Source organism: Elusimicrobiota bacterium (assembly GCA_016788905.1).
GTDB lineage: Bacteria > Elusimicrobiota > Elusimicrobia > FEN-1173 > FEN-1173 > JADKHR01.
The window spans coordinates 1-55,770 of the sequence record JAEURZ010000018.1 but is presented as its reverse complement, the minus strand read 5'-3'; the positions used below and the strand labels follow the sequence as shown (position 1 = coordinate 55,770).

General features: G+C 50.6%; 64 protein-coding genes (1 of these 64 only partly in view). All 64 read left to right on the top strand.

What is annotated here, in order from left to right; translation table 11 throughout:
* Nucleotides 1-260, top strand: partial view of a 50S ribosomal protein L14 gene (gene rplN / locus JNK54_08450; GenBank protein MBL8024292.1) — the 3' portion only. It extends 109 nt beyond the left edge of the window; only the last 260 of its 369 coding nucleotides appear in the window; its start codon lies beyond the left edge, outside the window; the stop codon is at nt 258-260.
* Between the two features lie 3 nt (nt 261-263).
* The gene (locus tag JNK54_08445) at nt 264-581 is read left to right on the top strand and encodes a 50S ribosomal protein L24 (GenBank protein MBL8024291.1); all 318 of its coding nucleotides are present in this window, start codon (nt 264-266) and stop codon (nt 579-581) included.
* Between the two features lie 71 nt (nt 582-652).
* Nucleotides 653-1,243, top strand: coding sequence for a 50S ribosomal protein L5 (rplE, locus tag JNK54_08440; protein ID MBL8024290.1), 591 nt, complete (start codon nt 653-655; stop codon nt 1,241-1,243).
* Nucleotides 1,244-1,258: 15 nt separating this feature from the next.
* Nucleotides 1,259-1,444, top strand: coding sequence for a type Z 30S ribosomal protein S14 (locus JNK54_08435; GenBank protein MBL8024289.1), 186 nt, complete (start codon nt 1,259-1,261; stop codon nt 1,442-1,444).
* 25 nt (nt 1,445-1,469) lie between these two features.
* Entirely contained in the window at nt 1,470-1,868 is a 399-nt protein-coding gene (gene rpsH / locus JNK54_08430; protein ID MBL8024288.1) for a 30S ribosomal protein S8, read from the top strand.
* An 18-nt stretch (nt 1,869-1,886) separates the two neighbouring features.
* Nucleotides 1,887-2,465 (top strand): 50S ribosomal protein L6, encoded by a 579-nt coding sequence (rplF, locus tag JNK54_08425; protein ID MBL8024287.1) that lies wholly within the window; start codon nt 1,887-1,889, stop codon nt 2,463-2,465.
* Entirely contained in the window at nt 2,462-2,827 is a 366-nt protein-coding gene (locus JNK54_08420) for a 50S ribosomal protein L18 (protein ID MBL8024286.1), read from the top strand. The genes rplF and JNK54_08420 overlap by 4 nt, the downstream gene beginning before the upstream one ends.
* Complete coding sequence (gene rpsE, locus JNK54_08415) at nt 2,772-3,368, top strand: 30S ribosomal protein S5 (GenBank protein MBL8024285.1); 597 nt, start codon at nt 2,772-2,774, stop codon at nt 3,366-3,368. The genes JNK54_08420 and rpsE overlap by 56 nt, the downstream gene beginning before the upstream one ends.
* A gap of 26 nt (nt 3,369-3,394) precedes the next feature.
* On the top strand, nt 3,395-3,874 hold the full coding sequence (rplO, locus tag JNK54_08410; GenBank protein ID MBL8024284.1) for a 50S ribosomal protein L15: 480 nt from the start codon (nt 3,395-3,397) through the stop codon (nt 3,872-3,874).
* A 50-nt stretch (nt 3,875-3,924) separates the two neighbouring features.
* A complete protein-coding gene (gene secY, locus JNK54_08405) occupies nt 3,925-5,262 on the top strand; it encodes a preprotein translocase subunit SecY (GenBank protein MBL8024283.1) in 1,338 nt (445 codons plus the stop codon).
* A 15-nt stretch (nt 5,263-5,277) separates the two neighbouring features.
* Nucleotides 5,278-5,934, top strand: a complete 657-nt coding sequence (locus JNK54_08400; protein ID MBL8024282.1) for an adenylate kinase — start codon at nt 5,278-5,280, stop codon at nt 5,932-5,934.
* Nucleotides 5,934-6,728, top strand: a complete 795-nt coding sequence (map, locus tag JNK54_08395; GenBank protein ID MBL8024281.1) for a type I methionyl aminopeptidase — start codon at nt 5,934-5,936, stop codon at nt 6,726-6,728. The genes JNK54_08400 and map overlap by 1 nt, the downstream gene beginning before the upstream one ends.
* Complete coding sequence (infA, locus tag JNK54_08390; GenBank protein ID MBL8024280.1) at nt 6,725-6,943, top strand: translation initiation factor IF-1; 219 nt, start codon at nt 6,725-6,727, stop codon at nt 6,941-6,943. The genes map and infA overlap by 4 nt, the downstream gene beginning before the upstream one ends.
* A gap of 24 nt (nt 6,944-6,967) precedes the next feature.
* Nucleotides 6,968-7,081: a 50S ribosomal protein L36 gene (gene rpmJ / locus JNK54_08385; GenBank protein MBL8024279.1), complete on the top strand. Its 114-nt coding sequence runs from the start codon at nt 6,968-6,970 to the stop codon at nt 7,079-7,081.
* Between the two features lie 26 nt (nt 7,082-7,107).
* Nucleotides 7,108-7,506 (top strand): 30S ribosomal protein S13, encoded by a 399-nt coding sequence (gene rpsM / locus JNK54_08380; protein MBL8024278.1) that lies wholly within the window; start codon nt 7,108-7,110, stop codon nt 7,504-7,506.
* A 204-nt stretch (nt 7,507-7,710) separates the two neighbouring features.
* The gene (gene rpsK / locus JNK54_08375; protein ID MBL8024277.1) at nt 7,711-8,067 is read left to right on the top strand and encodes a 30S ribosomal protein S11; all 357 of its coding nucleotides are present in this window, start codon (nt 7,711-7,713) and stop codon (nt 8,065-8,067) included.
* Between the two features lie 41 nt (nt 8,068-8,108).
* Nucleotides 8,109-8,792, top strand: coding sequence for a 30S ribosomal protein S4 (gene rpsD / locus JNK54_08370; GenBank protein ID MBL8024276.1), 684 nt, complete (start codon nt 8,109-8,111; stop codon nt 8,790-8,792).
* 39 nt (nt 8,793-8,831) lie between these two features.
* Nucleotides 8,832-9,842 (top strand): DNA-directed RNA polymerase subunit alpha, encoded by a 1,011-nt coding sequence (locus tag JNK54_08365; protein MBL8024275.1) that lies wholly within the window; start codon nt 8,832-8,834, stop codon nt 9,840-9,842.
* Nucleotides 9,839-10,189 (top strand): 50S ribosomal protein L17, encoded by a 351-nt coding sequence (gene rplQ, locus JNK54_08360; protein ID MBL8024274.1) that lies wholly within the window; start codon nt 9,839-9,841, stop codon nt 10,187-10,189. The genes JNK54_08365 and rplQ overlap by 4 nt, the downstream gene beginning before the upstream one ends.
* Before the next feature lie 109 nt (nt 10,190-10,298).
* Nucleotides 10,299-11,321, top strand: coding sequence for a rod shape-determining protein (locus tag JNK54_08355; protein MBL8024273.1), 1,023 nt, complete (start codon nt 10,299-10,301; stop codon nt 11,319-11,321).
* Nucleotides 11,322-11,380: 59 nt separating this feature from the next.
* Complete coding sequence (locus JNK54_08350) at nt 11,381-12,226, top strand: rod shape-determining protein MreC (GenBank protein MBL8024272.1); 846 nt, start codon at nt 11,381-11,383, stop codon at nt 12,224-12,226.
* On the top strand, nt 12,223-12,732 hold the full coding sequence (mreD, locus tag JNK54_08345; protein MBL8024271.1) for a rod shape-determining protein MreD: 510 nt from the start codon (nt 12,223-12,225) through the stop codon (nt 12,730-12,732). The genes JNK54_08350 and mreD overlap by 4 nt, the downstream gene beginning before the upstream one ends.
* Nucleotides 12,725-14,494, top strand: coding sequence for a penicillin-binding protein 2 (gene mrdA / locus JNK54_08340; GenBank protein ID MBL8024270.1), 1,770 nt, complete (start codon nt 12,725-12,727; stop codon nt 14,492-14,494). Before mreD ends, mrdA begins: the two co-directional genes overlap by 8 nt.
* Nucleotides 14,494-15,864, top strand: a complete 1,371-nt coding sequence (gene rodA / locus JNK54_08335; protein MBL8024269.1) for a rod shape-determining protein RodA — start codon at nt 14,494-14,496, stop codon at nt 15,862-15,864. The genes mrdA and rodA overlap by 1 nt, the downstream gene beginning before the upstream one ends.
* A gap of 20 nt (nt 15,865-15,884) precedes the next feature.
* Nucleotides 15,885-17,312, top strand: coding sequence for an Rne/Rng family ribonuclease (locus tag JNK54_08330; protein ID MBL8024268.1), 1,428 nt, complete (start codon nt 15,885-15,887; stop codon nt 17,310-17,312).
* Entirely contained in the window at nt 17,313-17,717 is a 405-nt protein-coding gene (locus JNK54_08325) for a hypothetical protein (protein ID MBL8024267.1), read from the top strand.
* 57 nt (nt 17,718-17,774) lie between these two features.
* Nucleotides 17,775-18,245, top strand: coding sequence for a hypothetical protein (locus JNK54_08320; GenBank protein MBL8024266.1), 471 nt, complete (start codon nt 17,775-17,777; stop codon nt 18,243-18,245).
* Nucleotides 18,233-19,342, top strand: a complete 1,110-nt coding sequence (locus JNK54_08315) for a M4 family metallopeptidase (protein MBL8024265.1) — start codon at nt 18,233-18,235, stop codon at nt 19,340-19,342. The genes JNK54_08320 and JNK54_08315 overlap by 13 nt, the downstream gene beginning before the upstream one ends.
* Nucleotides 19,339-20,253: a hypothetical protein gene (locus tag JNK54_08310; GenBank protein MBL8024264.1), complete on the top strand. Its 915-nt coding sequence runs from the start codon at nt 19,339-19,341 to the stop codon at nt 20,251-20,253. The genes JNK54_08315 and JNK54_08310 overlap by 4 nt, the downstream gene beginning before the upstream one ends.
* Nucleotides 20,250-21,428: a DUF1016 family protein gene (locus tag JNK54_08305; protein ID MBL8024263.1), complete on the top strand. Its 1,179-nt coding sequence runs from the start codon at nt 20,250-20,252 to the stop codon at nt 21,426-21,428. Before JNK54_08310 ends, JNK54_08305 begins: the two co-directional genes overlap by 4 nt.
* Complete coding sequence (locus JNK54_08300; GenBank protein ID MBL8024262.1) at nt 21,425-21,808, top strand: hypothetical protein; 384 nt, start codon at nt 21,425-21,427, stop codon at nt 21,806-21,808. Before JNK54_08305 ends, JNK54_08300 begins: the two co-directional genes overlap by 4 nt.
* 67 nt (nt 21,809-21,875) lie before the next feature.
* Complete coding sequence (locus tag JNK54_08295; protein MBL8024261.1) at nt 21,876-22,997, top strand: DUF1016 family protein; 1,122 nt, start codon at nt 21,876-21,878, stop codon at nt 22,995-22,997.
* Nucleotides 22,998-23,094: 97 nt separating this feature from the next.
* On the top strand, nt 23,095-24,321 hold the full coding sequence (gene lhgO, locus JNK54_08290; protein MBL8024260.1) for an L-2-hydroxyglutarate oxidase: 1,227 nt from the start codon (nt 23,095-23,097) through the stop codon (nt 24,319-24,321).
* A gap of 47 nt (nt 24,322-24,368) precedes the next feature.
* Nucleotides 24,369-24,950, top strand: coding sequence for an SIS domain-containing protein (locus JNK54_08285; GenBank protein ID MBL8024259.1), 582 nt, complete (start codon nt 24,369-24,371; stop codon nt 24,948-24,950).
* Nucleotides 24,951-24,958: 8 nt separating this feature from the next.
* Entirely contained in the window at nt 24,959-25,954 is a 996-nt protein-coding gene (locus JNK54_08280) for an NAD-dependent epimerase/dehydratase family protein (protein MBL8024258.1), read from the top strand.
* A complete protein-coding gene (locus JNK54_08275) occupies nt 25,954-27,477 on the top strand; it encodes an adenylyltransferase/cytidyltransferase family protein (protein ID MBL8024257.1) in 1,524 nt (507 codons plus the stop codon). Before JNK54_08280 ends, JNK54_08275 begins: the two co-directional genes overlap by 1 nt.
* Nucleotides 27,478-27,484: 7 nt before the next feature.
* Complete coding sequence (locus JNK54_08270) at nt 27,485-28,489, top strand: NAD(P)-dependent oxidoreductase (GenBank protein ID MBL8024256.1); 1,005 nt, start codon at nt 27,485-27,487, stop codon at nt 28,487-28,489.
* Nucleotides 28,489-29,319 carry a transketolase gene (locus tag JNK54_08265; protein MBL8024255.1) on the top strand — a complete coding sequence of 277 codons (831 nt, stop codon included), beginning with the start codon at nt 28,489-28,491 and terminating at the stop codon, nt 29,317-29,319. The genes JNK54_08270 and JNK54_08265 overlap by 1 nt, the downstream gene beginning before the upstream one ends.
* Entirely contained in the window at nt 29,316-30,239 is a 924-nt protein-coding gene (locus tag JNK54_08260) for a transketolase (GenBank protein ID MBL8024254.1), read from the top strand. Before JNK54_08265 ends, JNK54_08260 begins: the two co-directional genes overlap by 4 nt.
* Before the next feature lie 84 nt (nt 30,240-30,323).
* Nucleotides 30,324-30,977: an HAD family hydrolase gene (locus JNK54_08255; GenBank protein ID MBL8024253.1), complete on the top strand. Its 654-nt coding sequence runs from the start codon at nt 30,324-30,326 to the stop codon at nt 30,975-30,977.
* The gene (locus JNK54_08250; protein ID MBL8024252.1) at nt 30,974-32,011 is read left to right on the top strand and encodes a phosphotransferase; all 1,038 of its coding nucleotides are present in this window, start codon (nt 30,974-30,976) and stop codon (nt 32,009-32,011) included. The genes JNK54_08255 and JNK54_08250 overlap by 4 nt, the downstream gene beginning before the upstream one ends.
* Before the next feature lie 18 nt (nt 32,012-32,029).
* A complete protein-coding gene (locus JNK54_08245) occupies nt 32,030-33,004 on the top strand; it encodes a hypothetical protein (protein MBL8024251.1) in 975 nt (324 codons plus the stop codon).
* Between the two features lie 35 nt (nt 33,005-33,039).
* Complete coding sequence (locus JNK54_08240) at nt 33,040-33,705, top strand: methyltransferase domain-containing protein (GenBank protein MBL8024250.1); 666 nt, start codon at nt 33,040-33,042, stop codon at nt 33,703-33,705.
* 21 nt (nt 33,706-33,726) lie between these two features.
* Entirely contained in the window at nt 33,727-34,845 is a 1,119-nt protein-coding gene (locus JNK54_08235; GenBank protein ID MBL8024249.1) for a DUF1016 family protein, read from the top strand.
* Nucleotides 34,846-34,942: 97 nt separating this feature from the next.
* Nucleotides 34,943-35,992, top strand: coding sequence for a zinc-binding dehydrogenase (locus JNK54_08230; GenBank protein MBL8024248.1), 1,050 nt, complete (start codon nt 34,943-34,945; stop codon nt 35,990-35,992).
* Between the two features lie 6 nt (nt 35,993-35,998).
* A complete protein-coding gene (locus JNK54_08225) occupies nt 35,999-37,111 on the top strand; it encodes an acyltransferase (protein MBL8024247.1) in 1,113 nt (370 codons plus the stop codon).
* 136 nt (nt 37,112-37,247) lie between these two features.
* Nucleotides 37,248-38,459 carry a methyltransferase domain-containing protein gene (locus tag JNK54_08220; GenBank protein MBL8024246.1) on the top strand — a complete coding sequence of 404 codons (1,212 nt, stop codon included), beginning with the start codon at nt 37,248-37,250 and terminating at the stop codon, nt 38,457-38,459.
* On the top strand, nt 38,456-39,025 hold the full coding sequence (locus JNK54_08215; protein MBL8024245.1) for a WbuC family cupin fold metalloprotein: 570 nt from the start codon (nt 38,456-38,458) through the stop codon (nt 39,023-39,025). Before JNK54_08220 ends, JNK54_08215 begins: the two co-directional genes overlap by 4 nt.
* A 168-nt stretch (nt 39,026-39,193) precedes the next feature.
* Nucleotides 39,194-39,967 (top strand): SDR family oxidoreductase, encoded by a 774-nt coding sequence (locus JNK54_08210; GenBank protein MBL8024244.1) that lies wholly within the window; start codon nt 39,194-39,196, stop codon nt 39,965-39,967.
* Nucleotides 39,967-41,217 (top strand): class I SAM-dependent methyltransferase, encoded by a 1,251-nt coding sequence (locus tag JNK54_08205; GenBank protein MBL8024243.1) that lies wholly within the window; start codon nt 39,967-39,969, stop codon nt 41,215-41,217. Before JNK54_08210 ends, JNK54_08205 begins: the two co-directional genes overlap by 1 nt.
* The gene (locus tag JNK54_08200) at nt 41,214-42,425 is read left to right on the top strand and encodes a methyltransferase domain-containing protein (GenBank protein MBL8024242.1); all 1,212 of its coding nucleotides are present in this window, start codon (nt 41,214-41,216) and stop codon (nt 42,423-42,425) included. Before JNK54_08205 ends, JNK54_08200 begins: the two co-directional genes overlap by 4 nt.
* Nucleotides 42,422-44,191 carry an ABC transporter ATP-binding protein gene (locus tag JNK54_08195; GenBank protein ID MBL8024241.1) on the top strand — a complete coding sequence of 590 codons (1,770 nt, stop codon included), beginning with the start codon at nt 42,422-42,424 and terminating at the stop codon, nt 44,189-44,191. The genes JNK54_08200 and JNK54_08195 overlap by 4 nt, the downstream gene beginning before the upstream one ends.
* A 25-nt stretch (nt 44,192-44,216) precedes the next feature.
* Nucleotides 44,217-45,509, top strand: coding sequence for a TIGR04372 family glycosyltransferase (locus JNK54_08190; protein ID MBL8024240.1), 1,293 nt, complete (start codon nt 44,217-44,219; stop codon nt 45,507-45,509).
* Between the two features lie 190 nt (nt 45,510-45,699).
* Nucleotides 45,700-46,359 carry an acylneuraminate cytidylyltransferase family protein gene (locus JNK54_08185; protein MBL8024239.1) on the top strand — a complete coding sequence of 220 codons (660 nt, stop codon included), beginning with the start codon at nt 45,700-45,702 and terminating at the stop codon, nt 46,357-46,359.
* Entirely contained in the window at nt 46,356-47,417 is a 1,062-nt protein-coding gene (gene neuB / locus JNK54_08180) for an N-acetylneuraminate synthase (protein MBL8024238.1), read from the top strand. Before JNK54_08185 ends, neuB begins: the two co-directional genes overlap by 4 nt.
* Nucleotides 47,414-48,577, top strand: a complete 1,164-nt coding sequence (gene neuC / locus JNK54_08175) for a UDP-N-acetylglucosamine 2-epimerase (hydrolyzing) (protein MBL8024237.1) — start codon at nt 47,414-47,416, stop codon at nt 48,575-48,577. Before neuB ends, neuC begins: the two co-directional genes overlap by 4 nt.
* Complete coding sequence (locus tag JNK54_08170) at nt 48,574-49,266, top strand: acetyltransferase (GenBank protein MBL8024236.1); 693 nt, start codon at nt 48,574-48,576, stop codon at nt 49,264-49,266. The genes neuC and JNK54_08170 overlap by 4 nt, the downstream gene beginning before the upstream one ends.
* Complete coding sequence (gene hisF, locus JNK54_08165) at nt 49,263-50,123, top strand: imidazole glycerol phosphate synthase subunit HisF (GenBank protein ID MBL8024235.1); 861 nt, start codon at nt 49,263-49,265, stop codon at nt 50,121-50,123. The genes JNK54_08170 and hisF overlap by 4 nt, the downstream gene beginning before the upstream one ends.
* Complete coding sequence (gene hisH / locus JNK54_08160; GenBank protein MBL8024234.1) at nt 50,120-50,776, top strand: imidazole glycerol phosphate synthase subunit HisH; 657 nt, start codon at nt 50,120-50,122, stop codon at nt 50,774-50,776. The genes hisF and hisH overlap by 4 nt, the downstream gene beginning before the upstream one ends.
* Nucleotides 50,769-51,998: an N-acetyl sugar amidotransferase gene (locus JNK54_08155; GenBank protein MBL8024233.1), complete on the top strand. Its 1,230-nt coding sequence runs from the start codon at nt 50,769-50,771 to the stop codon at nt 51,996-51,998. Before hisH ends, JNK54_08155 begins: the two co-directional genes overlap by 8 nt.
* A complete protein-coding gene (locus tag JNK54_08150; GenBank protein ID MBL8024232.1) occupies nt 51,971-53,143 on the top strand; it encodes a nucleotidyltransferase family protein in 1,173 nt (390 codons plus the stop codon). Before JNK54_08155 ends, JNK54_08150 begins: the two co-directional genes overlap by 28 nt.
* Before the next feature lie 92 nt (nt 53,144-53,235).
* Nucleotides 53,236-54,216 carry an SDR family NAD(P)-dependent oxidoreductase gene (locus tag JNK54_08145; GenBank protein ID MBL8024231.1) on the top strand — a complete coding sequence of 327 codons (981 nt, stop codon included), beginning with the start codon at nt 53,236-53,238 and terminating at the stop codon, nt 54,214-54,216.
* On the top strand, nt 54,206-55,363 hold the full coding sequence (locus tag JNK54_08140) for a LegC family aminotransferase (protein MBL8024230.1): 1,158 nt from the start codon (nt 54,206-54,208) through the stop codon (nt 55,361-55,363). The genes JNK54_08145 and JNK54_08140 overlap by 11 nt, the downstream gene beginning before the upstream one ends.
* 139 nt (nt 55,364-55,502) lie before the next feature.
* Nucleotides 55,503-55,724, top strand: a complete 222-nt coding sequence (locus JNK54_08135; protein MBL8024229.1) for a transposase — start codon at nt 55,503-55,505, stop codon at nt 55,722-55,724.
* Nucleotides 55,725-55,770: the final 46 nt, after the last annotated feature.

Here is a 55,770-nt window from a genome sequence, read left to right as displayed (position 1 = left end):
ATTTGGTGACCGCTTCTGTTCAAACAGCGTTGCCAGACTCCAGTGTGAAGAAAGGGGACGTGGTCAAATGTGTTGTGGTTCGAACGCGTAAAGAGCGCTGCCGTCCCGATGGAAGTTATGTTCGATTTGATGATAACGCGGCTGTTCTCATTACTGATGAGGGTGAACCAAAAGGGACCCGTATTTTTGGGCCGATCGCCCGCGAATTGCGTGATCGGAATTATCTTAAAATTATTTCACTCGCCCCGGAGGTGGTTTAAACCATGTCCATCTCTCCTATTCGAAAAAAAGATAAGGTTCGGGTTCTTTCTGGTAAAGACAGAGGGAAGCAAGGTGAAGTCATAGAAATTGATAAGAGCAAAGGACGTGTTCTTGTGGCCAAGATTAATATGGTTAAAAAGCACGCGAAAGGAACAGGACAAAAACCAGGCGGAATCCAAGAAAAAGAAGCCTATTTGCCCATTGGAAAGGTGATGCTGGTTTGTCCCAAGTGTTCCAAAGCGACACGATTTAAGAGCGGGGCCATTTCCGATGGAACCAAAGCGCGCCTCTGCCGTCAATGCGGCGAAATGATTGGATGATTTGACCTCTGTGAGGGAGATAAACCGATTGAGGTCTCTCCCCTCGGCTGGGTCCCAAGTGAGGGTGTTCGATGTCAAATGAAAAAACGAAAGAAAATGAACCGCGAATGAAAGTCCTTTATCGGACGGCGGTTGTTCCTGAAATGATGAAACGCCAGAGTTGGGGCAACGCTCTTCAAGTGCCACGAATTAAAAAAGTGGTGGTAAACATTGGTTTGTCCGAAGCTCGAGAAAACGCAAAAGTGGTGGATTTGGCCGCACAGGAAATCGCTGCGTTTACGGGCCAAAAGGCCCAAGTTCGACGTTCAAAAAAAGCCATATCTAATTTTAAACTTCGGGAAGGGATGCCCATTGGGGTGCGCGTGACTCTCCGGTCGCGTCGGATGTGGGAATTCATGGACCGTCTGGTGAGTATTGCGATTCCGCGTATTCGAGACTTTCGTGGGCTCGATCCCCATCGAGGGTTTGATGGTCAAGGAAATTACAATTTGGGATTGACAGAACAATATGTTTTTCCTGAAATCGATTTGGATAAATCCGACAAGCCGCGGGGAATGAACGTGACGGTCGTAACAACCGCTGGCAAAGACGATGCAGGGTTGGAGTTATTGGCCCTGCTTGGAATGCCCTTCAAGCGCGACAAGAAGTCAGCGCTCAACTAAGGAGTTTACTCGACTATGGCTACTCAAGCGTGGATCGCGAAAATGCGAAAGCCCCTGAAATACGCAGGGCGATATCGAAACCGGTGTCGGTTGTGCGGTCGACCGCGGGCGTTTTACCGAGATTTTGGGTTGTGCCGAATCTGTTTCCGCAATTTGGCCCTAAGGGGAGAAATTCCCGGCGTCACAAAGTCCAGTTGGTGAGGTTCGAAAATGGTAACAAGGGGAAATTATGAGTCATGATCCGATCAGCGACATGTTCGCTATGATCAATAACGCCAACCACAAATTCATGGAACGGGTGGATTTGCCGGCGTCAAGTGCTAAAAAAGACATAGCCCATGTTCTTAAGGAAGAGGGGTACATCGCGGATTATAAAGTTTTGCCCGACAGGAAACAAGGCGTTTTGCGGCTGTTTATGAAATATCAACCCAATAAAGTCCGTGTCATCCAAGGAGTAAAAAGGGTTTCTCGGCCAGGGTTGCGGGCCTATCGTGGTTATGAAGATCTGGCGAAAGTTCGAGGTGGTTTGGGGATGTCGATTGTATCCACATCGAAGGGACTGATGACGGACCGGCAATCTCGTAAACGAAAACTGGGTGGCGAAGTGATCGCCATCGTCTGGTAAAGGAAGAAAACATATCTCATGAGCCGCTTAGGAAAAAATCCGATTCCTCTCTCCGAAAAAGTTAAAGTGTCGATTCAGGGGGGCCTGGTTAGTGTGACGGGGCCCTTGGGCCAGTTAAGTCGAACCCTTCCGGAGGGCCTCACCGCTCGGTCGGAAAAGGGAGCTTTGGTATTGGACCGTCGAGATGACAGCACACGTCAGCGTTCTCTGCATGGGACGTTCCGAAAGCTTCTTTTGAACATGGTTGAAGGATGCGAAAAAGGATTTTCAAAAGAACTAAAAATTGGAGGGGTGGGGTTCCGGGCGCAGTTAACCGGGAGCAACTTGCAGATGACCCTTGGTTTTTCTCACCCCATTGATTATGTTGTTCCGGCGGGAATTAAAGTGACGGTTGACGCAAAGCAAACGGGATTGGCGGTTCAAGGAATTGATAAAGAACGAGTGGGTCAGGTGGCCGCGGAAATTCGCCGCTTTCGAAGGCCTGGCGTCTACTGGGCGAACAACGAACCGGTTGGTATTCGATACACGACAGAACACGTTCGGCGCAAGGCAGGAAAAGCGGCGGCCGGATCCGCGGGTACAGGAGGGAAGAAATGAGTGTGAAGAGTCCTCTAGAGCGTTTGGCGTTTCGTCGTCTGCGCGTTCGGCGCAAAATTCATGGAACGGCGGTGAAGCCGCGCTTATCGGTTTATCGTGCGCAAAAACATATGTATGCACAATTGGTGGATGATTCGGCCGGACGGACCTTGGCCGCAGCCTCCAGCTTGTTGTCGGACTTAAAAAAATCTCTCAAAACAGGTGCGAATATTGAAGCGGCTCGAAAGGTGGGCGAAACGATCGCGGAAAAAGCCAAGGGTCTGAATATTTCCGGTGTGGTATTTGATCGTGGCGGTCGCGCCTATCATGGTCGTATCAAAGCCGTCGCCGACGGAGCCCGCTCGGCGGGTCTCCACTTCTAACGCAGGAGTTCATGTGCCAAGAATTGATGCCAACAGTTTAACGCTTAAAGAAACCGTCGTGACCATTAACCGTGTGGCCAAAGTCGTCAAAGGTGGAAAACGGTTTTCATTCAGTGCGCTTGTGGTGATTGGCGATGGGGCCGGTCATGTGGGCGCCGCTATTGGGAAAGCCAAAGAGGTTCAGGCGGCGATCCAGAAGGCGGTTTCTCACGCGAAAAAGACCATTGTTAAAATTCCCTTAAAGAATGGAACGATTCCACACGAAGTGAAAGGGATCTTTGGAGCGGGGACTGTTTTGCTTAAACCAGCCGTTTCGGGAACTGGCGTTATCGCGGGCGGAAGCGTTCGTGCGGTGGTTGAAGCGGTGGGCATTCGTGATATTTTAAGTAAATCTCTTCGGAGCACCAATCCTTTTAATGTGGTCTACGCCACGTTGGCGGGGCTGAAGGATTTAGAAACTCGCGAAGATTCTTTCCGTCGACGCGGGAAAGAATTGCCGGTGGCGAATGCCGCGCCGGTGGTTCCTTCCGCGGCCGTATAATTATTTTTTAAAGGGACATGATCATGATTCGCTTGAACACATTGAAACCCGCGCCCGGTTCCCGTCACCGGCGTAAAATTGTTGGACGAGGGGAAGGCTCTGGTCACGGGGGAAAAGGATCCACACGTGGATTTAAAGGCCAAACCGCTCGGTCGGGCGATTCTCACATGAAACAAGGTTTTGAAGGGGGCCAGATCCCTCTGATCCGTCGTGTGCCCAAACGTGGTTTTAAAAATACGGCTTTTCGAACGGTGTATTCATTGGTCAATATTGGCGACATCCAAGCGGTCATTGAAAAAGCGGGAGAGGTTACCCCAGAGACGTTGCGGAGGGCTGGCCTCATCAAAGGATCGCACCCCATTAAAGTTTTAGGAGATGGGGATGTGAATAAAGCTTTTATCGTGAAAGCGCATGCTTTTTCTTTATCGGCGAAAATGAAGTTGGAAAAGGCCGGTGGGCGAGGGGAAGTCCTTCCTGGGCCTAAGTTGTGGAAAAGAAAAAAATAAACTGATGACTGATTCTAAGCGCATCTCTCTGGGAAACCCACGGTAGACGCATGCAATCTTTTGCGGACATTTTTAAAATTCCCGAACTACGGAAACGGATTTTTTTTACTCTGGGGATATTGATTGTCTACCGAATTGGGGTTGCTATTCCCATCCCAGGGATTAACGGCGAGGCCATTCAGCAGATCTTTAAAGCGAATTCCAATAGTTTTTTAGGGTTCTTAGACATGTTTTCCGGCGGAGCCATGAGCCGAATGTCTATTTTTGCCATGGGGGTGATGCCCTACATTAACTCGTCCATCATAATGAGTTTGCTTCAAGGCGCCCATGTCATTCCCTATTTGGATCGATTGGCCAAAGAGGGAGAAAGCGGGCGTCGTCGTTTGAATCAGATCACACGCTATTTCACTTTGTTTCTCGCTGTTATTCAATCGTTCGGATTAACAACGCTTATTACCAAAATTCGCCTGGGTGGCGATTTGGCTGTGGTGCGAGAACCCGGCGCTCTTTTTGTTTTTACGACGGTCATCACGCTGACAGCGGGAACAATTTTCATCATGTGGCTTGGGGAACAAATTACGGAAATGGGCGTAGGAAACGGGATTTCATTGATGATTTTTACGGGAATTGTGGAGGGGCTGCCAAGGGCCATTAATCAAGTGCGGAGGATGGTTTTTGAACTTCAAGAAATGTCTCTTCTGACGGCTCTCGGACTATTGGGTCTTGTCATTGTGGTTGTGGGGTTGGTGGTTTGGGTTGCAACCGCTCAGCGGAAAATCCCTGTTCAATACGCACGGCGGATGGTGGGCCGAAAAATGTATGGGGGGGCCAGTACATTTCTTCCTCTTAAAGTTGACCAATCCGGTGTGATCGCTGTTATTTTTGCCGTGTCTCTTTTATCCGTTCCGGTGACCTTCGCCAGCTTCAACCCAGAGGGGGAGATATCGAAAAAGATTTTAGGGTTGTGGAACCAACGGGCGCTTTGGTATGAAGCTTTGTACGCTGGCTTGATTATATTTTTCTGCTATTTTTATAATTCTGTTCAATTCAATCCAACGGATTTAGCGGACAACTTAAAAAAATGGGGGGGCTTTATCCCAGGAATTCGGCCGGGCGAACCGACCGCCTCGTATATCAACAGCGTGTTGATGCGCATTACTCTGGGGGGCGCTCTCTTCGTGGCTTCTTTGGCTATTCTTCCGGACATTATGCATCGCGTGATGAACACTCCCTTTTACTTTGGTGGGACATCTATTTTGATTGTTGTGGGTGTGGCGTTAGACACGGTGGGTCAGTTGGAATCCCATCTCATTATGCGTCATTACGAAGGATTTTCAAAAACAGGTCGGGTCAAAGGACGTTGGTTTAACGTCGGTGCGGCTAGCTAACTTAAGGAGACACTTATGAATATTATTTTGCTGGGCGCACCGGGATCAGGCAAGGGAACTCAAGCGGAACCGCTTTCGATTCGCTACAAGACCCCTCATATTTCGACTGGCGACATTTTTAGAGAAGAAATCGAAAATTTGACCCCCTTAGGTCTTAAAGTGCAAGAATATGTCAATTCCGGTCGCTTGGTTCCTGATGAGTTGGTTTTGGAAGTCATGACGTCACGGTTGGGGCAACCTGAATTTGAAAAAGGCTTCCTTTTGGATGGGTTTCCGCGGACGGTGAGCCAAGCGGAATCCCTGGACGGATACTTGACAAATGTAAAACGCCCTCTTCATAAAGTGATTTACTTAAGCCTGAAAGAATCAGAAGTGATCCGGCGTTTGTCCAGTCGCCGTCAATGTTCAAAATGCACGAAAGTCTACAACGTTTTGACAAAACCTCCCCGGGTTCCGGACCTCTGTGACGTGGATAGTGGCGCTCTTTTCCAGCGAGATGATGATCGACCCGAGACCATCGAAAAGCGACTTCGCGTGTTTAATGATTTGACCGAGCCGTTGATTTCCTACTATCATGGGCTTGATCTTTTGGAAACGATTGCGGCGGATCGACCTATGGCGGAAGTCACCAAGGCCATTTCGACAATTTTAGACGCTCTCCCGCGGGGTTAATGGCGTCAACAACGCGTCAGATCGAGCTCAAATCGGCAGCAGACCTTGAGCGGATGCGTCGCGCGGGACGGCTGGCCGCTCAAGCGTTGGCGGAGGTTGGGCGGAGGGTGGGGCCGGGTGTTTCAACGAAAGATCTGGACCGCCTGGCCGAGAAATGTATTCGAGCGGGCGGGGGTATTCCCACTTTTTTGGGATACCGTGGCTACACGGCGACCCTCTGCACATCGATCAACGAAGAGGTGGTTCACGGAATTCCGAGTAGCAAAAGAATTTTGCGCGAAGGGGATATCGTCGGTGTCGATGTGGGGGCCACCTTGGGCGGTTTTGTGGGGGACACGGCGGCCACCTTTGCGGTGGGACGAATCAGCAAAGAAGCAGAGGATCTTCTCCGTGTGACCCGCGAATCGCTGCAAAAAGGGATCGCGGCCATGTGCGTGGGACAACGGCTTGGGGATGTTTCGAGCGCGATCCAGCGTGTGGCGGAGGCCGGCGGCTACTCGGTTGTCCGAGATTTTGTGGGACATGGGATTGGGCGAAATATGCACGAGGAACCTTCTGTTCCAAATTACGGGACAGCGGGAACGGGCATTCGCTTGGAAGCAGGATTGGTGATTGCACTGGAACCTATGGTGAACGTTGGGACCTGGCGAGTGAACGTATTAAAGGACGGGTGGACTGTGGTGACGGAAGACAATCGGCTTTCCGCTCATTTTGAACACACGGTGGCTCTCACGGAATCCGGGCCGGAAATTTTGACACAAGTTCTCCATGAGGAATCCGAAAGGAACGAATGACCAAAGAAGATAAAATTGAAATGGAAGGGCGTGTGCTGGAGTCTCTTCCCAACGCGATGTTTCGCTTGGAAATAGAGGGAGGGCACAAGGTTTTGGCGCACATTTCAGGAAAAATGCGCATGCATTACATCAAGATATTACCGGGTGACAAAGTGAAGGTGGAATTGTCTCCTTACGATATGACCCGGGGTCGCATTACGTATCGGGAGAAATGAGCGGAATAACGAAGAGAGGAAATCATGAAAGTTCGCGCGTCTGTCAAACCCATTTGCAGCAAGTGTCGAGTCCAAAAACGGCACGGGAAGATCTATGTTCTCTGTACAAATCCCCGGCATAAACAACGCCAGGGCTGATACGATTAATCCACTAAGGAGTCACTATGGCTCGCGTCTCGGGGATTGACCTCCCCAAACATAAGCGCGTTGACGTCGGTTTACGTTATCTCTTCGGAATTGGACCTGCCCGGTCCGCGAAAATTCTTGAAGCCACGGGCGTTCAACCGGCCACACGGGTAAAAGACCTCACCGAGGCCGAAGTCTCCAGAATTAATACGGAGATTGGGAAAAGTTTCAAAGTAGAAGGAGATCTCCGTCGGGAAGTTGCCGGAAATCTTCGCCGTCTCATTGAAATTGGAAGTTACAGAGGGTCTCGGCACCGGCGAAGTCTTCCAGCGAGAGGACAGCGAACGAAATCCAATGGACGCACCCGGCGTGGCCGTCGGCGTACCGTGGGATCGGCGAAGCCGGGGACAACCGGAGCTCCCGCCGCTAAAGTGTAAAGCGTCGTTGTGTTTAACGGGGTCCTGGAGTGTGGGCTCCATTCAGTGCGGCATTTTTTCTGAAATTTCTAGGAGAAACTCATGGCTGAGCAAGCGGATAAAAAAAAGGATTCGGCGCGACAGGTGCCCGAGGGGAAGGGAAGTCCCACCCCGAAGCCCTCCACCCGACCCACTGGGGCCGCGGTCCCGAAACTAAAAAAGAAAATGTGGCGGGACGTGGCCAACGCGCGCGTTTACATTCAATCCTCCTTCAACAACACTATCGTCAGCATAACGGACGAGAGGGGAAACCTGATGGTCTGGGCTACCGCGGGCAGTGCGGGATTTAAAGGGACAAAAAAAGGCACTCCTTTTGCGGCTCAAGTAACGGCGGATAATGCCGCAAAGAAAGCCATTGGGTTTGGTGTCAAAACCGTTTCCGTGTTTGTGAAAGGGCCGGGGTCGGGGCGCGAAACAGCAATTCGTGCTCTTCAAGGTGCTGGGTTAGTGGTGACGTCCATCAAAGATGTGACCCCCATCCCACACGATGGTTGTCGCCCGCCGAAAGCTCGACGGGTCTAAGGGTTGTTGAACTAAAAATTTAAAATAAGTACGGAGGTTCCGTGGCGCGATACACAGGTCCAGTTTGTAAACTATGTCGGCGTGAAGGGGTGAAACTCTTTTTAAAGGGTGATCGTTGCTACGCCAAATGTCCTATTGATAAAGAAGGGGCCGCGGTTCCGCCGGGGCAACACGCACGTCGGCGCGCGGGAAAACCAACGGAATACGGAAAGCGCCTTCGTGAAAAACAGAAGGCACGTCGAATTTCAGGCGTTTTGGAACGGCAATTTCGCCGTTTATTTGCGGTGGCGTCTCATGAAAAGGGGAACACGGGGGAAAATCTTCTCCGGTTGCTCGAAACGCGTCTTGATAACGTGGTTCGTCGTCTTGGATTCTCCACCTCGCCCCGAGCGTCCCGTCAATTGGTGTTCCATGGGAACATTCGGGTCAACGGGAAACTCGTGGATATCCCTTCCTATCAAGTGAAGCCGGGAGACTCTGTTTCCCTGGCAGAGGGATTGAGAGGAAATCTTTTTGTCAAACGGGCCCTTCAGGCGGCTTCCCAGCGTGGACTGCCGGCGTGGTTGGAGTGGGACGGAACCATTGCCCGCGCGCTGAAGGGGTCTGTCGAGGCCATCACTCTCGATGGTGTGACCCTGGCCGGAACGATGAAGGCCTGGCCTACTCGAACAGAAATGTCTTACCCGGTGAACGAACAGTTCATCGTTGAGCTTTTCAGCAAGTAACCCATTCGATTTTTGACCCTTGAAGGAGGAGTTAACCCGATGACCAGCCTTGGATTGGTTTTGCCCCAGAAGCTGGAGACCGATCCCGCTTCGAATGAAACCTACGGAAAGTTTGTTGCCGAACCCTTTGAAAAAGGGTACGGACATACCGTGGGGCATTCGCTACGGCGGATTTTGCTCTCCTCGTTGGAAGGCGCGGCGGTAACCGCCGTGCGTATTAAAGGAGCGCCCCACGAATTTTCAAGTCTGAAGGGCGTTCAAGAGGATGTGATCACATTAATCCAAAACCTCAAACAACTTCGTTTCCGTCTTCACACCCCGGGTCCAGAGACCCTTACCCTCAAGAAAAAAGGCGGGGAAGTGAAGGGGAAAAACATCGAGATGACCTCTTCTGTGGACCTGCTCAATCCAGAGCATGTGATCGCGCGTTTGGACGCGGGAGGTGAACTGGACGTGGAAATTGAGGTAAGCCGTGGGCGAGGATTTGTTCCCGCTGAACGATTGAAGCGTGAAGGGCAACCTGTGAACACCATCCCGGTGGACGCGTTGTTTTCCCCGGTGTCGAAAGTTCAATATGAGGTCGAATACGCTCGTGTGGGTCAAATCACCGATTACGATAAGCTGATTATCGAAGTCTGGTCGGATGGATCCATTTCCCCAGCGGACGCCATCGCCCAGGCGGCAGGAATCCTAGAGGACGCCGTTCACGTGTTTGCTCCAGCGCCTGTTTCCGTTGCCCCTGTGTCTGCTTCGTCCTCAAGTGACGTGGCGGCGCCCATTGCGCTCCGTCCTGAACCAACGGGGAAACTGAAAGACATGGTGGGTCAGCCGGTGGACATGATCGAATTAACCGTTCGTGCGTCCAATTGTTTGAAGGCCGCGAAAATAAAAACGATTGGGGAACTCATCTCCAAAACAGAAGAAGAGCTTCTGGGTTTTAAGAATTTCGGAAAAAAATCCCTGGAAGAAATCAAAGAACGCTTGACGGAACTCGGAATGCATTTGGGCATGCTGGCGCCCGTTTCTGCCGGGTCGGGAGAGTCGAAATGAACACGCACGCCGGGCGAAAGCTTTCCCGGCCGACGGGCGCACGGAAGTCCCTCCTTAGGAATCTGACCGTGAGTCTTTTTCGGCATGAGCAAATCCGTACAACGGTTCCCAAAGCCAAAGAGTTGTCGCGATTTGCCGATGGAGTTTTGGCTTTGGCCAAACAAAAAACACTGGAAGGCCGGCGGCGGGTGTCGGGGGAAATCAACGACAAATTGGTTCGGCGGAAGATTTATGACGTTTTGGTTCCGCGTTATCAAACCCGGTCGGGGGGATGCACGCGCATTCACCGAATCGGGACCCGTTCAGGCGATAACGCCGAAATGGCACTGATTCGTTTGGTTCAATAGTCCATGGCCCATCCGGGGGTCTCTTTCGATGCCCGATCCAGGCAATTTGATGATTCGATGGGTTCCTTGATGGGCAGTGAATCAATGAGGTTCTCACGTGTTTGATTATATTTTCAGTCTTTTTTCCAATGATATGGGAATTGACCTGGGGACAGCAAACACCTTGGTGTATGTGAAAGGCCAAGGTATTGTTCTGAAAGAGCCCTCTGTTGTCGCCATCAATCGAGACACACGTGACCCCGTGGCTTTCGGGGTAGAAGCCAAGCGCATGCTGGGAAAAACTCCGGCCAACATCTACGCTGTTCGGCCGCTCCGGAATGGAGTCATTGCCGATTTTGAATTGACTCAAGAAATGATTAAATACTTTATCCGGAAGGTGCACAACCGCCGGAGCCTTCTCCATCCCCGGGTAGTGATCGGGATTCCTTCGGGCATTACCGAGGTGGAACGGCGGGCCGTCAAAGAGGCGGCCGATCAGGCGGGTGCACGATCCGTGGAGTTGATTGAAGAACCCAAGGCCGCGGCGATTGGCGCCGGGATGCCCATTTCAGAGCCCACGGGAAACATGATCGTGGACATCGGGGGCGGGACGACCGAAGTGGCGGTGATTTCCTTGGGAGGGATGGTGGTCTCGAAGTCCCTGGATGTGGCGGGGGATGAAATGGATGAGTCCATCGTGCAATATTTTCGACGAAAGTACAACCTGCTCATTGGCGAAACAACCGCGGAAGACGTCAAGATTAAAATCGGTAGCGCCTTCCCCTTGGTGGACGAGCAGTCGTTGGAGGTGAAGGGACGGGACCAAGTATCGGGTCTTCCGAAGACGATTACCATATCGTCAGAAGAAGTCCGACAAGCCCTTTCTGAACCCCTCAAACTCATTGTTGACGTGGTTAAAGCGACGTTGGAAGAAACCCCAGCGGAGCTTTCGGCAGATCTGGTGGACCGGGGTATCGTCCTGGCGGGGGGGGGAAGCCTTTTGCGCGGGATTCCCGAACTTCTTTCCCAAGAGACTGAATTACCGGTCACCCGAGCGTCTGATCCTTTAACCTGCGTTGTGATGGGTTGCGGCCGCTACTTGGAAGAGCTTGACAACATCAAGCGTTCCCGCGGCCGATCGTCGTTCCTGTAAGTTCTTCTTTCTCCCCGCCTCCGGAACCGCGTCCCTCATGGGGCGCAGGGAGACCCCTTTTGTTTCATCGGCACCAAACCTTAACTCTTTTCGGTTTCTATTCTCTCCTCAGCCTGGCTTTCCTGTCGTGGTCGGCGGATCGCGTGGTTCACTCCCTTAAAATTACTTTTTATTCGCTCTGGTCTCCTCTGGGGGGGGCCGTCATCGATGAACTTGATCAGGCGGGACGATTCGGTGGTCGATTGGCGGACCTTTTTCGAGCCGATCAGCGAGCGAGAGAATTCGAATCCAAGTGGATCCAAGATCGTTTGGACACCGCCCGCTTGGAAACATTGGAAGAGGAAAACGAACGTCTCACGGGTCTCCTGGGGATCTCTGTGGGGGCCGGGTATCGTGCCACCGGAGCCCGCGTCTGGGCTCGAGATCCGGCGGACTGGTTTCATTCTCTACTTGTTAAAATAGATTCCCCCACTGTCGCCATGGGCGATGCGGTCATCACCGTTCAGGACGGACGCTCGGTCGTTCTGGGGCAAGTGCAAGAACTTCTTCCCGATGGGAAGGCGCGGGTTCTCCTTCTGACCGATCCTTTCTCGGCCCTCTCGGCCCAAGTGGGCAGAACAGGGGAGCAGGGGTTGGTGGAAGGGCGTGGCGGGGCCCGACTCTTACTCAATTACTTGTATGCGGATTCCACCGTTCGAGCGGGTGACGAAATCGTCACCGCGGGGTTAGGGGACGTTTATCCCCCCCATGTTTTAGTGGGTCATGTAACAGATGTGGTGGAACCCGTCGGGGCCAGTTCTAAAAGGGCGGCTGTTTTCCCCGCCGCACGCCTTGGTTTTGTGCGTGAGCTCCTGATCCTTTCACCCGTGAATGAAAAATCGATAACACGAAACAAAACCCCATGAAGAGATTCCTGGCCTATTTTTCGCTTTCTTTGCTTTTCATGTGGATTTTCCAAATTCTTTTTCTCTATATTATTCCAACGGGGTGGCCAACGCCCCAATGGCTTTTGCTGGTGACTCTTGTCTTGGGGTCTCAGGGGCGAACGAAACTTGCCATGACGCTAGGATTTCTATGGGGATTGGCGTTGGATGTACACGGGATGTCTGCTTTTGGGGTTCAGGGCTGGCTCCTGGCGTTCGTTGGATTTGTATCGGGGACGCTCTCTAAAAATTTGAACGAAGATAAGTTCGGAACCCAACTTTCCTTAGCGGTGGCCGCGACCTGTGTTGTGGAAATCGGAATTTACATTCTTGCCTCCTTTTTTGACCAATCCCGCGTGGGACGCCCCGGGTTGGGGTTGGTTTTGATTCATATCTTTTTAAACGGGCTGGCCGCCCCCGCTGTTTTTTGGGCGGTGACCGCGTGGAGCGATTTCTGGGTTCCCCGCCCCTCTAAAGCCAATGCTTAATCGGACCTCTTCTTTGTTCTCCTCCCGGGAAGATTATCGAATTTTCCTTTTGTCGTCGTTCGTGACCGTGGTGTTTTTTACCCTCCTCCTCCGTCTTTTTTATCTTCAGGTGGTACGGGGTCAAGACATGGAACGTCGTGCCAAAATGAACAGTACCCAGGTCCTTCCCCTGCTTGCGCCCCGAGGGCTGGTGTTTGCCCGTGATGGCAACACCGATGAACCCCTTCTGGAAAACGCCCCTCGATTTTCACTTTATTATTCTTACAGTGACAAGGCGACCACGTCTATAGAAAGCATTAAACGGGAACTTTCAGAACGCCTCCCTGAATCCTTTAAGATCATTCAACAAAAATTGGCCGAAGCCCGGAAATCAGGAAAAATTACCCGTGTGCTCACGGACATTCCCTCCCCTGTGGCTCTGGCTCTAATGGAACGACGTTTGTTTCTGCCAGGAGTGAATATTTTAGTGGAACCCCAGCGGAGACCCCGTTATGGGTTTTTGGCATGCCACATCCTGGGTTACGCCGGAGAAGTGGATGAAACAGAACTTCGTCGATCTCGAGACCAAGGGCTCCGACACGGTCAGTGGGTGGGAAAAAATGGCATTGAACGCGTTTACGATGAGTTGTTGCGGGGAACCGATGGGGGCCTCCAATTTGAAGTGGACGCCATGGGCCGTCACCTTCAGGTGGTTCGCCGGATTCCCTCCTCCCCAGGGAATGATGTTTATTTAACGATTAATCGCCGACTGCAATCAGTCGCGGAAGCGGGGTTGGCGGCGTCCATTTCGGGACGCGGAGCGGCGGTCGCTCTCGACCCACAAACGGGGGCTGTTTTGGCTCTGGCCAGTGCTCCCGGCTATGACTCCTCTGGAAACTTAGGAGCCTATCTCAGTGACCAGGCTCTCCCGCTCTTCAATCGAGCGATTCAGGGAATATATCCTCCAGGGTCTGTCTTCAAAATTGTGACGGCCGCTACGGGACTTCAGGACATCGATTGGGATACCCGTAAATCCTTTCTGTGCACGGGGTCCTATCGGTTGGGAGATCGGGAATTCGGGTGTTGGAACAAGCACGGACAAAAAGAATTTTTTGGGGCCGTGGCGTTTTCATGCAACATCTACTTTTACAATATCGGCCGGGCCCTCGGCCCGGATCCGATCGAGGCCATGGCAAAGGCGTTTGGGTTTGGAGAGAAAACCGGTATTGAATTAGCCGGCGAATCCTCCGGATTGGTCCCGGGCCGGTCCTGGAAAAAAAAAGTGATGCGCCAAGGGTGGTTTGAAGGGGACACGTTAAACTTTAGTATTGGCCAGGGGGCCATGACCGCGACCCCCCTTCAAGCCGCGGTATTTTTTGCGGCCTTGGCCAACGGGGGGACCGTGTGGCGCCCCTATGTGGTGGACCGTGTTGTTTCTCCTGAAAATAAAATCCTCTTTCACCAAAATCCTGATCCACGCCAGCGGGTCGTCTTGAAGGAGACTGTTTGGGCCACATTGCGTCGGGCGATGGAGGGCGTTGTTTTGGAGGGATCTGGACGGGGTGTTCAGCGTTCGGATCTCGTGATTGGCGCCAAAACGGGCACGGCCCAGAATCCCCATGGAGAAGACCATTCCTGGTTTACCGCTTACGCGGGCCGGCCGGGACAAAAACCGGGTTTGGCCTTGGCGGTATTCGTTGAAAACGGTGGGCACGGATCTGTCTCCGCGGGACCCATCGCCCGGGCAATGATCAATGAGTTTTACCCACGGGAGTCTCTCTGATGGCCGACATTGTCCCGCATTTTTTTCGTGTGGGGAATTCTTCACCTTCTCCTCGCATGTTGGCACGGGTGGATTGGAGCCTTTTGGCCGCGGTCTTGGCTCTGTCGGTGATGGGGATCCTCTTTGTTTTTTCTGCAACCCTTCAGGGAGGACACGCGTCAAATTATTTATGGCGACAAGGTCTCGGATTGGGTGTTGGTCTTCTGGCCATGGTTTTCTTAACACTTCTGCCCTATCAGGTTTTTCAAACTTACGCCAAAGGGGTCTACGTCGTCAGTGTGGCCCTCTTGGTCTTGACCCTTGTTGTCGGAACCCGTTTGCGGGGAAGCCGGTCTTGGATCGATTTAGGAAGTGTCTATTTTCAGCCTGTGGAGGTCACGCGGTTGGGTCTGGCCATTGCCTTGGCGGCGTACGCGGTCGCCCGTTCACGGAACCTTCGCTATTGGAGCGGAGCCATCCCTTTGCTTCTCCTCTCTGGTGTTCATTTTGGGCTGGTCCTTCTTCAACCGGACCTCTCCAGTTCACTGACCATGGGCCCGATGACGTTAGCGGTTCTTTTTGTGGCCGGGGTGCCCGTTGGATTTTTAGCGACACTTTTGGCCAGTGGCGCTATCGCTCTCGGGATCCCTCTGGTGGGGACCTATTTTTCAATTGTCGGGAACCGCTGGTCAGGGAGCGAAGTGATGATGGCCCTCTCGCGGGCTTTTCAGGAAACAGGTCCCCTTCTCTTGTTGTGGGCGGGGGTGGCGTTGGGCGTCGTTTTCCTTTGGTGGTTTATTCGTCGATGGCGGGTGCCTTTGAGCGGTTTTTCGTTGGCCGTGGTTTTGTTAATCATCGCGACCGGGGTGGCGGGGTCCTTTGTGGTGGATAAGGCCATTAAACCTTACCAGAGAAAACGGTTGATGGCTTTTATTGATCCAGCGGTGGACCCCTTGGGGGCGGGATACAATATCCTCCAATCCGAAATCGCTGTGGGGTCCGGCCGGTTTGTGGGGAAAGGATTTCTTTCTGGAAGCCAAACCCAATTGGGATTCCTACCGGAAAAGCACACGGATTTTATTTTTTCATTGGTGGCGGAAGAAACGGGATTCATGGGGGCCCTGTTCTTGTTGGGGGTTTATTTTTGGGTTTCCTGGCGGGCGTTCGATATCGCCAGCACCGCCCGAGATTATTTCGGCCGCTACCTCGCCACCGCGGTCGGTGCTTTTTTTACTTTTTCAGGGCTGGTCAATATCGGCATGGCCATGGGTCTCATGCCGGTGACAGGGGTGCCATTGCCCTTCTTGTCTTACGGAGGGTCCGGGATCGTGGGCTCCTTTATGGCCATAGGGCTCTTGATGTCCATCCATTTGCGTCGTTACATTTTGTAAATAGTGAAAGGGAGTTTTATATGAAAAGAGAAATCATTGCCAACGTTTTACCGGAAGAAACCCGTATTGCCGTTTTAGAAGACGGTCATTTGGCGGAGTTTATGATTGAGCGTCCCGCGCTTGGGATGGCGAAATTAGTGGGCAACATTTACAAGGGTCGCCTTGAAAATGTTCTTCCCGGCATCTCCAGCGCTTTCGTCAATACGGGTTTCGAAAAAAACGCGTACCTCTATGTGACGGATGTGGTGAGCTCATCGAAAGATCGCCATATTGAAAAGATGTTGAAGCGAGGAGAAGACTTGATGGTTCAAGTGGCCAAGGAAGCGATCGGGACCAAAGGGATGAAAGTCACCATGGATATTTCCCTTCCAGGGCGCTACTTGATCTATATGCCGAAAAGCGAACACGTGGGCGTCTCCAAAAACATTGAAGATTCCGCGGAGCGAGATCGGTTGCGGCGTATCATTGAAGAAGAGAATCTGGAAGGGGGCATGATCGTTCGCACCGAAGCCGAAGGGGCGGACGAGGGAGAGTTGCGCAGTGAAATGAAATATCTGGCCCGTTTGTGGGAGGGAATTCAAAAAAAGTTCGAACATTCCCAGTCCGGGACATTGATTCATCGGGAACTCGGGTTGACGTTTCAAGTGGCCCGGGATCTGTTGAACGAGAACGCCAATATATTCCTCGTGGACAACCGGGACGAATATAAGGATGTGAAAGGGTTTGTGGAAATGTTGGCTCCGGAATTTACGGATCGAGTTCAGCACTACACGGGCAAAACCCCCATCTTCCAAGCTTTTGGGGTGGATCGTGAACTGGCCCATATCCGCCAACAGCGGATTGATCTTCCTTCCGGTGGATACATCATTATTCAAGAAGCCGAATCCCTCTGCGCCATCGATGTGAACACCGGGAAATTTATTGGGCATAAATCACAGGAAGAAACGGTGACGGCGACGAATCTGGAAGCCGCCGAAGAAGTGGCCAAACAACTTCGAATCCGAAATATCGGTGGGATCATCGTGATTGATTTTATTGATATGAGACGCAAACGAAACCAGATTAAGGTGGTTGAGGTTTTGGAGGAAGCCACCCGCAACGATCGAGCAAAAATCAAGATTCTTCCGATCACGCGGCTGGGATTGGTTGAAATGACGCGGGAACGTCGCCGGGAATCCCTCCTTTCTCTTCTGTCAGAGCCTTGCACGGAATGCGCGGGGTCTGGAAACGTTCTGTCCCGTGAATCCATGTATTTAAAACTTCAAAAAGAGATCCTTGAAATGACGCAAGGTCGGTCGGAGGGGCGGCTTCAGATCACTCTCCCCCCCGGCGTGGGCGATTTTGTCCGGGAACGGCAGGAGCGGCTCGAAAAGATCATAAAGCGCTCACTCACTATTGCGATTGACCCCACTCTCCCGTGGGAGGACTATCGGATCGTCATCGATTGAATGGTAAATCAAAAGCCAAAGAAACAAAAAGGTAGGACCTCCCCGGTTTCTCTGGCGGGGGAGGGGGGGCCGAAGACATTTTCATTACAACCGGGACGCGAACGGATTCAGTTCACGCAATCGGGTGGTTTTACCGGTATTCGCAAGGGGTGCGATGTAAGCCTAGAGGACCTTCCCCCCCGGGTTCGGTCCGGTTTGTCGGTCCTTCGTCGGCTAAAGAACAGAGGCCGGGAGATGTCCGCCGCCCGCGATAGCACTCTCTATCACCTCCGTTTTCAGGGGGCGACAGAGGAATCCCTGGTTCAGTGGGATGAGCTCTCTCTTCCGTCGAAGGCGCGGCCCCTCATCGCCTTTTTGTCCTCCCAATCCCGTCCTCTTTCCCCTGAATCATCGCATGGGGCTTGACAAGCGGGAAGACCGGATGTATATATTGTTTAGAACGCGCTAAACGTTCAAAACGATATGGTGACTAAAACCGATATCCCTCTGGACGCTGAGTTTGCCCGCCTGGCCGGCGAGCTGGCCGAGAGCTTTAGTTTCAACCGGTCCGTGGGCCAAATCTATGGACTGCTTTACCTGCAAGAATCCCCGCTTTCACTAGAAGACATGGGTGCCCGTTTGTCCATGAGTAAGGGCAACGCCAGTATTAATATCCGCCTCCTGGAATCTTGGGGCGCGGTTCGATCTGTTTCCGTGGTGGGGAGCCGGAAGGACTTTTACGAAGCGAATCGGGACATCAAAGAGGTCGCCCTTCGCCGGGTGCGGGAAGGCCTGACAAAACGATTGTCCCGTGCCGAGGAGCAATTAACTCGACTTCAAAAAAATGGGAATGGAAAGTTTCCTCCCTCTGCACTGAAACGAATTCAAGAACTTCAATCGCTTCTCTCCAAGTCCCGCAAGGCCATGGGGTTCATTTCACAATGGCTCTCGTAACGAGGTCTTCCCTTCTCCTCTCGGGAGAGGGGAAGGAATCTGTTGTTGATTCACATCCTCCTCACGGCATTCTTCCCCCCTTCATTTTGCAACGGATGGCCGAATCCCCCCATAAAGATACCCGCTCTTGGGCCCGAGAAAATCTGGCCGCCTCCGCGGCCGCGCGAGCCACACGAACCACGTTGTCCAGCCTTTCCCAAATGGCCGCCATCCCCTCCCCCTCTCGGAAGAAACACCGTCTCATCTATGACGCCCAGAACAAACCCACCCACACCCTTCCCGGAACACTGGTCCGAAGCGAAGGGGAAAAGAAAGGAAAAGACAAGGCCGTCAACGAAGCCTATGACCATTCGGGAGACACCTACGATTTCTTCGCCACTGTTTTTGGCCGAAATTCATTGGACGATCGGGGCATGTCGCTGATTTCAAGTGTCCATGTTGGGAAGAATTACGCCAACGCTTTTTGGGATGGAGAACAAATGGCCTACGGTGACGGGGACGGGCGCACCTTTGTGCGCTTTACCAAAGCCTTGGACGTGGTCGCCCATGAATTGACCCATGGAGTCATCGCCCATACAGCAAATTTAGAGTATCAAGATGAGCCCGGAGCCCTGAACGAACATTTTGCCGATGTCATGGGGACATTGGTTAAACAGTGGAAAAGGAAACAAACGGTGAAACAAGCCGACTGGTTGATTGGGGACGATATTTTAATTAAGAACCCCACACGCCGGGCGATCCGAAGCTTGTCCGCTCCCGGAACAGCGTATCGCAACGATCCCGACATCGGATCGGATCCTCAACCGGCCCACATGAAAGATAAGTATGTGGGGGAAGAGGACTACGGCGGTGTTCATATGAATTCGGGGATTCCCAATCACGCGTTTTATTTGGCCGCTCTGGGAATCGGGGGCCGATCTTGGGAAAAAGCGGGCCGCATTTGGTATCAGGTGTTGGTCTCCCTATCCCCCAAAAGCACGTTCGCCTCGGCGGCCCGGGCCACCATTGAAAAAGCCTCTACCCTTTTCGGTCCTCGGGGGCGGGAGGTCGAAGTGGTCAAGAAGGCGTGGGTGGCAGTGGGGATCAATCCAAAATGAGAAACATCCATTTTCTATGGTCCGGATTTCTCTGCTTTACTCTTGTGTCCTGTGTATCCTTAAAACCAGAATCCTTTCGATCCTTTGAAACTTCTGTTGGTTTGGCGCAAAAAGGATTGGAAACCGAAATGGCCCGGGACGTGGCGTGGACGAGAGAAGCGGACGTCGATTCCCTGGCCGAAACGAAAGAAGCCCCTTTAAGTGATTACATGCTAAAAGAAGTCGAGGGATATGACTGGAAAATGGCGGGGACCTCCCCTCATTGGGAGACACGCCTTACTCTCCGCGCCCTGGAAGAGATGAATGCCGCGTTCAAGGAATATGCCACGCTCCTCGCTCAGGTGGCAGAGGGACATTTCAAAGAGCCCCAAGACCACGACGCCCTGGCCGCCACGATGAATCAAAGCCTTCGTGAGGCACAAGCAACGATTGTTCAAACGAAGGGAAGTTCCCCCCTTATCCCAGCGGGAGCCGCCGCGTTTTCTGTCGAAAACATACTCTATTGTAAGCGATTCGGCCGCGCCAAAGCTCTCCGTTCTGCTGTCCAAAAAAACCAGCCTTGGGTCGAGTCCTACACTGTGCAATGCCTGGCTTTACTCGATCTGATTCGTGCGGACCTCAAGGCCGCCTACGCCAACCGAATGGAAGCCCTCCACAACCGCTGGGACGATAAACGCACGCCCGGCCGCAATACCTTGGCCCGATCGATCTTTAATTTGAACGCTCAATACGCCGACGCCATGGAATCTCTCAAAACCCTTTTCAATTTCTACAATAACTTACCAATGGCCCACCACGAATTAGCGGAAGGTCTTACCGTGCATGCCAAGTCCCCCAAGGCCTTGTCCACCCTCGCCGCTTTCGCCGAGCAAGTGGCCCGCCGCACCCGAGCTTTGGAGAAGTCCCGATGACGGACAAACGCGGCGGCGGAGCTTTTGAATTCGGTGGGGGAGAAAAAAAGTTGTTGAGCACAAAGGAATATAAATCTTTCCTTCTTGACCTAAAAAATAAGATTATTCTCTCGCGCGTTCGCGCCGCCCGGTCCATCAATCGCCATCTCATCCGTCTTTACTGGGATATCGGTCGAAGCATTGTTGAAAAACAAGCCGCTTGTGGGTGGGGGCAATCGGTGGTGGAAGTTCTTTCAAAAGATCTTCAGAGGGGATTCCCGGGGTTGCGAGGGCTCTCTGCGGCGAATCTGTGGGCCATGCGGCGATTTTATGTCGAATACACAGATGATCATTTTCTTCAACAGGCTGTTGAAGAATTAGGAAAGAAATCCGTGATTTCAGCTCCCGTTCCCGCCAGGAAAGCCCCGTCATTTCTTCAACAGCTTGTTGAAGAATTGCCCTGGGGCCACCATTTACTCCTTTTAGAAAAAATAAAACCCCCTCTCGCGAGACTTTATTACATCCGCGCCTCCGTGCGTTTTGGATGGAGTCGGAATGTCCTCTTGAATCAAATTCTGGCCGAGGCCTATGAACGGTCCTCGATGAAAGGGAAAACCCATAACTTCCAAGTGGCTCTCCCAGAGTTTCTCGCTGAGCAAGCAAACGAAGCGTTGAAGAGTTCCTACAACCTGGAGTTTCTAGGGATCGACCGTCAGGTAAAAGAGCGGCAGATCGAAGATCGCCTGCTTGAACGCGTACAAAAATTCATCCTAGAGCTCGGGTATGGCTTTTGTTTCATTGGAAGGCAGCACCGCCTTGTTCTTGGTCATAAGGAATATTTTATTGATCTCTTGTTCTATCACCGGTTTCTTAAGTCTTTGGTGGCCATTGAACTGAAGGCAGGATCCTTTCTTCCGGAATACGCTGGGAAGATGGATTTTTATTTAAACGTCCTCAACACAAAAGAGAAATCTCCCCACGATAATCCCTCCATCGGGATCATCCTTTGCGCCAAGAAGGATGACCTGGACGTGGAGTTTTCCTTAAAATCAAAAACCAATCCCATTGGGGTTTCCTCCTACCACCTCACATCCAAGCTTCCCAAAGAATTCAGGGGGAAGCTACCAACAGAACGCCAATTGTTATCGGTTGTGAGGGAGACCCATCTCCACGGCGAACGAGAGAAATCCCAATGACTCGCAAGCGTCCCATGGCTCGGGTTTCAAATGGAGTGGAACCCGCCTTTTCTCTGTCTCTGCTTGAAACCTTGTCCGAGTCTCGGATTTCCATCCTTCAATTCGCACGAAAGTCCAAAGAAGCGCAGAACGATGTTTTAGCCGAAGAGTTGACGGCCCAAGGCCAAGTCCTCCGTCTAGAAATCTCCCGAATTCGCCAAACCGTTACCCCCGAGTGGAATAAAAAAACAAAATTACTCATCGCCCGCGCGGGAACCGCTCAATCTGAACTTTCTAAACTCATCCACGAAGCGGACAAAAGCGAAAAGAAAACGAGGATCTTTACCCGTGCCCTGGGTGCCGTATCAAACATCCTTGCGTTAGCGAAAAAGGTCATTTAATGGAATCCGCAGATTTTCTCATTGTTGGCGACGGGATCGTTGGTCTTGTCACAGGTAGATCGAACCCATGAAACTTACGCAACTGGTTTTGGCCATCGAATCAGCGCACCGAACGTTGAGGGCTCGTGCGGCGCAGAGCGTTAATACCGCGCTCACCATCCGCAATTGGATGTTTGGTTTTTACATTGTCGAGTTTGAACAAAAGGGTGAAGATCGCGCTGAATACGGCGATCGTCTCTTGGAAACATTGACGGCGAAGCTGAGGGCCCGTGCGGTTCCGGGCGTTTCAAAGACCGCTCTCATTCTCTTCAGGGAATTCTACAAGGCCTATCCCCAGATTCGTCAGACACTGACGGATCATTTCAATATCTCTTTGGATCGTTCTCTTCATGTCGCTCCGGCAAAATCAAAAACGCGGGCAATTGATCAGACAGTGCCTGATCCATTGAGTGTTCCTCCGATTCAATTGCTTGAGAACCTCTCCTTTTCTCACTTTGTGGAGCTTTTAAAGGTTAAGGACTTGGTCAAACGGTCTTTTTACGAAACCCAGGCCATCAAGGCTCACTGGTCCATCCGGGAACTCAAGAGACAGATGGGGAGTTTGCTCTATGAAAGACTTGCCAAATCGAGGGATAAGACAAAACTGATCAAAGGAATTCGGGGGGAAATTCTGACCCCGGACGAGGCCATCAAGAACCCCTATGTTTTTGAATTTTTGAACATTCCCGATAAGGCCGCTTATTCTGAGAGCGACCTGGAATCCGCTCTCATTCGGCACCTCCATGATTTTTTGTTAGAACTTGGAAAGGGTTTTTGTTTTGAAGCCCGTCAGAAGCGTCTGACCATAAACAATCAACACTATTTTATTGACCTCCTCTTCTATCACAGGATTCTAAAATGTCATATCCTCATTGAATTAAAGATCAGGGAGTTCTCCCACACGGATGCGGGACAGATGAATTTCTATCTCAATTACATGCGAGAGAACGAAATGAACCCAGGAGATAACCCTCCTATTGGAATCATCTTATGCACCCATGATGAGGAGGCTGAAGTCAAGTATGCCACCGTCGGTATGGACAATAAACTTTTTGTCTCTCGTTACATGTTGCAATTGCCAACACTTCAGGAATTAAAGAATTTTCTTCGCCAGGATGTTCGCTTACTGGAAGAGAGAAACGTCAGATGAGATCGCCAAAGAATCTTTCAGCAAAGAAAACGAGGGCCTTTCCCGGCGTCTTGACCACCGTATCAAACATTCTCGCGTTAGCGAAAAAGGTTATTTAATGGAATATTCAGATTTTCTCATTGTCGGAGCCGGAATCATTGGCCTCGCCGTGGCGCGAGAAATTCGCCAGCGCCACCCCAATGCCCGCATCATAGTGCTTGAGAAAGAGGCCCGGGTTGGTTGTCATGCCAGCGGCCGCAACAGCGGGGTTTTGCACTCGGGCATCTACTACTCCCCTGGAACCCTCAAAGCGAAATTTTGTGCCGAAGGCGCACGTCAGATGTTGGCCTTTGCCAGAGAAAATGGTGTGACCCACCGCGTGGGGGGTAAGGTCATCCTCGCTTCAGGGCAGGAAGATCTTCCAGGGTTAGAGCGCCTTGAGCATAACGCCAGGGCCAATGGGATTCGGGTTTTGAGGTTAACCGCTGAAGCTCTCAAGAAGATTGAACCTCACGCCGCTGCGGGGGAGGGTATTCACTGTCTGGACACCGCCGTGGTGGACGCCCCCGGTGTCATGCGCGTCCTGGCCCACAAGGTAGAATCCTCCGGGACTCGTCTATTCTTCGGCGAGGAGGTAATTGCGGCCGAGGACTCTGTGTTGATCACCCGCGCTGGACGGCGTTTCCATTATGAAAAGATGATCAACTGTGCGGGGGCCCACGCGGATCAAGTTGCGCGGTTCTTTGGGTTGGCCAAAGACCATGTGTTGGTCCCGTTCAAAGGCCTATATTGGAAGTTGAGAAAGGGAGGGGATCATTGGGTCAGGGAAAGCCTTTACCCCGTCCCAGACCTGAACTTTCCCTTTTTGGGCATCCACTTGACACGAGGCGTAAGCGGTGATGTCTATGTGGGGCCAACAGCAATCCCCGCCCTGGGCCGTGAAAATTATGGATTGTTTCAAGGGATAGCCCCCGCCGAAAGTCTCAGGATTTTAAGCCGTCTCGCTGGAATGTTCTTCCAAAAAGATGCCACTTTTAGACGATTGGTTAATCGAGAAGTGGGTCACTACGTCAAGTCGATATTTCTGAAGGCCGTTCAACGGCTGGTCCCCAACTTGTCGGGGGAAGATCTCGTCCCCTCCGATAATGTCGGCATTCGCCCCCAATTGGTCCGCCGTTCCGGTGGATTGGAAATGGATTTCCATATCGAGCAGACCGACAACTCTCTTCATGTATTGAACGCTATTTCACCGGCGTTCACCTGTTCTCTCGCTTTTGCTGGCCGAATTGTTGACGGGCTTGAGAAACGGGGGAGTGAAGTGAAAAAGGAGGTCAAGGTCGCATGAAAAAAATAAAATCGCCCCCTTGGAAAAAACCCACCGGCCGCCACGCCATGAGTTTCCTGGTTAACTTGGAGGAACTTGAAAAGGAATTTCTGGTGACGATCAAACGAAACACAGTGCTCCCTCTTATGGACGGGTTTGCAATGGCGATGGCCTTGATGGTCGACGCAGCGCGCCGGAAAAAGAAACTAATTTTTGTGGGCAATGGCGGAAGCTCGGCGATTGCCAGCCACCAGGCCGTCGATTTTTGGAAAAACGGGGGGATCAAAGCGATCACGTTTAACGATGCAAGTCTCTTGACCTGTATTGGAAACGATTGCGGGTATGAGAATGTTTTTTCAGAGCCGGTGCGTCGATTTGCCGAGCCGGGCGATGTGCTAATGGCCATCAGTAGTTCCGGCCGTTCACCGAACATTCTAAATGCTGTTAAAGCGGCCCGTTCTGTGGGAAACCGCGTGATTACTTTTTCAGGGTTTACAGCGGACAATCCCCTTCGGCGAACGGGGGATGTCAACTTTTTTGTTCCCGTGCGGGCGTATGGGTTGGTGGAAGTCAGTCATCTCATCTTGATCCATGCCATGTTGCGGGAAATCATTTACATCAATCCGCACGTAAAAAAATCGGGATATTAAGGAACGACATGATTAAAAAAGCGGTCGTCACAGGCGGTTTAGGATTTATCGGAAGCCACCTCTCGGAAGCCCTGTTGGGTCGAGGGGTTGCAACGACCATTGTCGACAACGCTTCCACTGGACGACTAGAAAACATTCGCTCGTTCTCTGGGCATCCCCTCCTCAAAGTCATCCATGCAGACGTGGCGTCGGACGATTTGGCTGAAGGGTTTACCAAGGCCGACGTCGTTTTCCATTTGGCGGGATTGGCAGACATCGTTCCTTCCATTCAACGCCCCTTGAACTATTGCCGGACCAACATCACGGGAACGTTACGTGTTCTGGAAGCGGCTCGTCACGCGGGAGTCTTTCGTATCGTCTATGCCGCTTCTTCTTCCTGTTATGGTCTTCCATCCGTCTTCCCAACACCGGAGACGGCTCCTATTTCCCCCCAATACCCCTATGCCCTCTCGAAGTGGATGGGGGAAGAGGCGGTCCACCACTGGGGGCGTGTTTATGGTTTGCAAACCACTTCGCTTCGACTCTTTAATGTTTACGGCCCCCGTTCTCGAACGACCGGGGCCTACGGCGCCGTTTTTGGCGTTTTTTTGGCGCAAAAACTCGCCGGGAAACCCTTGACCATTGTTGGAGATGGAACCCAACGGCGGGATTTTATTTATGTCACAGATGTTGTGGACGCCTTTTTGGCCGCGGGGGAAACAACACAGTCAGGCGGTGTGTTTAACGTAGCCAGGGGGAACCCGATCGCGGTGAACGAGCTGGCCCGTTTGGTGGGGGGCCCGAGAGTCGAAATTCCAAAACGCCCCGGAGAGCCCGACGTGACCCACGGTGACATTCAAAAAATTAAATCTGTTTTAGGTTGGGCGCCGCGCATTTCTTTTGACGAAGGGGTCGCCCGGGTCATGGCACATCTTGAAGATTGGCGGAACGCGCCGGTGTGGACCCCCGCGTCGATTGCTGAAGCGACAGCGGATTGGTTTGCCCATTTGGGGAAGGGAAAATAATGGATTCAATGAAAATTCAGGAATTGGATTCATTGGCCCTTCGCGTGGCAGACTGGAAACGTCAGGGCAAACGTGTTGTCCAGTGCCACGGGGTTTTTGACCTTTTACATGTGGGCCATATTCGTCATTTAAATGAGGCGAAAAGTTTCGGAGATTATTTAATTGTGACCCTCACCCCCGATCATCTGGTTAACAAAGGGCCTCACCGTCCCGCGTTTCCCCAACACCTTCGAGCGGAAGTCTTGGCCGCCCTGGATGTCGTCGATGGCGTCGCGATCAATCGTTGGCCCTCTGCGGTGGAATCGATTGGTCTCTTCAAACCCGACGTTTACGCCAAAGGCCCGGATTATCGAAAGGCCGCGGACGACGTGACGGGCGGGATTCTTCGCGAAGAAGAAGCCGTTCGAGCCGTGGGTGGCGAGATCCGTTTCACGGATGATGTGACGTTCAGTTCTTCCAATTTGGCCAACCTTCATTTGGACCTTCTTCCCCCCGAGGTCAAAGCCTTTTTAGGAGATTTTCGAAAAAAGCACACCAAGGAAGACATCACTCGGCACATTGAAAGCCTAAACAAGTTGCGCGTGGCGGTGGTGGGAGAAACCATTTTGGACGAATATGTTTATTGTGACGCGATGGGGAAATCGTCTAAGGAACCCACATTGGCCGTCCTCCGTCGTTCCCAAGAATTATACGCCGGGGGGGCCTTAGCCATCGCAAACCACCTCGCACAGTTCTGCGCCGAGGTTCAGGTCATCACCTACTTAGGGGAACGAGACACACAGGAAGAATTTGTCCGCCGCAGTCTGAATCCTCGAGTCCAGTTAACCGCCATAAAGAAACCCGGTGCCCCGACTATCGTTAAGCGTCGATACGTGGAATCCTATTTGTTGTCAAAAATGTTTGAAGTCTATGATATGGATGACGAGGCACTGACGAGCCCGGCAGAAGACGCCCTGTGCGAAGCGATGGCAGCTTCTTTTTCCAATGTCGACGCTGTCCTCGTGGCCGATTACGGGCATGGCCTCATGACGCCAAAAGCGGTGGCCCTGGCCTGTCAAAAAGCGCCCTTTCTCACGGTCAATACACAGATCAATGCGGCCAACATCGGGTTCCACGCGATTTCCCGTTATCCCAAAGCCGACCATGTTTGTATCCAAGAATCAGAGCTAAGGTTGGAATACCGAAGTCGAAGGGGTCCCGTGAAGGCCATGGTCACCGATCTGGAACGTCGCCTCTCCTGCCAGCGGATGACGGTCACCCGCGGCAGAGCGGGCATTCTGGTCCATGACCAGAGAGGTGATTTCCATGAATCTCCGGCCTTCGCCGTCAAGGTGCTGGATCGTATCGGTGCGGGAGACGCGGTGCTCGCGCTCACATCCCTTTGCGCGGTGGCCGGAGTTCCTCCAGACGTGTCCGCGTTTCTGGGCAATCTGGCAGGCGCACAAGCGGTCACGATCATAGGCAACAAAGCCTCCATTGATAAGACGGTCCTTTTAAAAGCCGCAGAGGCCATGCTGAAATGAGGAGTCAATAGTGGTCAAATTTAAAAAAATCTTGGTGACCGGCGGAGCCGGCTACGTTGGTTCGGCTCTTGTACCGGCCTTGCTAAAAGCCGGCCACGCGGTTCGTGTGTTGGACCTGTATCTCTATGGAGACCCCTTACGGGATGTTCAGAAAGATCCCAATCTTGAGCAGGTCAAAGGAGACCTTCGGGACCAGGCTATTCTGGACAAAGCCGCCCAGGGATGCGACGCGGTTATTCACTTGGCGTGCGTCTCCAACGACCCTAGCTTTGAGTTGGATCCCGCCCTAGGAAAGTCCATCAACTACGACGCTTTTTTCGGTTTGATGAAGGCGGTACGAAGGGCGGGAGTTCAGCGGTTGATCTACGCTTCAAGCTCCAGCGTTTACGGTCTCCGAGAAGAGTCCGATGTTCGAGAAGAGACACCCTGTACGCCCCTGACCGACTATTCCAATTACAAGTTGATGTGCGAAGAGGCCTTGCGCGCCGACGGTTTGGGTGGCGCGGAGTATGTGATTGTCCGACCCGCCACCGTCTGCGGTTACGCTCCCCGCATGCGTCTGGACCTTTCCGTCAACATCCTCACCATCCACGCTTTAATCAAAAAACAGATCACTGTCTTCGGCGGCAGCCAATTGCGTCCCAACATTAATGTTTTGGACATGGTCGATGTCTACAAGCTCCTCTTGGAAGCTCCGAAAGACAAAATCCATGGGGATGTTTTCAATGCCGGATATGAGAACATGTCCCTCTCCCGAATCGCCGCGATGGTGAAAAGCCAAATCAAGGACCCCACTATTACCATCAAGGTGGAACCCACCAACGATCTGCGCTCTTACCACGTAAACTCCGACAAGATCGCGCGGGTCCTCGGGTTCCGCGCCCACCACACTCTGGAAGAGGCCATTGAAAGTATCCACACGTCTTTTCTGGCAGGCCACCTTAAAGAACCTCTCACGAACCCGCTCTACTACAACATCAAAACCATGCAACTGGCGAACCTGGGCGGCTGATGGTCTCTCGAGAAAGCCCCCCCGCAGACGAATTAAAGAATATGGCCCGGACCATCCGGGGTCGTGTCATTGAAATGTCTCACCGAGGAAAAACGGCACACCTGGGTGGAGCCCTTTCGGTCGTGGATATCTTGGTGGCGGCCTACTGGGGAGTTCTTTCCCTGGACCCAAAGGATCCCTCGGCTCCCAATCGAGACCGATTCATCTTTAGCAAGGGCCACGCCATCAGCGCTTTTTATGCCACTCTGGCCTACCGAGGATTTTTTCCGACCAATTTGCTGGACACATTTGCTGTCCCTGGCGGGTCCCTCCCCGAACACCCCAGTCCCTCTTGTGTCCCCGGCCTAGAGGTGGCGACCGGTTCGTTAGGGCATGGATTATCGGTTGGGCTCGGGATGTCTTGGGCGGCTCGACTGCAAGGCAGACGCTCCCGTGTTTTTGTCGTGATCAGTGACGGCGAAGCCAACGAGGGGTCCGTCTGGGAAGCGGCTCTCTTGGCTCCCGCTCTAAAGCTAGGAAACCTCGCTGTCATCGTTGATTACAATAAGTGGCAAGCCACGGGGCGTAGCCATGAAATAATGACCATGAATCCGTTAAAGGAAAAATGGCAAGCGTTCGGTTGGAACGCTGTTGACGTGGATGGGCACAATGTGGCGGCGTTAATTGACGCCATGAGCCGTGTTCCGGACCCTGCGGGCAAACCCCTAGCGGTAGTTGCCCACACCGTGAAAGGGAAGGGCGTTTCATTTATGGAGGACGACAACAACTGGCACTACCGCATTCCGACGGAAGAAGAGGTCAGGAAGTCAAAAGTGGAACTGGAATTATGAGAAACGCATTCGCTTCTGAAATTACCGCTCTCGCAAAAGAAGATCCTCGGGTTGTTCTGGTGTCTGGCGATATTGGAAACCGATTGTTCGATGATTTTAAAGCGGCCGCGCCTGGACGGTTTGTGAATGCCGGAGCGGCCGAGGCCAATATGATCGGGCTGGCGGCGGGCATGGCCATGACCGGGTTTCGCCCGGTCGTCTATACCATTAACTCCTTTCTCACGACCCGGTGCTACGAGCAAATCCGGATCGACTTATGCTATCACTGCCTTCCGGTCGTTCTCGTCGGTGTGGGGGCTGGACTCAGTTACGCCTCTTTGGGAGCCACTCATCATTCTTTGGAGGATGTGGCCGCCCTTCGCGTTCTGCCAAACATGGCGGTGGTGTGCCCGGGGGACCCCATGGAAGTTCGTATGTCTCTGCGCGCCTCTCTTCAGCAAGAGGGGCCCGTCTTTCTTCGACTGGGGAAGAAGGGGGAACCCCTAATCCACTCCCAGCCTCCCCCTTTTACGATTGGGAAAGCCATTGTCGTTAAACCGGGAACCCATGTTTGTCTCCTCAGCAATGGGCACATTCTTTCTTTGACAATGAAATCGGCAGAGATTTTGGAGCGAAAAGGTGTCTCCGCTCAAGTGGTCAGTTTTCATACGGTAAAGCCCTTGGATCAGGGTTTCCTTCGGGAAGCGTTTTCTGCATTTTCTCTAATGGTCACGGTGGAAGATCACAGTGTTCAAGGTGGGCTTGGCGGAAGCGTGGCCGAGTGGCTAGCAGACAACCCTTCTCCAGCCCGCTTGTGCCGAATCGGAACCCCCGACGAATTTTTTAGGGGAGCAGTTGACAATGAATCCGCCCGAGAACGGGTTGGCCTCTCTCCCGAAGCGATGGCCGCTAAGGTGTTGTCGTTTCTCAAGGCCATTTAGAATTTTAAAGTGTTTCCCTCTCCCGCTTGCGGGAGAGGGAGAAAGGGAGAGGGGGGGTGGAATTACGGTAGGAAGGAGATCTGTATGTCGGTCCCGTCGAATACCTCGGATCGTTACGGGCGCTCTGTGCGCATAGGAATTGATTTCGACAACACGCTCGTCTGTTGCGCCCCCCTTTTTTTTCGGGTCGCCTGTGAGCGTAGGATGATTCCGCCCGAACTTTCCGGGGGGAAAGACGCGGTTCGCCAAATTTTGAGGGATCAAGGGCGCGATACGGAATGGACAGAATTGCAAGGAATAGTTTATGGCCCTCTTCTCTCCGAAGCGCTCCCATTCCCAGGCGCGAGAGAGTTTCTCGTTCTGTGTCGTCAAAAAGGAATCCCGGTGTATGTCATTAGCCATAAGACACCCCACGCCGTGGGTGGGCCAGCACACGATCTACATGAAGCGGGACAGCGTTGGTTGGAAAGTTATGGATTCTACGATGGGGTTGCCTTATCCCGTGATGAGGTCTTTTTTGAGCCCACACGGAAGGACAAGCTGAACCGCATTCGCACTCTTGGGTGTACCCATTTTATCGACGATTTGAAAGAGGTCTTCGCTGAACCCCATTTTCCAATGGGAGTGAAGAAGTGGCTTTTTGCTCCAGATCTACCACCAGAGAAATTGGAGGGATACCGTTCCTTTACAACCTGGGACCATGTCGCGCGTGCGTTTGAAGAGGATCTTCTGGCATGACGCCGGGTGACGTGGCTTCCATTGTGGAGCGCGTTACGGGCGAATGCCCTAAGGGGGTTTCTCTCCTGAACGGGGTGGGCAACAACGTGGTGGCCAAGGTGGATTTGTCGGCAGGCGCCCGGGTCGCAAAGATTTATTTTCGCCACCCCGACGATCCCCGAGATCGCCTGGGGACCGAGTTTAAGATGTTAACGTTTCTGTGGGAAACAGGGGTGCATCGTGTCCCCCAGCCATTTGGGATGTTTCGCGAGGAATCTCTGGGACTCTATGAGTATATCGATGGGATTCCGTTGACTCCCGCCGATATCTCATGGGCGGAAGTGGAACAGCTCATCACATTTTTGGAAGATTTGTATAATCGAAAAGACCGACCAGAAGCCCAACGATTACCGACCGCATCGGATTACGCTCCTTCGTTAGCCGAATATTGGGTGAATGTCTCCCGCCGCTTTCGACGTTTGCAACAGGAAATCGATCCACGGATGGACCCCGTAGCGGCCGATTTTATTAACGGGCCGCTCTCTTGGGCGTATGAAGCTTTAGAGAATTTTTTAAAGAATCAGGCGAAATCAGGATTCACCATCGACAAAGTTTTAGATCCGGCTCAGCTAACGTTAAGCCCCGCCGACCACGGGTTTCAGAACACACTGAGGCGAGAGGGACATTTGGTTTTCCTGGATTTTGAATACGCGGGGTGGGATGATCCGGCGCAAATGATTGCCAACTCTTGCCTGCACCCGGCCGTGCCGATGCCTCTGGATCTCCACCCGAGGTTTGTCCGAGAAATGTCCCAGCGGTTGACTGGAACCTCGGACGGCCTGCGCCGTTTGCGGTTGATTTATCCGATGTTGGCTTTGAAATGGTGTCTCATACTACTTAATGAATTCCTTAAGGTGGAAGGGGAACGTCGGATATTCGCAGGAGTCGATGTTGGGGAACGAAAAATGCTTCAAATTGATAAATCAAAACGCCAATGGGAAGTCCTGGCGGCATCCATCGAGAAGGGCTTTTTTTTAGACCACATGCTAGGATAAGCAAAAGGAGAAAGCAATATGGGACTTGGTCCTGCGGCAGTCAAACTGAATCTTGAGTTGTGGCAAAGAAACCTGTTCTCAAACGTCAAGTCGATTATTGAAATGGGTTCGCAAGAATTGCACCTGACACCCCACCAATTTGAAGGATATCTTCACGCAGCGGGTATAACTTCATACGATCATAAACCATTTTCAAACTTAAATTATTGGCCAGGAGATCCCCGCTGTCCGGCCAAGCCTTTTTATCAACTTCTCGGGGTTGAGGAATACCGGTGCATTGATCTCAATCATAACTATGGGGCTATACCACATGATCTGAATCTCCCTTTCACGGATTCTACCCTTCTGGGGCAGTTTGACATGGTCACCGATCATGGGACCAATGAGCACGTATTCAACATCGGTGAAACATATCGGACAGTGCATCGTTTATGCAAACCAGGCGGGATCATTCACATCAGTCAGTGTCTCTATGGCGGAAACGGTTTTCACAATTTTGACCTTTCATTTTTTGAAAGCATGGCGGCCGCCAATGGTTATCGCGTTCTTTTTTCCTCCTTTCTTGTCACGCTAAATCGGAAATATATCGATAAAGAAGAGCTCCGGATCCTTCCACGTGCATTGAAAGGCAATTATGGAGTGGATCAGTTTTACATCCCGCTTTCGAATGAACTCTTGGACATTCTCCAATGGTCAAAAGATGGGGCTTGCCTTGGGATTTGTTACGTTTTTCAGAAGCAATCCAAAGAGGATTTCCGTTATGCCTATCAGTGTATGGGTTCCGATGGGAATTATGCTTATCGGCTTCAGTTTTTTCCAAATCCACCCAGTCGAAGTTATGTCCCGCTACTGGACCGCTCGAAAAAAGGGAGGCAGCGCTCTATTCTTGAAACCCTTTCTCTAAGGGCGCTGATTCTTCATGTTTTTCAAAGGGTGACCTTTCGAATTGGGCAACGCATCGAATCTCATGGATGGAAGTTCTGGCGATGGTAGATAATTCTATAAAATACTGTTTATTGGAGACGGGGATGGAACAAATTGATTTTATTCAGGTTTTAAATAAATCCACCAAACGAGACTACGTGGGCCGTGTCACGGAATTCCCCAAGGCACAGGCCGCTCGAATCGCTAAAAAATACGGTTCGGAATACTGGGACGGGGACCGAAAGTTCGGGTTTGGAGGGTACCGTTATGATGGCCGTTGGTTCCCCCTGGCCCAGACCATCGCCAAACATTATGGCTTGAAATCGGGGGACAGAATATTGGATGTGGGTTGCGGCAAAGGGTATATGTTGTACGAATTCCAACGGGCGGTCCCGGGCTTGCAAATTTCCGGGATTGATATTTCAACTTACGCCATCGATAATGCAAAGGAAGAAGTGAAGCCGTTCCTTCAGGTAGGGAACGCCACCCAATTACCCTTCCCTGACAAGTCTTTCGATTTCGTTTATTCCAACACAACTCTTCACAACCTTTACAATTATGAGCTTCATGACGCGGTGAAAGAAATCGAACGTGTGGGAAAAATGAACAAATACATTTGTGTTGAATCCTACCGAAACGAGGAAGAAAAAGCCAATATGCTCTATTGGCAACTCACCTGCGAAAGTTTCTACACACCTCAGGAATGGGCCTGGTTTTATAAGCTTTGTGGTTACACCGGAGATTATGGTTTCATATATTTTGAGTCTTGAGTTATTTCAGATGGAGAATTCATGGCAGTAAAAAAACCTGAGAAACATTTGACCTTTAGCCGTCGGTCTGTTAGGCGGGGAGCGACCCGTTATGGCCGCCTGGTCGGAAGTATTCGGGGCCTTCTGGAGAATGCCCGACGGACTGCGGTGCGTGCTGTCAATGGAATGTTGGTGGCCACTTGTTGGGAAATTGGCCGACGGATTGTGGAGTTTGATCAACACGGAAAAAGAAGGGCAGCCTATGGGAAGGGCCTGGTGGAAAAGTTGTCTCGGGATTTGGCCCCCCTTGGGCGTGGATTTTCAGAGAGAAATCTTGAACAAATGCGGGCTTTCTATCTCCAATGGCCAATTTCGCAGACACTGTCTGCGAAATCAGAGACCCGTGGGCTCAGGACTCTCGCAGAACAATTGAGGCTTTCTTGGTCCCACTACGTTCGACTTCTGAACGTAAAAAATGAGAATGCGCGCCGATTCTACGAAGCGGAGTGCTTGCGCGGAGGGTGGTCCATTCGGCAAATGGAACGACAAATCGACAGCCAATTTTACGAGCGCACGGCTTTGTCGCGCAACAAAGCGGCTATGCTAATAAAGAATCAGAGAGAAGAAAATCCTCTTACCCCCGAACAGGAAATCAAAGATCCTTATGTTTTGGAATTCCTTGGTCTGAAAGATGAGTATTCCGAAAATCAACTGGAGGAGGCATTGATTCTCCATTTGGAGTCTTTTCTGTTGGAGTTGGGAGCAAATTTCACTTTTGCGGCAAGGCAAAAGAGGATGCGAATTGGAGATGAGTGGTACCGAATCGATTTGCTTTTCTATCACAGACGATTGCGATGTTTGGTGCTGATCGACCTCAAGCTCGGGAAGTTCACTCACTCCGATGCTGGCCAAATGCATATGTATTTAAATTATGCCAAAGCTCATTGGACCAACCCAGACGAAAATCCGCCCGTTGGACTAATCCTTTGCGCGCAGAAAGATGAATCCGTGGCAAAATATTCTCTGGAGGACTTGCCCAACAAGGTTCTGGCCGCTGAATACAGGACTGTTTTGCCCGAAGAAAAAGCCATTGTTGAGGAACTCAATCGCACCCGCCTGTCTCTGTTGAAGCGCTGGGCCAAACCAAAACAAACCCAATGACCCCGAAAACGCTCCATGCACTGAATTTCATATACACCAATCCGTTGCCCACCAATGGAGTCCAGATCCAATTTGACTCCATTAATTCCATTCGCGAATGAAATTTAAAGCCGCCGTCCTCGTCGAAAGTCGCAAGCCACTCGTCATAGAGGAACTGGAAGCCCCTGTCCTTAAGTATGGTCAGGTGTTGGTCAAAATAATCTGTACCGGGATCTGCGGAGCGCAGATCAACGAAATCGATGCCGTAAAGGGGCCCGATAAGTTTCTCCCGCACTTGCTGGGCCATGAAGCGACAGCCGAAGTCATGGAATGCGGCGAGGGGGTCACAACGGTAAAGCCGGGCCAGCGGGTGGTCTGTCACTGGCGCAAAGGTGCGGGTCTCCAATCGCCCCCCCCTCAGTATCAATCAAAGTTGGGTCTTGTGAACGCCGGTTGGGTTACCACTTTTAGTGAATACGCTGTGATTTCTGAAAACCGTCTCACCCCCGTGTCTAGGGAGTTGGACCCAGGAATAGGTGCTCTTATGGGGTGCGCTATCACCACAGCGATGGGGGTTATAAATAATGACGCCCGTCTTGGCATTGGAGAATCTATTGTCGTGTTTGGGGCCGGGGGGGTTGGCCTAAGTATGATTCAATTTGCGGCCATGGTGGGGGGATATCCCATTGTCGCTATCGACCTGTATGACAACAAGCTGGAATTGGCGAAGCGCCTTGGCGCCACCTATACGCTCAATCCAAAAATGGGCGACATCGAAGCCGAAATTCAGAGAATTGTGGGCGCTCCTGGAGCGGATGTGACCATCGAAAACACGGGGGTCGCCGACGTGATTGAGTTGGCCTACAACGTAACGAGCCCGAGAGGCCGCACCATTTTAGTGGGTGTTCCCCCCGTGAACGCCCGTCAGCCAAGGTTCTACACTCTTCCTCTCCATTTTAAAAAATTCCTCACGGGCTCCGAAGGGGGAAGTTGCCGACCAGAATTCGATATCCCAAAACTGGAAAGGTTGCTGCGGGCAGGAAAATTGCGGTTGGATGATATTGTGACAAAACGTTATCCTATCGATCAAATTAATACAGCCATCGATGATTTGCGCAAAGGGTGTGTGGCCGGTCGATGCCTTCTCACCATCGGGAAAGATGAATAGAATGGTGTGTGCGGCGAATCAACCGTAATGGTCTCCCAAGGGAAAGTTTACCTTCGCGGGCTCTATGGATTTCGTTTTTTGGCGGCCTTTTCCGTTTTTTACGCTCATTTGGAACAGGCAAAAGGTTGGGCCGGAATTCCCAACTGGATGTTTCACATGGGGACCCGCGTTGCGGCCGATGGCGTCACGTGTTTCTTTGTTTTGAGCGGATTTTTGATTACTTACCTTCTATTGTGCGAAGAAGGCGAGACATTGATAATCCATCTCCCCTCCTTTTACTTGCGTCGAATGCTCCGCATCTGGCCCTTGTACTATTCTTGGGTTCTGTTAGTTTTTTTTGTCTTCCCATTTATTCCGTTTATGAAATTTCCTGTGCTTGGAACTGTTCTTGACGGTTATTTTCTACATCGGTTTCTTTTGTTTCTTTTCCTGTCTCCACAGATTGCGATTTCTCTTTACTCTCATCCCCCCTTTGGGGGGCCCCTGTGGTCAGTGGGGGTGGAGGAATATTTTTACTTGATATGGCCGCTCCTATTAAAAAATATACCCCGACCAAGGCTTCTTCTCGGTTTGGTCGGTTTTGTCCTCGTCATGCCGGTGGTTCGGTATTTCATATTGAAATTTTCAATTCAATGGGTCGGATCGATTTTCTCATTGTGCCGGTTTGATTGCATGGCCATCGGCGCCTTGTTCGCTTGGATTCGAATGTACAAAAACGAATGGCTTCAATGTCTTTTTCAGAGGAGATGGATCCCGTGGGCCGTCTGGTTCTGGGCGCTGGTGCATTTCGTTGTGGGAGTGCGTTACGGAATATTCACGGACACCGTGTATTCTCTTGTTTTTAGCCTCTTGATCGTGATCGTTGCGTTTCATCCCTTCCCGCTTTTTTCTCTCGAAAGCGCATTTTTAACATTCATGGGGAAAATCTCCTATGGTTTCTATGTTTTTCATTGGGCGGTCAATGTCTGTGTCATTCAATTTTTCCTTCGTTTTGTTCATGTTCAAAATAACTTTATTTTTAATCTTTTGCTCTTTGTCATTTGTTTTGGCATGACCGCTGCCTTGTCCGCGGTCTCCTTTTTTGGATTTGAACGAAAGTTCCTTTCGTCCGCCCGTTAGAGCCTAGAAAGTGCGGAGACGAAACATGGGGGAATTGATAATCTATCCCTCTTTCTTTGGACAGATCAACGAAGCTCTGGATGTCGTGCGACAGGCCCGCCCTCCTGGGCGAGATTGACGGAGCAGGGAGGTTTGAATGAAATGTGTTTGCCGATTATGTGGAGGGGAAAGACTTTCGCCCCTTTTGGACATGGGACGTCATCCCATTGCGCACCACTTCGTTTTGAATCCTTCACAAAATGAATACAAACATCCGGTGAAAATGTATTTTTGCGATGCGTGCGGTTTGGTTCAATTAATTGATCCGGTGCCTTCCCACATGCTCTACAAAAAGTATGTTTGCCTCAGTTCGTGGAAACCTCAGCCGCACATCCCGCGCTTATTGACGCTGATTGATGAGCTACCGAATATAAATAAAAATTCCCGGATTGTGGAAGTGGGGTGCAATGACGGGGTATTTTTGAATGCCCTGCGCGACGCTGGATTCACACACCTTTTCGGTATTGAGCCCGCGGAGGATGCGTTCGTCGTTGCCCAGACGCGGGGGTTTTCCGTTGTCAACGCTTTTTTTGATCGGGCGTTGGCTGATACATTGGTTTCTGCCCAAGGACAGTATGATTTATTGATTACCCGCCAAGTCATGGAACACATTCCAAACTTGCAGTCTTTTTGTGACGGAATCATGAGATTGGTCAAGCCGGGTGGGTATGTGTTAATCGAGGTGCCCCATTTCGATTTCATCGTGGAGGTCGCTGATTACAGCGCGATCTGGGAGGAACATGTCAACTACTTTTTCCAGAAGACACTGCACCACCTCCTTGCGAAATATAACATCAGAGTGATTCGCGAAGAAACGAGTAATTTCAGCGGAGAAGCACTTGTTGTGATTGGGCGAAACGGAGACAGAATGGAGTTTTGCAACGCGATGGCCCCTCTGGAAGATTTACGGAGCGCCGTAATGGCCTTCAGCGAACGATGGCCCCGTTTTCGTGACGGTCTTCTGGGCTTTTTGAAAATACATCATAACCAAGGCAAAAAAATTGCCATTTATGGGGCGGGTTGTCGAGCGATTTCCCTCATCAATTTTACCGGAATGACTCCCTTCATTGAGTTTGTCGTGGACGATCAACTAGAAAAACAAGGGAAATTCATACCTGGATCTCGTCTTCCCATTCTTCCTTCTGCGGCCCTGGAAGAGAAATCAATCGACTTATGTTTGCTGGCGGTGAACGCTGAGAACGAGACCAAAGTAATCTCTCAACACTCAGTTTTTGAAGCGAGAGGTGGTGAATTCGTTTCTCTCCTTCCTCCGAGTAGTCTCCTCCCTCCCTTTTGGAAGACTTTATGATCATGAAACGGTCGAGCCCCGGTGTCTATTTTGCAGTTCGTTCACCTGTTTGTGTAGGGGGGGATGAAATTGTCCGATTAAAAAGAATTGGTCTGAACGCAAGGATTGGAAGGTCACGCTTGTGTACTCACCCCAATATTAAAAATCGACTACACGAAATGTTGATCGTCCATACGAAGGGGGCCTATGTCCAACCCCATCGACATCAAAATAAACCAGAATCCTATCACGTCATTGAAGGAGTTGCCGATCTTCTTTTTTTTGATATTCGAGGTTGTCTCACCGGGGTTCTTCCGCTGGGAGACAATGCATCCGGTCGGATTTTCTACTGTCGGTTAAACGACTCAAGGTTCCATACTCTTGTCATCCGTTCGGAGACCTTCGTATTTCACGAAGTGACAACGGGGCCTTTCCGGCGGGAGAACACTGTTTTTGCCCCGTGGGCCCCAGGCCCGAAAGCCAAAAACGAACAACGAATTTTCATGAAGATGTTGGAGGCAGAAATTAATAGATTCTATGCATCAACAGGTAATAAATTGTTGAAGAGGAAGCCGAAGAAAACTTAATCGAATCTTGGGGAAATGTTCTTTTCCTCTCCCTGACTTCGCTTTTAAGTTGACCACAGCGGTATTGATGATTTCCTATTTCATTTTTAAGAAAAAAAGACATTCTCGAACTGATTACGGTAAGGCTTAATAATCTTGATTTGATTGGAAAGGAAAAGAGGGGGGGCCATGCAGAAGAAGCATTCGCTGATTATTGGTGGGACAAGAGGCATTGGTCGGGCTCTTGTTGACATGTGGTCAGAGCACGGTGATCGATTCGTCTCCGTAGTTGGTCGTCATTCGGCCAATGCGATTGACCGGCGATTATTAAGGGTGGACCATTGGAGAACGGATTTAACCGAAGGGAGAAGTTTGGGCCCACTCATGGCGGATATTATTCGTCGAAGGGGGGCATTGTCTTCCCTAGTTTTTTTTCAACGTTACCGGGGTATTAAGGACGATTGGATGGGAGAGCTCCAAGTGAGTCTAACGGCGACCCGAGAAATTTTGGAACGAACAGGAGATTATTTTGATCCTGCCGGGGAAAGGGCCATTGTGGTGATCAGCTCCATCGCCAATCATTTCATCGCTCGAGAGCAATCCGTTGGCTACCATGTGGCCAAGGCGGGTTTGACTCAAATGGTCCGGTATTACGCCGTGAAGTTTGGCGCCAAAAAAATCAGAGTGAATTCCGTATCGCCTGGGCCGGTGGTCAAAGCGGAATCTGAAAAATTTTACCAACGACACCCCGGATTTACTGCGTTCTATAAGACCATTATCCCGTTGGGCCGAATCGGAACAATGAAAGAAATCGCCTCGACGGTCGATTTCTTATGTAGTCCAAAAGCTTCATTCATTACGGGTCAGGATCTTGTTGTGGATGGAGGGGTCTCGATTCAAGCCCATGAGTCGCTGGCGCGCTCATTAACCCCTTTGGGCAGGATCAAGGTAACCCGTTCGTGATCCCCCCGTCGTCCTCTCTTTATCGACGAAAGGAGTGTCGTTTGTGCGGGAGCAAATCGTTTGTTCTGGCTCTTCAGCTTGAACCCTCCCCGATCGGAGACGCATTTGTTCCGTCCAGCCGCCTTGGTGAACAACAGAGGCTCTATCCCATCGACCTTTTCCTATGCCGGGAATGTGGTTTGGCCCAGTTGCGAGACGTGATCGATCCCAGGATTCTTTATCGAGACTATCTGTATGTGACGGCAAGTTCGGAAGGGTTGGGGGACCATTTTCGGAGGTATGTAGAGGACGTTTTAGGGCGATGGGTTCCTCCTCCGGGATCGATGGTCGTGGATTTGGGGAGCAACGATGGCCTTTTGCTTGGTTTCTTTAAAGCGCGAGGACTTCGTGTCCTCGGAGTTGATCCTGCCGTGGAGCTCGCCCAACGGGTCACGACATCCGGGATCGAGACCCTTCCAATTTTCTTTACCCACGAGGTGGCGATTCGCCTCCGCCAGGAGCGCGGCCCCGCCTCCATTATCACTGCCAATAACATGTTCGCCAACATCGACAACCTCGTTGATCTCACGGAAGGAATTCGGGCGCTTTTGTCCTCTTCGGGAATTTTTGTAATGGAGAGTTATTACCTTCCCGATATACTGCGGAATATGGTGTTCGATTTTATCTATCATGAACATATTTCCAGCTTCACGGTGAGGCCGTTGAGGGATTTCTTTGAACGGCACGGTTTGGAACTAGTGGATGTTCTCAAAGTTCCCACCAAAGGAGGGTCCGTGCGCTATTATGTTCAGCCGCGAGGGGGGCCTCGGCCCGTATCTCCAGCGGTCAAGGCATTAATTGCGGAAGAAAATGAATTGGGTGTTTTTCACCCAGACATTTTCCGATCCTTCGCGGGAAAGGTATCCCATGAGAAGGACGCTCTTCTGTCCATTCTCAAAAAATTGAAAGTTCAAGGGAATTCCATTGCCGCGTATGGTGCGTGTATCACCGGGACCACCCTCCTGTATCATTTTGGGATTGGTTCTTTTATTGATTTTATCGTTGACGACAATCCCGTCAAGCAGGGCTTATTTAGTCCTGGTTTTCACATCCCGGTTTACCCGCCAGATCAGTTGTGCCAACGGATGCCCACTCATGTTCTTCTCTTGGCGTGGAGATATTCGGAAGGTATTATTCGGAAAAATAAAGAATATTTAGAAAGGGGGGGACATTTTATTATCATGGGAATGCCGGGGATTAAAATAATATGACCGTGAGTTCGTTTTCCAACCCCTATGGGAGTCTGATCGACTATTATCGGGACCAGATCATTTTGCCCACCTACTGTCGGTTCACCTCAGGGGACGATCTCGAAAAACACCAGAAGGAAAGGGGAAAGTTTTTTACTGAACGTCTTTCCTTACCCGCCCCGCGATTTTTCCAGGGGGCCCGCCTCATTGAATTTGGACCCGATAGCGGGGAAAATGCCCTCGCTTTTGCGACGTGGGGTGCGTCTTGTTTTTTGGTTGAGCCCAACAAAAATGCGCATCCAGTTTTGCTGGACTATTTTGATAGATTTAACCTTTCTCATCAAATAGCGGGGTTAAGCGAATCCAATGTGACGGCTTTCCATGCGCCAGGGGATCAGAAAAGCCAATATGATGTGGTGGATGCGGAAGGTTTTATTTACACGGTTCGTCCTGAAAAACAATGGATGGATCTATTTTCGTTCCTGCTCAAGCCCGGGGGAGTGGTAATCCTCTCCTACATGGAAAAATATGGGAGTTTTTTTGAATTGTTCCTTCGCGTCATTCACAATCATGTTCGTCGGCTAACGGGAATAGAGGCCAATCGATCGGCGCGTGATCTATATTTGGCCAAATGGAATTCCATCCCCCATACGCGTTCCTTTGAATCGTGGGTGATGGATGTGATTGAAAATCCATTTGTTCGTTTGCATTTCCTTTTCGAGCCCTACGACCTTTGTCGAAAAATGTCATCTAGCGGATTTACCCTATATTCCTCTTGGCCTTTCTATCGAAATGCGTTGGAATTGGGTTGGCACAAAAAGCGGGTTTCCGCGCTTGAGCAATTGGATTCTACGAAAGCCTTTCTTCATCGGAGTCGCGTCAGTCATTTTTTTGGTGTCCCGCTCTTTTCGGTTCGTCCATCGTTGGAAACGTGTCTTGAAAAGACGCTTCACCTTGTGGATGGATTAATCGACAATGTTAATGAGGAGGCGGTCAAGGAATTAAAAAGTTACTTGGCGGATTTGAGTCGCTGGGTTGAGGACGAAGTGCTCTACGCTCGTCCCTCAGACCGGAAGAAAGCTTTGCTGTCGATCGTGAGTGTTAAAAGTATTTTGGACCTATTGGTTGCGGGAGATGTGCACGCCCTGAAGATATTTTGTAACACCGATGCTGGGTTCACCGGGATGTGGGGGATGCCTGTTCATTATTCGGTATTTGAGAAACAATGACGACCATTGTTTTCATTCGGGAGATGGGCAGGCGGTTCCCAAGGGAATTTTTTCTCAGCGTTTTTCTTCTCTTTCTTTCCGGGGGTCTCGAAACCCTGACACTGCTGACGTTGGTCCCCGTGGTGGACCTTTTTTCACTCCCGAACCTTTCGACCGCAGGACCCGTCACTCAGCGCTTTATTGAAACTTTGCGCAGCGTGGGCCTCACGCCCACAATGAGCAACATGATGATCGTCTTACTGGCGCTTCAGGCATTGTCTAGCGCGGTGTTCATTCTTGCCGCCCATTCAATTCTCCGGACGAAATACGCCGCTGTTCGTGAAGTGATGGGGGACGCCTTTGACGAATTCTTTTCGGCCCGTTGGAGTTTCTTCTCCAGCAATTCCCAGGGAACTCTCTTGACCACCTTCACCAGCGCGGTCGTCCAGGTCGGGAACGCATTTTCGGGGATCGGGCTGTTGTTGATCGCTGGCGCCCGGCTGGTCTCTTATATGGCCGTTCCCCTCGCGATTTCGTGGCAAATCACCTTGTTTTGCGTGGGGTTGACGGCGCTGGTGGCCTGGCCTTTCCTGCGGCTGGGGAAGATATCCTTCCGGTTGGGAAAATCCAACATGGACACAGCGAATGAAACCATGGCGCTCCTCCACGCCAGTCTGGGGGGGGCTAAGGTGGTCCTGGGATATGGCAATCAGAAAAAAAACTCTGACGCCCTTCGCCGAGAGTTCCAAAAACACTGCGAGGCGACCATTAAGTTTCAGACGCTCACCCAAGCCATCCCGGCCGCTTACAAACCGCTGGGATTGGGGATTCTTGTCCTAACCCTCCTGCTCTCCCGCCACCTGGGGGTCCCCCTTTCGGAGATCGGAGTGATGATGCTCGCCTTTCTCCACATGATTCCCCAGGTGGGCTATCTCGCATCGAATAAGAGCAATATCCAGAACCTACTCCCAGCGTATGAGCAAATTGAGCGCTTGCGGGGAGAAGCGCGCCGTTTGGTTCAGCGCTCCGGGCCTCGTCCCTTCGTTTCTTTCGAGCGGGAGATCGTTCTTGATCAAGTGTCCTTTTCCTACCCGGACCGCCCGCCGATTTTAACGGATATCACGCTCCGAATCCCAAAGGGCCGGTTCGTCGCCATCGTGGGGGAGTCTGGTGCGGGCAAGTCCACTTTTGTTGATCTCCTCATGGCTCTCCATGAGCCGACCGGGGGCCGGATCACATTGGATGGGGTGCCGCTGCATGAATTCGAGGTGGGTTCCTACCGCCGTCGAATCGGATATGTGCCCCAGGAAAACGTCCTGTTCAATCAAAGCATCCGGGACAACCTCTTGTGGGCCAACGCGGAAGCAAGCGAAGATGATATCCGATCCGCGTGCCGCCGCGCGAACGCGACCGAATTCATTGAAAAACTACCGCAAGGATTCGACACATTTGTTGGGGATCGCGGAGTGCGATTGTCCGGTGGGCAAGCCCAGCGAATCAGCCTGGCTCGAGCAATCTTACGGAAACCTTTTCTTCTGATTCTTGATGAGGCAACCAGTTCTTTGGACACACATTCGGAAAGGATGATTCAGTCTGCGGTGGAATCCCTCTCCCATGAGACAACAGTCATAGCCGTCGCTCATCGGCTCTCCACAATCGTTAATGCTGACAAAATTATTCTCCTCCAGCATGGAAAAATCGCTGAAGAAGGCTCATATTCTTCATTGATGAATCAGAGAGGGCTGTTTTATCGGATGGGGCACCTTCAAGGGTTAAGTGTTCGTTAATCAATGTATATTAAAATATTCCACTATGCGTAATTTAACAGAAAATTTCAGAAATCGTGTTTGGATTGCCATTAAAAAAACAAATACATTATTGATCAGCGAGACACAACTAATAAGAAGGCATGGATGGTTAAGTGGGAGGTCCCTGGCCTTTAAATGTATCAAGGGGCTCTTGGCGTTGTTCCTAGTAATTCTCGTGAGATTGATTCGGCCGTTATTATGGATTCGTTTCGGAGTATTGTTTAGTGACCGCATCGGACATTTTGTAACGGATATTGAATTCTATCTTTGTGAAAGGGAACTGGGGCTTCATCCCATAAAGGCAATTGATGTATTTAGCTACAGTGGTGACGTTTGCAATACCCAACTGAAGATCATGTGTGAAAGGACATTGAATGTAATAGGGTTTACTCGCTACATGGAGAGAATTAATCGTTTTTTACCCGGGGGGGGGGATCACGCATTTCATATCTTGGCGGGCCGGCCCTACGGAAGTCGGGACATCGAAGGATTCCTCATTCGAACAAATGTTCATATAAAATTTACACCTGAAGAGATCCGACAGGGATTTTGTGCTCTTGAAAAGATGGGTGTAACACCCGGATCTCAATTTATATGTTTCCACGCAAGGGATTCGGTATACCTCAAGATGGTTTACCCTGATCAGGATTGCAGTTATCATGATTACCGAGATTGCAGCATAAATAACTATATCCCTGCCGTTGAAGAAATGAGTCGAAGAGGAACATTTTCGATTCGAATGGGCGCCGTTGTTAAAGAGAGTCTGAAAACAAAAAACCCAATGATAATTGATTATCCCAGGTTAAAAAGAACGGAATTCCTCGATATATTCCTTAGCGCTTACTGTCGGTTTTTTGTAGGTTCGGGTAGTGGAATTGATTCTGTGGCGAGTGTCTTTCGACGTCCGATTGCTTATACCAACATTATTCCTCTGGAACTAGCTCCTAGTCAAGGGCCCCAGGATTTATTTATTCCCAAAAAACTTTGGCTCACGCGTGAACGTCGTTTCTTGCGTTTCAGAGAAATATTTCAGCTCGCGAATGGTACTCAATATTTACGAAAGGAAACGTACGCTCGATTGGGAATTGAAGTTGTTGAGAATTCTTCTAATGAGATTGAGGCCCTGACCCGGGAAATGGACGATCGTCTTCTGGGGAAATGGAGGAATACGGAAGAGGACGAGGAACTTCAAAAACGATTTTGGTCTTTGTTTCCACTCCCAAGCCGGTACCATGGGGCATTCCAATCTCGTATAGGTTCGCAATTTTTGCTTAAAAACCGTCATTTGCTGGATTGAATGGGGGAGAGCCTGAATTCTCTATTTGGGAGAAATTCACTTGAAGAATGGCACCCCTTGACAGAACCTCATTTGAGGCATAAAGTATATTTAGAAAGTTCTAAACGATATGAATTATAAAAAAAGGACAACTAATCTGATTCAAACTCCCGTTCTCGGGATCATTCCGGCACGCGGGGGATCAAAAGGCTTGCCTGGAAAAAACGTGTGTTTGCTAGGGGGAATTCCACTCATTCTCCATACCGTTTCCGCGGCCAGGAAAGCTAAAACAGTAACAGATTTCATAATTTCCACGGATGATCCCGGAATCGCTCGCGTGGTAAAAAATGCTGGAGTCCCCGTTCCTTTTCTGAGGCCAACGGAATTGGCAAAAGACAAAAGTTCGGTATGGCTGGCGATTCGTCATGCTGTGGCCTATTGGGAGAAAGAAAAATCTCAAATCCCTAAAACTATTGTCATTCTCCAGCCCACCTCCCCGTTGCGTACAGGGGGCGATATTGATGCGTGCGTTCGTCGTTTATGGGCGCTGAACGCAGATTTATGTGCAACCGTAACGGTATCCCATGATAACCCCTATTTTAATATGCTTCAACTTCCTTCCAAAAAACAACCTTTCGCCCGTCCTTTGTGTGGAAACCCAAAGGCAAGCACGCGCCGACAAGACGCGCCCCCTGTCTATGCCCTCAATGGTGCCGTATACGCTTTAAAACGTAACATACTAAGTCATTTAAAAAATCCTTTCGCTCTATCCCGTTTTGCTGTGAGTAGAATGCCGCGGTCCCGCAGTGTCGATATCGATACGGAAGAAGATCTCGTCCTTGCCGAATACTGGTTTCGTCAAAAAAAATGAAAATAAGTAACCCCATTCTAACCATTGGACCTCACCGGATCGGGAGGGGGAAACGTTGTTTTTTAATTGCCGAAGCTGGAGTTAATCATAACGGAAGTCCCCATCGGGCTATGCGCCTTGTGAAGGCGGCCGCACGGGCTGGCGCAGATGCCATTAAATTCCAAACATTTAAAACAACCAGGCTCACGACCAAAAGTGCTCGAACAGCTTTCTACCAGCGAGATGGGACAGGTGGGGAAATGTCTCAAGCCAAAATGCTTAAGAAGTTGGAGCTTCCCCTGACCATCTATCGTTCCATACTCTCGGAATGTCAACGACAGGGAATCCTTTTTCTATCAACTCCGTTCGATGAATCCAGCGCGGATTTTCTTGACGATTTAGGAATTTGTGCATTTAAAATTTCTTCCGGTGATCTGACAAACCTACCATTCTTGTCCTATGTAGCGAAGAAAAAAAAACCGATGATTCTCTCTACAGGAATGGCCACACTGGCTGAAGTGCGTGCTGGAGTACACGCTGTCCGAATGACCGGGAATAAAAATCTCGTTCTTCTTCACTGTGTGAGCGCCTATCCCACAGAACCAAAGGATGTGAATTTGATGGCTATGGAAACGCTCCGAAAAACATTTCATGTCCCTGTCGGTTTTTCAGATCATACAAAAGGAATTGTCGTCTCTCTCTCCGCGGTCGCCTTGGGGGCCACCATCCTTGAGAAACATTTCACATTGGATCGTGCGCTCACGGGCCCTGATCAAAAGATTTCTATAATACCGGATGAACTTAGAGCCTTGTCCAAGGGGATAGGGGACATCCATTTGGCTATGGGGGATGGAGTTAAGAAACCGGTTATAGCCGAAAAAGAAACAGCAGGGATGTCCCGGCGGAGTTTGGTGGCGAAACGAGACCTGGTGAAAGGCGAAGTGTTGAACCACTTGTCCGTTGATATCCTTCGGCCGGGTACTGGACTATCGCCCGATTGGCTTCCCAAATTGATCGGCCGTCGAGTCAATCGAAATGTGGATTCTGGTTCTCTCCTTCGCTTGGAATGGTTTCGATGAAAAGAATTGCCCTTGTAACAGTGGACCGATCGGATGCTGGGCTATACGCACCTATTTTAGAACGTCTTCGAACAACACCTGATGTTTTCATTAAGGTTTTGGCTTTCGGATGTTATTACGCTCAAGAGATGGAAAGCGGGAGGGGGAAGCTTGAATTAGGTGGGATTCAGATTGACGAACAGATCAAATCTTTTCCATCGTCAGATACTTACGAAGAGGTCGGGCTCTCTTTGGGACTGGGGGTTCAGGGGTTTTCTCGAAGTTTCGCCTTGAATCGGCCAGATCTGTTGGTTGTCATGGGAGACCGTTTTGAAATGTTTGCAGCTGCCATCGCGGCCCTTCCTTTTCGCCTCCCTGTGGCGCATATCCATGGGGGTGAAATTACAGAAGGGGCGATGGACGATGCTATCCGTCACGCGATGACAAAAATATCTCACATCCATTTTGCCTCAACCGTTGAACACGGTCGTCGAATTGAGCGCATGGGGGAAGAACCATGGAGAATCATTGTTTCGGGTTCTCCAGGTTTGGATCATTTGAATACAATACAAATGCTATCTCCCAGAGATCTTGAGCATCGTTTGAATATTAATGGAATCAAACAATCCTTGCTGGTGACGTTCCACCCCGCAACACTCGAAGAGGAAGATCCCGCGCGTCAAATCGACGAAATTCTCGCTTCACTGGCGAACTCCGGACGTCCGCTTATTTTTACGAGTCCCAACGCGGACCCACGTGGAAAGGTCATCTTTAAAAGAATTCAAGAATTTGCGTTGAGTCGCCAAAATGTATATGTTGCGAAAACTTTGGGTACCCAGGTGTATTTTAGTTTAATGGCTGTATGTGCCGCCATGGTAGGAAACTCCTCCAGCGGCCTTATTGAGGCCCCATCGTTTTCTCTGCCCGTTGTCAATGTGGGAAGTCGACAACGGGGTCGAACCCAGGCTAAAAACGTGATCAATGTAGACCCCGACCGGGAATCCATAGGGGAAGGGTTGAGGTGCGCGTTGGCCCCGACCTTTCGATCTGCCTTAAGAGGATTAACAAACCCGTATCGTCCCTGCACGTCCGCATCGGAACAAATTGTTCGGGGATTGATGGACGTTCCATTGGATCAAAAACTCATTCAAAAAAAATTTTATGATGGCCTTGGTCAATGAAAAAGAAAAAACAAATTCGTATCGTTTTGCTTGGGACAGGAGGACACGCACGAGTCCTAATGGACGCATTGCGTTCTTGCACCGCTCCATTTCCAGAATGGGCGATGGACAAAGATCGAAAAAAGTGGGGTAGTAAGTGGGAGGGTATTCGAATTTTTAAAGGGGATGATTCTTTACAGGCCATATTAAATATGGGCGCAACGCACTATGTTGTTGGTGTGGGTGGAAACGGAGATAATAGGGCTCGTGCGCGATTGTTCGTTAAGCTAAAGGCTTCTGGATTGGATCCATTCAGCGTTCGACATTCATCCGCTGTGGTTTCTCCAGGAGCGATATTAGGTTCAGGTGTTCAGCTCCTCCCGGGGTGTGTGGTGAATGCGGGTGCTGTGATTGGGGAGAATGTCATCATAAACAGTCGGGCGGTTGTGGAACATGATTGTTTTATTGAAGAGCACGTCCATGTGGCCCCTGGAGCGGTGTTGTGTGGTGGAGTTTACGTCGGCAAAGGATCCCATATTGGGGCTGGGGCTGTTATTCGTCAGAAAATTCGAATAGGCTCACAGTCTCTTGTTGGCGCTGGTGCGGTGGTTGTCCGGGATGTTCCTCCCAATACTTGGGTGGTTGGAATCGCGGCAGAATCCAGGGGCCGATTCGAGCGGGTTCCCTTTGAAAAGGTGAATATTCATTGATTCGGGTTATTCCACGACTGGACATCAAGGGGCCACACGTGGTGAAAGGCATTCATCTGGAAGGATTGCGGGTTCTTGGTGTTCCTGAATTTTTTGCTCGACGATATTATGAAGAGGGCGCTGATGAAATTCTTTTTATGGACGCTGTTGCGAGTTTGTACGGGCGCAATAGTTTATTGCAGTTGATTGAGAAAGTATCACAGGAAATATTCATACCGCTCACTGTTGGTGGAGGCATTCGCACCGTTGAAGATGTTCGCGCTGTTTTAAGAGTGGGAGCCGACAAGGTGGCACTTAATACAGCGGCTGTTCGACAGCCTCATTTAATTCAGGAGGCCTCTCAACGCTTTGGGTCGTCAACAATTGTGGTGGCAATCGATGCAATTCAAAAAGAAGATGGACGCTACGAGGTATTCACGGACTATGGGCGGGAATCAACAGGGTTGGACGCAGTCGAATGGGCCATTCGCGCCGTTGCCCTTGGTGCGGGGGAACTCTTGGTCACCTCGATTGATCGGGAAGGGACCGGAAGAGGATACGATGAGGGACTTATCCTTCGAGTGGTGGAGTCTGTCCCCGTTCCTGTTATTGCCTGTGGTGGTGCGGGGAAGGCCGTCCATCTTACGGACGTCGTGACCAAAGGAAAGGCCGATGCTGTTGCCGTAGCGTCCATGTTGCATTACAACTTGGCAAATCGATTCCCAATTGAAAAACCTGACAAAATCGAAGAAGGAAATACAGTTTTTCTTGAAGAGAGAAGGGGTTCCCGCGTGTTCCCAGGTACATCCTTAGGGGAGATTAAGGCTGAATTGTCTCGAGAAGGCATTCCTTGTCGTGTTCTGGGGGGGCCGGAATGAGGGTTGCCATTGTTGATTGTGGGCGGGGAAATCTTTTTAGCGTGAGCTCCGCATGCCGGTTCGTCGGCCTTGAAGTAAGCGTGACGAGCGATCCCAAAGAGATCATGGGTTCGGCCGGTGTAATCCTTCCGGGTGTCGGGGCCTTTGGGGATGCAATGGCGGCCCTGAAACGTCGAGATCTATTGTCTGTCCTTCGGGATGTGGTATTGGTTGGAAAGCCGTTCATGGGCATCTGTCTGGGTTTCCAAATACTTTTCTCTGAAAGTAATGAGTTTGGCACCCATCCGGGATTGGGGGTGTTTCCGGGCGACGTTGTCAGGTTGGAAAACAATGACGGTGATCAGAGGCTAAAAATCCCTCATGTTGGTTGGTATCCAATTTGGCCGGGTTCAGAAGGTCAGTGGAACGGAACACTCCTAGAGGGGATGCCCACGGGGGAATCCTTTTATTTTGTCCATTCCTTTCACGTGCGTCCCGGAATAGGCTTGCCCTCCCTCGCATTGAGTCGGTTCTCCAACACGGATTATTGCGCCGCTGTGCAGCAGGGTGAGGTGTTTGGGTGTCAATTTCATCCAGAACGGAGCGGCCCCGCTGGATTGAAAATCTATAAGGCTTTCGCCAATCGAGTGGGCAAGGAGACGGAGCATGTCTGAGATAAAATCTTCATTGTCAACTCTTCCTGAAGCTAAATTTGGTCTTCCTCAGGAAGTCCGGTTCTGTCGTCGTTGTGTTATTTCAAATCAGAGACCGTGCTCCTATCCCGAATTTCGCCATGACAAAGAGCGTCGAACTCCCACCGTTCATCTTGACGAAGAGGGTGTCTGTGATGCTTGCCGTTACGCTGAACGTAAATTAGGGATCGATTGGGAGAAGAGGGAAAAGGAATTGCTGGCCTTGTTGGAACGTCACCGTCGGTCAGATGGAAACTACGATTGTATTGTTCCTGGAAGCGGGGGCAAGGACAGTGTTTTTGCTGCTCACACGCTCAAGTATAAATACGGGATGCACCCGTTGACGATCACCTGGCCCCCTCTCCTCTACACGGACATCGGACGTAAAAATTTTAGAGCCTGGATTGAAAACGGAGGGTTTGACAACATCACCTTTAAACCCAATGGACGTACGCACCGATTGCTAACTCGTTTGTCGATTGAAAATCTTTTGCACCCATTTCAAACCTTTATTTTAGGGCAGAAAAACCTAGCTCCTAAAATTGCCCTGCAGTATAATGTTCCACTGATTTTTTATGGTGAAAGCGAAGCGGAATATGGAAATCCCATTGCGGAAACAGCCACTTCACTTCGGGACCAGTCCTACTACACCATTCAGAGCCTGAATGACGTGCGATTAGGGGGGGTCTGCATACGTGAACTTGTTGAAAACCATGGTATTTCGCTCGCCGATATGAGAGCCTATTTGCCAGCGGAACCCAAAGAGCTCGAAGCCTCTCCTATTGAAGTACATTATTTAGGGTATTACCTAAAATGGACTCCCCAAGAAAGTTATTACTACTCGGTTGAGAACGTTGGGTTTGAAGCCAATCCCGTTCGAACAGAAGGGACCTACAGTAAATACAACAGTCTTGACGATAAAATAGATGGATTTCATTACTACACAACATTTATAAAATTCGGTTTGGGGCGCGCGAGCTACGACGCTTCGCAAGAAATAAGGAACAAACACTTAACGCGCCAAGAAGGGGTCTCTTTGGTGAAGCGTTTTGATGGAGAATTCCCCAATCGGTATTTTGTTGAAGTGATGGAATATATTGGATTGAACCCGGATAAGTTCCATGAATTATGCGATGCGTTCAGGTCCCCTCATTTGTGGGTTCGAGAGAATGATAAATGGCGATTGAGAAACCCTCTCGAATGAAGCCCATGGAAAGTTTGTCTGACCCAAGGCCTCTTTCGATTCCTATCGATCGGGAGGGGCTCATCGTCCGTCCAGAAGATTCGCTTCAAAGGGTGATCGCTTCTATTGACCAGAACCAAACGGGCTCTGTTTTGGTTCTGGATTCATCGAAAAGACTGAAGGATGTGATTACGGATGGGGATATTCGCAGGGCTCTCCTCGCTGGAATTTGTTTAGAAGCTCCGGTTCGGCTGTTGCAAAAACGCCGGTCCACCTCTCCCTACCCAAAACCCGTGACAGCTCCATGGAATGCGACAACAAACGATCTTTATCGATTGATGAGGAAAAAGCAGGTGCTTCAAGTCCCCCTTCTGGACCGGAGGGGTTTCGTCGTAGGGGTGGCCATTGCAGGGGATTTAATCCACCACGATAAACAGGGATTTCAGGCGGTGGTTATGGCCGGGGGGTTTGGGAAGCGATTGAGCCGATTGACAAGGAAAACTCCTAAACCCATGCTTCCGATTGGAAAGAGACCTCTATTGGAGCGTATCTTAAAGCAATTGAAAGAGGCCGGGATTCATCGTATTCACGTGACAACGCACTATCGATCGGAAAAGATCATCCAATATATTGGAGATGGTGAACACTGGGGTTTGAATGTGAATTACTTACAAGAGTCCCAACCGCAGGGGACGGCAGGTTCTCTCCGACGGCTCAAAGGTCTCGGGCCATTTCTAGTGGTCAACGGGGATATCCTTACTCAGGTGGATTATCGGGCTATGGCTCGATTTCACAACGAAGTTAAACCCATCATGACTGTGGGCGTTCGGCGATACGAGACCTCGATTCCTTTTGGTGTCATTCAATTGGATGGGGACCGGGTTAAAAGTTTTTCTGAAAAACCGGTGATTCAAAATCATATTTATGCGGGGATATGTTTGCTGAATGCAAAGGCCTTGTCTTTCATCCCAAAACGACGTAGGTTCGAGATGCCGGATTTGATCCGAATCCTTCTTCGAAAAGGTAAAAAAGTAGCGGGTTTCCCAATTCATGAATCCTGGATGGATATCGGAACTCCGCAAAGTTACCGATTAGCCAAGGAGGCCTTCAAGGAGAATATCCGTTTCCAGCGACAGGGGCCAGTCGTGCCCGGAACCGGAACCTAGTGAAGATTTTTTCTGAGTAACCTGAGGGCGAGATGTTGGCTCGAAAGTTAGAGAAAAAAAGATAGACGGAAGGATTAAGGAGGCCACTCCGAATGGGATGGAAAAATAGAAGAGTTCTGGTAACCGGGGCTGGGGGGTTTGTCGGGAGTCATTTAGCGGAACGATTGCTAATAAGGGGAGCCCGCGTACGTGCTCTAGTAAGATATAATTCTCTTGGGACGTGGGGATGGCTGGATCACTCCAATCAAAAAAAAGAAATTGAAATCTTTGCTGGGGATGTCCGGGAAAAAGATTCATTAAAGAAAGCGTTCCATGGTATTGATGTGGTGTTTCATTTAGCCGCTCTCATTGGAATCCCTTATTCCTACGAAACCCCTGCTTCCTATGTGAAAACAAATATTGAGGGGACTTTGAATGTTCTCCAGTTGGCACTGGATTCGGGTGCGAAAGTTATTCACACATCAACAAGTGAGGTTTACGGAACGGCCTGTTCCGTTCCTATTTCGGAAGAGCATTTGCTCCGAGCTCAATCGCCTTATGCCGCTTCAAAAATCGCCGCTGACAAAATAGTTGAGGCGTTCCACTTTTCGTATGGATTGCCTGTTGTTACGGTTCGCCCGTTCAATATTTTTGGGCCCCGCCAATCCATGCGGGCCGTGATTCCCACGATTATCGGTCAAATTTTGAATGGGACAAAGATTCAACTGGGAAACCTCAAAGCCACTCGGGATCTGAACTTCGTCACGGATACGGTCGAAGGATTCTTACTGGCGGGAGTTACTCCTCGTGCGATCGGTCGTGTCATTAATTTGGGGTCCGGTCGAGAAATCTCCATTGGGGATTTGGCAAAAAAGATCCTACGCCTAATGGGGAGAAATAATCCTATTCTCACAGATCGTCATCGAATTCGTCCTCACAGAAGTGAAGTCGAGCGCTTGTGTGCCAATTCTGCCGTTGCCAAACAATTACTCCGCTGGGAACCCACCTGTTCTTTGGAAAATGGCCTTCGAGAAACGATCTCATGGATCGAAGAGAACTCTTCGCGCTATCAATCCACCTCCTATGCGGTCTAATCCCAAATCATTCATTCCCCTCTCTGTCCCTTGCCTAAAAGGGAACGCGTGGAATTACATAAAGGATTGTCTCGACAGCGGATGGGTGTCCTCGGCGGGGACCTACGTAAATTTATTCGAGACCATGATCCAAAATCGGTTGGACGGAGGATCCGCTGTTGCGGTCTCCAGTGGGACCGCCGCCCTTCATACGGCTCTTTTGGTGATGGGGGTGGGATCTGGGGATGAGGTCGTTGTTCCGGCAATGACATTTGTGGCCACCGCAAACGCAGTGACGTATTGTGGAGCGAAACCCGTTTTTGTCGATGTTTCCCCTCTCTCGTGGGGATTGGACCCATTTAAAGTGGAAGAGTTCATTGAGCAGAGATGCGATATTCAAAAGGGGAAACTCATCAACCGAACTACGGGGAGAAGAGTGAGAGGAATCATTCCCGTCCATTTACTGGGACACCCTGTCGACATGGACCCAATCCTGCAGCTCGCCCGTCGTTACGGTTTGTTTGTTGTGGAAGATGCCTGTGAGTCTCTGGGGGGGCTCTACAAGGGAAGACCGATTGGTCGGCTCGCCGATATTGGTTGCTTTAGTTTTAACGGGAATAAAGTGATTACGACCGGGGGAGGGGGGCTGATCATTACCGATAATCGTCAACGGGCGGCCCGGGCTCGCCATTTGACGACTCAAGCGAAGAAGCACCCAGAGGAATATATTCACGATCAGGTGGGTTACAACTATCGCCTTTCCAATATCGCTGCTGCTCTGGGATGCTCTCAAGTGGAACTTCTTGATGAGTTCCTGAATGAAAAAAGACGAATTGCAAAATATTACAGGCAGGCTTTTGCCGGGATATCGGATTTGGAGTGTATGCCGAATGCCGCATGGGCCTCTCCGACGCATTGGTTGTTTACCATTTGTCTCAAGCGTCGTGGAGGTGCATCCAGGCTCGTTCCATTTTTGCGTCAGCGAGGCATAGAGGCACGCCGGCTGTGGAAACCATTGTTCCGTCTCCCCTTTCATCGGGATTGTGAAGCTTTTAAGATTGATTTTACCAACACACTTTATGATCAAGCCGTTAGCCTCCCTTCCTTTGTTGGGTTATCTTTGTCGCATCAGATAAAAATCGTGAAAGCCGTTTTGTCCTTTTTATAAGAGGGTGAATCATTCCGCACAGGAGGAAAAAATTAAATCCTGTCTCCATCCTGTTGGAGAACTGGTCCTCCCCCGCAAAACTGAGCCGGTTGTAAGTAGAGTCCTGGGATGATAAAACAGAACCCAGGAGGGCAAGACCATGACCCGAAAGCGGTATACAGAAGAACAGATCATAGGAATCCTGAAGGAATCAGAAGCGGGGGCCGATACGCGGGCGCTGTGTCGAAAATATGGGATGTCGGACGCTAGCTTCTACAAATGGAAAGCTAAATTCAGCGGGATGGATGTATACGATGCACGGCGGCTGAAATTGCTGGAGAATGAAAACAACGTAACCGTTCAGGGGGACAAGCCCTTTTGAAATAAAATATTGCGCATTTACCGTCGACAACGAAAAGCATTGAGGG

Coding starts and splice junctions, on each gene's coding strand:
- JNK54_08445 (MBL8024291.1), top strand. CDS start 264: ATGTCCATCTCTCCTATTCGAAAAAAAGATAAGGTTCGGGTTCTTTCT.
- rplE (MBL8024290.1), top strand. CDS start 653: ATGTCAAATGAAAAAACGAAAGAAAATGAACCGCGAATGAAAGTCCTT.
- JNK54_08435 (MBL8024289.1), top strand. CDS start 1,259: ATGGCTACTCAAGCGTGGATCGCGAAAATGCGAAAGCCCCTGAAATAC.
- rplF (MBL8024287.1), top strand. CDS start 1,887: ATGAGCCGCTTAGGAAAAAATCCGATTCCTCTCTCCGAAAAAGTTAAA.
- JNK54_08420 (MBL8024286.1), top strand. CDS start 2,462: ATGAGTGTGAAGAGTCCTCTAGAGCGTTTGGCGTTTCGTCGTCTGCGC.
- rpsE (MBL8024285.1), top strand. CDS start 2,772: ATGGTCGTATCAAAGCCGTCGCCGACGGAGCCCGCTCGGCGGGTCTCC.
- secY (MBL8024283.1), top strand. CDS start 3,925: ATGCAATCTTTTGCGGACATTTTTAAAATTCCCGAACTACGGAAACGG.
- JNK54_08400 (MBL8024282.1), top strand. CDS start 5,278: ATGAATATTATTTTGCTGGGCGCACCGGGATCAGGCAAGGGAACTCAA.
- map (MBL8024281.1), top strand. CDS start 5,934: ATGGCGTCAACAACGCGTCAGATCGAGCTCAAATCGGCAGCAGACCTT.
- infA (MBL8024280.1), top strand. CDS start 6,725: ATGACCAAAGAAGATAAAATTGAAATGGAAGGGCGTGTGCTGGAGTCT.
- rpmJ (MBL8024279.1), top strand. CDS start 6,968: ATGAAAGTTCGCGCGTCTGTCAAACCCATTTGCAGCAAGTGTCGAGTC.
- rpsM (MBL8024278.1), top strand. CDS start 7,108: ATGGCTCGCGTCTCGGGGATTGACCTCCCCAAACATAAGCGCGTTGAC.
- rpsK (MBL8024277.1), top strand. CDS start 7,711: ATGTGGCGGGACGTGGCCAACGCGCGCGTTTACATTCAATCCTCCTTC.
- JNK54_08365 (MBL8024275.1), top strand. CDS start 8,832: ATGACCAGCCTTGGATTGGTTTTGCCCCAGAAGCTGGAGACCGATCCC.
- rplQ (MBL8024274.1), top strand. CDS start 9,839: ATGAACACGCACGCCGGGCGAAAGCTTTCCCGGCCGACGGGCGCACGG.
- mreD (MBL8024271.1), top strand. CDS start 12,223: ATGAAGAGATTCCTGGCCTATTTTTCGCTTTCTTTGCTTTTCATGTGG.
- mrdA (MBL8024270.1), top strand. CDS start 12,725: ATGCTTAATCGGACCTCTTCTTTGTTCTCCTCCCGGGAAGATTATCGA.
- rodA (MBL8024269.1), top strand. CDS start 14,494: ATGGCCGACATTGTCCCGCATTTTTTTCGTGTGGGGAATTCTTCACCT.
- JNK54_08330 (MBL8024268.1), top strand. CDS start 15,885: ATGAAAAGAGAAATCATTGCCAACGTTTTACCGGAAGAAACCCGTATT.
- JNK54_08325 (MBL8024267.1), top strand. CDS start 17,313: ATGGTAAATCAAAAGCCAAAGAAACAAAAAGGTAGGACCTCCCCGGTT.
- JNK54_08320 (MBL8024266.1), top strand. CDS start 17,775: ATGGTGACTAAAACCGATATCCCTCTGGACGCTGAGTTTGCCCGCCTG.
- JNK54_08315 (MBL8024265.1), top strand. CDS start 18,233: ATGGCTCTCGTAACGAGGTCTTCCCTTCTCCTCTCGGGAGAGGGGAAG.
- JNK54_08310 (MBL8024264.1), top strand. CDS start 19,339: ATGAGAAACATCCATTTTCTATGGTCCGGATTTCTCTGCTTTACTCTT.
- JNK54_08305 (MBL8024263.1), top strand. CDS start 20,250: ATGACGGACAAACGCGGCGGCGGAGCTTTTGAATTCGGTGGGGGAGAA.
- JNK54_08300 (MBL8024262.1), top strand. CDS start 21,425: ATGACTCGCAAGCGTCCCATGGCTCGGGTTTCAAATGGAGTGGAACCC.
- JNK54_08295 (MBL8024261.1), top strand. CDS start 21,876: ATGAAACTTACGCAACTGGTTTTGGCCATCGAATCAGCGCACCGAACG.
- lhgO (MBL8024260.1), top strand. CDS start 23,095: ATGGAATATTCAGATTTTCTCATTGTCGGAGCCGGAATCATTGGCCTC.
- JNK54_08285 (MBL8024259.1), top strand. CDS start 24,369: ATGAGTTTCCTGGTTAACTTGGAGGAACTTGAAAAGGAATTTCTGGTG.
- JNK54_08280 (MBL8024258.1), top strand. CDS start 24,959: ATGATTAAAAAAGCGGTCGTCACAGGCGGTTTAGGATTTATCGGAAGC.
- JNK54_08275 (MBL8024257.1), top strand. CDS start 25,954: ATGGATTCAATGAAAATTCAGGAATTGGATTCATTGGCCCTTCGCGTG.
- JNK54_08265 (MBL8024255.1), top strand. CDS start 28,489: ATGGTCTCTCGAGAAAGCCCCCCCGCAGACGAATTAAAGAATATGGCC.
- JNK54_08260 (MBL8024254.1), top strand. CDS start 29,316: ATGAGAAACGCATTCGCTTCTGAAATTACCGCTCTCGCAAAAGAAGAT.
- JNK54_08255 (MBL8024253.1), top strand. CDS start 30,324: ATGTCGGTCCCGTCGAATACCTCGGATCGTTACGGGCGCTCTGTGCGC.
- JNK54_08250 (MBL8024252.1), top strand. CDS start 30,974: ATGACGCCGGGTGACGTGGCTTCCATTGTGGAGCGCGTTACGGGCGAA.
- JNK54_08245 (MBL8024251.1), top strand. CDS start 32,030: ATGGGACTTGGTCCTGCGGCAGTCAAACTGAATCTTGAGTTGTGGCAA.
- JNK54_08240 (MBL8024250.1), top strand. CDS start 33,040: ATGGAACAAATTGATTTTATTCAGGTTTTAAATAAATCCACCAAACGA.
- JNK54_08235 (MBL8024249.1), top strand. CDS start 33,727: ATGGCAGTAAAAAAACCTGAGAAACATTTGACCTTTAGCCGTCGGTCT.
- JNK54_08230 (MBL8024248.1), top strand. CDS start 34,943: ATGAAATTTAAAGCCGCCGTCCTCGTCGAAAGTCGCAAGCCACTCGTC.
- JNK54_08220 (MBL8024246.1), top strand. CDS start 37,248: ATGAAATGTGTTTGCCGATTATGTGGAGGGGAAAGACTTTCGCCCCTT.
- JNK54_08215 (MBL8024245.1), top strand. CDS start 38,456: ATGATCATGAAACGGTCGAGCCCCGGTGTCTATTTTGCAGTTCGTTCA.
- JNK54_08210 (MBL8024244.1), top strand. CDS start 39,194: ATGCAGAAGAAGCATTCGCTGATTATTGGTGGGACAAGAGGCATTGGT.
- JNK54_08200 (MBL8024242.1), top strand. CDS start 41,214: ATGACCGTGAGTTCGTTTTCCAACCCCTATGGGAGTCTGATCGACTAT.
- JNK54_08195 (MBL8024241.1), top strand. CDS start 42,422: ATGACGACCATTGTTTTCATTCGGGAGATGGGCAGGCGGTTCCCAAGG.
- JNK54_08190 (MBL8024240.1), top strand. CDS start 44,217: ATGCGTAATTTAACAGAAAATTTCAGAAATCGTGTTTGGATTGCCATT.
- neuB (MBL8024238.1), top strand. CDS start 46,356: ATGAAAATAAGTAACCCCATTCTAACCATTGGACCTCACCGGATCGGG.
- neuC (MBL8024237.1), top strand. CDS start 47,414: ATGAAAAGAATTGCCCTTGTAACAGTGGACCGATCGGATGCTGGGCTA.
- JNK54_08170 (MBL8024236.1), top strand. CDS start 48,574: ATGAAAAAGAAAAAACAAATTCGTATCGTTTTGCTTGGGACAGGAGGA.
- hisH (MBL8024234.1), top strand. CDS start 50,120: ATGAGGGTTGCCATTGTTGATTGTGGGCGGGGAAATCTTTTTAGCGTG.
- JNK54_08155 (MBL8024233.1), top strand. CDS start 50,769: ATGTCTGAGATAAAATCTTCATTGTCAACTCTTCCTGAAGCTAAATTT.
- JNK54_08150 (MBL8024232.1), top strand. CDS start 51,971: ATGGCGATTGAGAAACCCTCTCGAATGAAGCCCATGGAAAGTTTGTCT.
- JNK54_08145 (MBL8024231.1), top strand. CDS start 53,236: ATGGGATGGAAAAATAGAAGAGTTCTGGTAACCGGGGCTGGGGGGTTT.
- JNK54_08140 (MBL8024230.1), top strand. CDS start 54,206: ATGCGGTCTAATCCCAAATCATTCATTCCCCTCTCTGTCCCTTGCCTA.
- JNK54_08135 (MBL8024229.1), top strand. CDS start 55,503: ATGACCCGAAAGCGGTATACAGAAGAACAGATCATAGGAATCCTGAAG.